This is a genomic window from Sunxiuqinia sp. (assembly GCF_055140945.1).
Window position 1 is genome coordinate 1 of record NZ_JBSQYS010000036.1, and the last position, 50,071, is coordinate 50,071.

The window sequence follows — 50,071 nt, forward strand, 5'->3', positions numbered from 1 at the left end:
AACCTTATCCCGTTCTATGGGATAATGGCACAGTTTGAACCGAAATCACTGGCACAAACCACTCCGAAATCGGTGGCACAAGACGAACCGAAATAGCCACCCCACGAACAAACTAACCCCACCTCCAAAGCTCAACTACAAGCTCGAACAATTGCGCCCATAAAAGTATAAGTCACAAGGTTATATCCGGCAAATAAAACAGGCGAACACCAATGCTTCCTACAACAGATATCGTGAGCACAGCCACTAAAATGTCCCGAAATCCGAGTTTATATTACATTCCATAAGTCCTTAAATTTCAGCTTAATTTCGCAATTTGTCGCTGTTATGCAAACACCGAAATCACTGGAAGCATTCCTTATTTAGACTCATTTAAAATAGCAATTGCGCTTAATTTTAGATATTTTTGTCTGAATTTAAAAATTTAAGCACATGGGATGTAGTGGATGTAGTATGAATACTGATGGTGATCGCCCCGAAATGCTAGGCACCTACGATTGGTTAAAAGATCTACCAGACACAGCACATTTATCAGATATTGTTGAAGTTCGATTTAAAGGAACTCACAAAGAATTTTATAAAAATGAAGATGGACTCCAACTAAAAATTGGTGAGCAGGTGGTTGTTGCCACAACACCGGGCCATGATGTTGGAACTATTTCGTTGGTTGGAAGGTTAGCTGAAAAGCAATTTGAACGAAAAATTCGAAAACCTGAACGATACCAATGGAACAAAGTCTATCGTAAAGCAACAAGCGCTGATAAAGAAAAGTTTGAGACAGCAAAAGGCCGAGAATACGCCGTGATGGTTCGCTCGAGGCAAATTGCCAATGAGCTGGGACTGGAAATGAAAATTGGCGATGTGGAGTTTCGCGGTGATAACGCCAAGGCGATTTTCTATTATATTGCTGAAGGACGTGTCGATTTTCGGGAGTTGATCAGAAGATACGCCCGGGAGTTTCATATTAAAGTTGAAATGAAACAAATTGGAGCACGTCAGGAAGCAGGTCGTGTAGGAGGAATCGGATCGTGCGGTCGCGAATTGTGTTGCTCTTCCTGGCGAACTGATTTCGACAGTGTAACTTCGGATGCGGCACATCAGCAGGGCTTATCGCCCAATGCCGAAAAGATGGCCGGTAAATGCGGCAAACTAAAATGCTGCCTCATGTATGAGCTGGATACCTACCTGGAGGCTCAAGAGGATTTTCCAAATGAGTTGTTGACTCTGGAAACCGAAAAAGGTCTGGCTCGTCATTTTAAAACAGAGATTCTGAACAAGAAAATTTGGTATACCATTCATGAAGCATATGGCACCAAGCCAATCGTTTTAGATCTGGAAGATGTCAAGAAAATTATTCAACTGAATAAGCGTGGGAAAAAACCGCCAATTGAAAAATACCTTGCTATTGAAGAAAAAGTTGAGAATGAAATGAGTGTTGGTTCGGTAAATCCCGATTTAATGGATGAATCGAAAAACAAGAAAAGACGTAAAAAGAAATTTTCAAAACGTCCTCATCAGAACCGACGCAAAAACGCAAATACAAAATCTTAAACTAAAAGCCTCGAGGTTAAAAAAACCTGGAGGCTTTTTAGTTCACCAGGCAAGCTTTTCATTGCTGGAACAAAAGCCAGCAAATATCCTCCACCGCCAGAACCTAAAAGCTTGAGAATTATCCCTTCGTCCTGCATTTACCTCCAAACTGTTTGAAATTCCGCCGGAATCATCTCCCGCATATTTTCAATCTGAAAATTGGAAATCAGTTTCAATTGCTCAAACAGTTCCTGGGAATTACCGGATAAAAAAGCATTGATAGCCAATTTATTTGCCGGTATAAAAAGTTCGTTAAATTGCTGTTCAAATTGAGGGTTCTTCATTTTTTCCATGAAAAGGCGAACCAAAGGTGATCCTGAAATCACATAACTGCAATTCATACCAATACCGGGATTAGCAGATACTAAAGTCTTCTTAGAAATTGACCACTCATATTCTATGAATGGATTTAAATATTTATTCTAAAAAAAATGCAAGCCTTCTGTTTTGTATCCGAAGCTGGTCAAAGCTGTAAATAGAAATAATAAATAGATTAGACCTCTCTACTTTTAACATAAAATACACTACTAAAAAACAAACCCAAGTGAGAATCTTAATGAATTACGTTTCAAGTAATTCCATTTTGACTCATTTCTATAGAATTCCTTAGATTTGAAATAACTATACCCTATCTTGAAATTTAACATTGATTTTGGTGAAATTTGCAACTGATATCCCAAGCCAGTATCCAATAATTTCCCCTTTTCCTGAGCAGCACTGAAAGCAACGGCTTTCCCTGCATCAAAAAATGCAAAAGGAGTATTCGCCTTGTTTTTCAGAAAACCACGCAAATCAATATATAAAGGGAATGTGTTTGCACCAGGCCGTTCATATCGATCAGCGCCAAACCCCAGTCCGATTGAAAAGTGAGGGCCGATGAACCAACCAGCACCGATTCGCAAACTTTTTGTATAAGCATTATTCCAACCGTTCAAATCAAAGGGGGAATCAGTGGAAAGGCTGAGACCTCTGGCATAAGCAATCTCCACTGTTTTGTAGAATTTTCTCTGTATAGACTCTTTTGTCTTTCCTGATGCAGTAAGTCCAATCAGAAAAACCAAACTAATAATTATCTTTTTCATGGCTTCTATTTGTTTTTATGAATATAAAATGTTGCTTTCAATTCAACAGAAGTTGATCGTTTCATGGTTTCGTTTTTAAAATAGCCAGATTGTTCTAAATTAAGTTTGTTAATTGATCCACCATAGTCACTTGAAACGAACCCAAGTGAGAGGCCATTGTCGAGGTTTTCGTTCAAAGAAAACCTCAGACCTATTTCTAAACCATATTGAAATTGGAATGCTGAATTGACCTTAGATGTTTTCGAGTCGTTCTTGTCCTTGAACTTAAAGCGCGCCAGACTGCTTGTAGATTCTATTCGTGATAACAAACCAACAAAAAATCCGGTCTCATCATCTAACACTGGATAGTATCTGGAAGAAAGATCCAGAGCAAAGGCATTTGTTGATATACTTAATAAAGCTTTTTTGTCAAAATCTTCCGTAAAACTCGCATGAAATGTACTCGTTGCGAAGTCAGCTTCGGTCAAAATCCGCCACGGATCACTAATTACAAATTCGTATCCTGCTCCCATCCCCACAGCATCAGGAAAACCATCTATTATATCCAAGCCGTTGGCTGTATTTCTTCCATCTATGTGGTACACGGTTACAACAAAATACGGACTGCTTTTATAGTTTTTGGCAAATCCTGTGAAGTGTTGTCCAAATAATACAATTATGAAAAATATTGCTAAATAATTTCGCATCCAATCTATGTTAATTTAATGAGAGATGAAGAATTCCTCCTTCACCCCTTATTTCAATTCTCTTTTAACGATACGACTTCCCCTCCATTGATTGTCATATTTTGCTAACCCATAAATACTTGATCCATTCTGAATCTCAAATGTGGATGGTGCCTTATACAACTTGGCATTAAAAAAAGATTCTCCTCCTTTATTACTATATCCAAATGCAAAAACACCTTCGCTATAATCTAGTATCTTTTCTATTTTGTTTTCATTTGTTGCAACTAATGCGCCTTCTTGTGGGAGCAAAATCCTTGTGACCTCCATTTCTTCATTGATAAGGGTCATTACTTTATTTACAGGTAAATTATTCCAATCTTCGAAAGTATTTGTGTCATCAGGGTCCCAACTGCTATTGAGTTCTCCTTTTAACCATGACAATAATGCTTTAGTGCCTTGTCCTGCAACTTGGTTACGGATTCTGTCATAGTCCCCATTTTTTAAATACCACACTATATCGGCAAAAGAGTTATTATAATAGCGAACATTTCGTATTGTCCACTCCTTAAAATTCCTTTTGCACAACTCGCGATGCAAAGTCATAGAATTTGGAAAGCTTCCTGTTTCAACCTTAAAATTCTTTAATATGTCCATTATTTTGTCAAAATGCCCAAGGTTATGGAAATCCGCATTTAAAACATTCTCACTTATTGCAAGATTTAAATAATCAGGATTAAAGTCATAGTTTATCTTATATTCGATCATATCCCAACCCAACTCTAGATTCTGAGCATCTTTCGCCCACCATATTCCGAATCTTCTTCTTTGCATCTTTACCTTTATACCAACGGAAGAATAAAAAAACCAATTCTGTGCCCAAAAAACACTCTTCACGCGTCTGTTTGATGAATAATTATTTTCACAATTCACACTATACCCAACAACACCGGCAATAATGTCTCCAGCGATTGTCTTAGTGCCTTCATCGCACTCATTCATTATAGCATAATCAAGATTGCTACTTTTGAGTTTATTGTTTGGCACATAATTATCAATATCTCCTGCAAATATTTTCTTAGGGAGAAAAAGCTCTATTCCTTCAGAAACTTCAACAAACTCATCCTTTTCTCCGGGATTGTCTATATTAAAAGTAATTGAACTATTTGCAAGATATTCATCTAATTTTGATCTTTCATCTTTAGTACATCTAAACATTCCATTATTTGTTATCCTATAATAATACCCATCTATTATAATAGATCTCTTTTCATCAAGTAGCCTAATGAGAAAAGGATCACGAACAATACTGTCTTCAGGTTCAGATTCTATATCTTCTTCATTAGTAGCACTTTTTATGTGTAATTTATTGTAATCATCTAATGATGAGAAATTATTCCTTTTCTTAATTTCATTATAATTTGTGAAGTCATTTTCTTTCATTTCTGAAATTAGTTTTTTAACCTCATTCTGTGAATTAAACTCTAATACACTTTCATCATAACACAAGTTCTCTTCGATTTTCTGATCTGTTGTTTGAATTACTTCCTTTTCACAGGCACTAAAAATTGTTAACACGACTGCCAGCATGGCAATAAAATTAATTTTTTTCATAATTTTGAAAAGTTTATGGGAGGGCAGTTACTGCTGCCCATCCCGATTTTAAACAAATAGTGTTAACCCGGCTTTTTTTGAAAGGGCCGGGTTTTCCTTTTAAAAGCATATATCGATCCCATTCTGCCCAAAAGCAGACGTTTGTAAAATCCCTAAAATGATTTTTCTTTCACCCGGAGGGGGCTTTCACTCAGCGGCAAGGATGTTGAACAAAACTATACTTTTTTTTGAATAAATTATTAAGCAGTTATCAAAATAAAACGGGGGGGGGGCAATTTGGAACTAATCTAAATAAGATTCTGCGAATAAAATGAAGAATGGAATTTAAAACACCTTCAAGCTGATCAAATCGGCGTCCAGCTTTGTCCCATCTTTCACAAAAGCTAATAAGTATCCCCCACCGCCCGAACCTAAAAGTTTGAGAAATATCTCTTCATCCTGCATTTGCCTCCAAACAGTTTGAAATTCCGCCGGAATCATCTCCCGCATATTTTCAATCTGAAAATTGGAAATCAGTTTCAATTGCTGAAACAGTTCATGGGAATTACCGGATAAAAAAGCATTGATAGCCAATTTATTTGCCGGTATAAAAATGTCGTTAAATTGCTGTTCAAATTGAGAATTCTTCATTTTCTGCATGAAAAGACGAACCAAAGGCGACGTTGAACTTTGAATAGCCGTATCAATCAGGTAAACAGAATAGCCGGCTTTTGGGGCTGAGAATGTTGGTAAAGTTATGGCACTGCCCGAAAGCATTACCGGACGGTTGATAAAAGAAGCCAACGGATCGAAGCCCGAGCTTTTCCCGTGAAAATAAGATTCCATCACCGAAAAATCCTTTTTCAAAACCGATAAAATATTCTTCTTCTTTTTAAGCACATCAAAACTGGCCCGGTACTTTCCGTAATGTTCGTAAATGGCTGCGCACAATGCACCCGAACTGCCGACACCATATTGAAGAGGAATATCTGAATTGAAATACAAGCCTTTTTCTAAATCTCGTTGTAATCCCTTCAAATTGAGCGGATAGTTCATTTGACGGTTCAGCTCGTGATGATTGAAGTAAGACACAAATTGCTCAAGTTCAGCCTGACTGCTTTTGACATCTGCGCCCTCAGAAAATTCAAGACTTCCTGTAAAACGAGGAAAAGGAACTGCCAATGCTTCAGCACCAAGCATCACCCCATATTCTCCAAACAACATCAATTTGGCATTAAATCTCTTCATCACTCAGCTTTATTGGTCCTTCGCCAATGCAGTCGTCCAACCAATTTTTATTTTGAGTATGAACCAACAATTCACTATTGATAAAATCATGAACTGCTTGCTTATCCTTTTCAAAATAAATCAAATGGATGTTTGGACCTGCATCAATGGTAAAACCAACAGCTAAGCCGCTTTGTTGCCGAAACTGACGTATTTTTCTGATGATCTCCAAGCTGTTTGGATGTAATAAAATAAACGAAGGATCGGAAGTCATCATCATGGCATGCAGACTAAGCGCTTCCTTCTCAATTAGTTCAAAAAAACGTTGATGATCTCCAACTTTCATCACCTGTAAAAGTTCCTTGAGATTTTGACTGGCCTGAGCAATCCGGGCATCTTTAAAATCATGCTGGTTCATCAGTTCATGCCCGGCCGAACTCGAAACTTCCTTTACTGAAGAATCAACCAACAAAACTGCGTCGCGCAAACTATCGTAGTCTTTGTGAAATTGATTTTGAACAACAACCGCATTGCAATCAGTAGAGTCGGCGAATCCGGCAAAACGCCCCCAAAGAGCAAACGATGGAAAAACAGACCTACAGGCACTTCCACTTCCTAATCGAGCCCAACGCGATGCCTTTTGAAAAAACTGTTGCTCGGTAAAATTCTTTTGATTGGCCTGCTGTTTTAAATCAACCAGACAAAGTGCCAATGCTCCAAATGCAGACGCAGAGGAGGCAATTCCGGTTGAATGCGGAAACGTATTCCTGCTTTCAATATAAAATGAAAAATTATTTAGCCATTCGTGTTCCAACGACATACTGGTGAGGTATTTTTCAACACGCTCGGCAAATGACGAAGGTTGCCCTTCAAATAAAAACTCTACTTTCCGACGAGCAGCAGATTCCATGCGAACACTTGTCTTCGTTCGGGCATTTTTCAAACTAAAGCTCAACGATGGGTTCATCGGCAGTTGAGCCGGCTTTTTTCCCCAGTATTTAACCAATGCTATATTTGACGGACATTCCCACGATGCTCGATAAACCTCTTTTTTCTCCATAATCAATTAACGATTATTCAACACCAATTCCTTCCACGGAAAAATTACATGCAATCCTTTTGCTTTGAAATACTGAAACACACTGGACTCATTCATTGTTGTAGCAACCAGATAAAAATCGCCACCCCATGCTCCAAGCGATTTAATCTCGCCATCAAAATCAGTAAAATAAGATGACTTTACGGTTGGCATATTCAACAAGCCGGAAACCACTTTCTCATGATCAACCATCAGTTGTTGAAATTCTTTCAGATTTTTGGCCTGTGCCATTTGCTCTGTGATCTCATTGATCATGTCACTTTCAGATGATGACACCGTTCCTTTATTCATAAAACGACGGACTTCACCACGCGTACTTTTTTTAGATCCTGAATAAGCAAAATAAAGATTGTCTATAAAGGGATAGTCTAACTTTACCGATTCAACCGCTTCGCCTTTAGTATAAAAAATCGGACCATCAGCCGATGCGCAGGCGATATCGAAACCCGAACCATTAAATATTTTTTCATTTAGCAGAAAAGGATCAACATCCGCCCACGAAGCCAGGTTCGCAACTAATGTGCTGCTGCTGCCCAGTCCCCACTGGCTATCAAAATCAATCGTTGTATGAATTTCCAGTCCACCACTGAGTTGAAAATTTGGATTTAATTGCTGCATTGTATGCAAGGTATCGCGCAAAATACCGGCTTTTTCAGCATCAGAACTTTGAATGATTTCCAAATCCGGAAGTCGTAAATCACAGGAAAACCACAAACCGTCTGGTGTAAAAGCCTTCCAGTTTAGTTCATTTTCTCTGTCGTTGGAACGAACAGTCATGCGTTGCCCGTATTTCACTGGCAAAGCGATGGCTTTTGCTCCCTGAAGCACAAAGTACTCCGCAGTCAGCAATAATTTTCCGTGAGCATAATATGATTCCTGATTATCCGGCATGTGTGTTTAAAAAATTCTGCACCTCGGAAAATGAAACTTCCCGACCTTCAAAATAAAGTCTGACGGCCTGTTTTTGTTCATCAGAAACCTGTAACGTATTCAATATATTACTTAAGTGCATTTTCATATGACCTTGCTGGATGCCTGTAGTTACCAACGCCCGAACGGCAGCCCAGTTAGATGCCAACCCGGAAATTGCAAGGTAAGTCATGAGTTGTTTCGCTGATGGCTGCTCGAGAATTTGCATCGCCAGTTTGGCCAGCGGATGCAAGCGGGTTACTCCGCCTACAACTCCAACCGCCAATGGCAATTCCAGACTAAACCAAAAGTTTCCGTCAGTTATTCCGGCATCGCTCAGCCCACGGTACTTCCCATCTTTGGCTGCATAGGCATGACCTCCGGCTTCGATCGCACGAAAATCATTTCCTGTAGCAATGGCAAGCGCATCAATTCCATTGAAAATTCCTTTATTATGAGTGACCGCTCTGGAAACATCATTCCGGGAAATGTGAACAGCCTGAACAAACTTTGAAGCAAATAATTGCGACTTTTCGGCATCCGCTTCCAACTTAGTTACAGGACATTCAACCCAGACTTTCACACGACTTTCAGGAACGTAGTTCGACAGGATGGCCATAATAATCTCCAGTTCTTTTTCTTCTTCGGCAAACTGATCATTTTCGACAACCCAAATCTTCAATGTTTTTCCAAATTGCTCCAGACACGAATTGATGAAGTTAGCCCCCATCGCATCACAGGTTTCAAACGAAACGTCCAATTGATAATAGTTGGGAAGAACTTCCGGGAGATACTTTAGCTCAACAGCGGAGATTCCCCCGCCACGATTGGTCATTTTCTCAGTTAACGGAGCTGACTCAATGAGAAGGTTCTGTTTGATTTCAGGGAAGAATTTATTCAATTTTTCATGATCGCCTTTCCACAGAAAATGAACCTGCCCCTTCTTTTTAGTTCCTATAATCTCGGTTCGAAAACCACCTCGTTGCGCCCAATATCCTGCCGCCTTTGCCAAGGCAGCCACCACCGAACTTTCTTCGGTTACCAGAGGAAAGGTTTTTAACTTTCCATCAACTAAAAAATTTGGAGCAACCGTAAACGGGAGGTGGTAATTGGACAATTGATTTTCACTCAGGTCGGCAATAATCTCCTGTGTTTTTTCATCAGCTAACTGAAAGGAATCAAGAAATTTGATCGTTGCCTGATCTAAATGATATTGATCAACCAACCATTGAATTTTCTGCTTCCGATCTAATTTCGAAAATCCGCTGATGATTTTACGATCCATCATAATCGGGGTTTAACTTCAGGTATTGTTTGGCCAGTCGAAATGCTTTCAACTGATTGCCAATGTACGTTTTCAGCTCGGAATAATCACCGGTAGCATGCTTTAGCACCGCCGATGCCATGCCATAAACAGCAGGTAGCTGACTTAAGGTAGTCAGGTGGTAGCCATCCAGGTAATTTTTCAATCCACCTGAAATAATCAACTGCCGGCAACCGGGCTCTCCAATTTCCTGCAACAAGCGATTCACGTTTTTTACCATTTGATGAGCTGATTGTCCAACAAAGGCAAATGGCTGAAACATTTCCTGCTTTTCAGGATTCTCGCGCATCAATTCCAGGTTAGAAAAATTGGTGCCGCCATAAGCAGCAAATTCAATGGCAGCCAAAGGAAGTTTCAACAGTCGTTTTAAACTCTCGTCGCCCATTCCCTGCCCTACTTCTTTCACAATCAGTGGAATGTGAATACGATCCATTAATCGTTCAATGGTGTCAACAGGAGCATCTTCAATCCGGTCACCTTCAGGCTGAAACCATTCCTGCAAGGGGTTTACATGAATAATTAAACCATCAGCACGAAGCTCTCCAACCAAGTCAACGATTGCTTTTTCGTTTTTATCTTTGAGCAATTTCTCAATTTGGGCGATTCCTAAATTGGCCCACAAAGGTTGATCAGGGCCAATGGTTTCGCGCATATCAAAATCTGCCCATTGTGTTTTATCAAACAATATTTTTCGGCATGACCCGAGTCCCATTCCGAATCCAAATTCGCGACAGGCCTGTGCAATATTTTTATTAATTTTTTCGGCCACTCCGGTACCTCCGGTCATACTGGAAACCCAAAACGGAGCCCGAACCATTTTCCCCAAAAATAAAAATGAATCATCCTCATCAGTAGGATGACCGGCTAGCATGGGTTCATAAATAAATCGTTGGTCTTGCTCTGCAAAATCGGTTTGCGAGTCAAAAGCGAGTTGAATGTGGTCTAGCTTGCGGTCTCTAGTCATTTTTATTCCTTTAGAATTGAACGCGAAATAACCATGCGAAGTACTTCGGAAGTTCCCTCTCCAATAGACAATAAGCGTTGGTCACGGAAAAAACGTTCAATTGGATATTCGTCATTTCGGAATAAACCAGCGCCACCAAAAATCTGCAAAGCCTCACTGGCAATATCGCTGGCAATCTGCGAACAGTATAACTTTGCCATGGCTGCCTGTGTTCCATAATCATGGCCATTATCCTTCAACCAACAGGCATTGTATAGTGTATTCCTGGCAGTTTCCAGTTTCATTGCCATGTCGGCTAATTTAAACGAAATGACCTGAAAATCAGATATATTTCTCCCAAACTGCTTACGTTTTTTCGCAAAACTCACTGCCATTTCGTATGCTCCCTGAGCCAAACCAAGTCCCATAGCAGCAATTGACAGTCGACCGGAATCGATGGTTTTAAGCATAATTTTAATTCCCTGTCCGCGTGCTCCCAAACGATCACTAGCCGGAATGTGCACATCGTTCAAATACACCATACCATTGTCTGCGGCACGCCACAACAGCTTTTGCTTCATAAATTCCCGCGTATAGCCTTTCGTTCCTTTTGAAACCAGAAAGGCTGTAAACTCTTTGCGTCCGTCTTCCCGAGTTCCGGTTTTTGCTACAAAGCTAATTCCGGCTGACATTTCAGAAGCGCCATTGGTGATGTATTTTTTATGACCATTAACCACCCAGCCATCTTCCTTTTCTTCGGCAATCGTCTCAACTCCCTGAGCATCCGATCCGGCATTTTCTTCAGTTAAACCAAAAGCCCAAAGATTTTCAGCAGTACAAAGTGATGGGAGATATTTTGCTTTTTGTTCTTCGCTACCAAACTCCATAATTGGACCAACACCCAACGAGTTATGAGCTGCCAATGTTGCTGCCACCGAGCTATCTACCCGGGCAAGCTCTTCCACGGCAATAATGTAGGATAAATAATCACTACCCTGACCTCCGTATTTTTTAGGAGCGTGCATACCAAAAAGGTTCAAACTTTTCAGCGAACGGATGAGCTCAACAGGAAACTGTTCGTTGGCTTCAAACTCCCCTATTACAGGTTTAATGTATTTCTCAGCAAAGTCTCTCACTTTCGATCGCAGAGTATGATGAGTCTCATTTAAAAATGCGTTCATATTGATTTTTCTGTTTTCTTAAGATTCTAAATCAACCAATAACTCTCTATCTTGCACCAAGTTACCTTTGGCAACATGTATATTTTTAACCACAGCATCAGACGGACTTTGTATGGTGAACTCTGATTTCATCGACTCAATAACAAGCATATTCTGCCCTTTATGCAAGTGATCTCCCGGCTTCACAAATACATCAATTACTTTACCAAACAAGTCAGCCACGACCTTATCTATCTTCACTTCGGAGGACAAAGCTCCTGATTTATTCAATTGTACCTGATTCAATACCTGATTGCTTTGTAACCGGTATTTCCTATTTCTATAATGAACCAACGTACACTCTTTTTCTTCAGAAATAAAGATAGCAATATCTTTATCATTTATTCTAAAACAAATTTTCGGGCCAGCAATTTGATAATGATTTAATTTATAAGCCGTTTCATTCCATATTATTCGTAGCTCATTTGCTTTTTTAACGACTTTAACCCGGTAATTTTCTCCGTTAATTTTGATGTTAAAAAGCTGCAAAAGTCGCCAATAGCCTGTTCTTCTCCAAACATCTGCGTCAGTTTCTGGCCGATAAAAATGGTACAGCAAAAATGCTGCAAGCAATTCAATAGCTGGCAACTGGCTGTCATCTTCTACGATACTGCTAACAAGCTCGGGCAAATTGCCTTCAGCCCATCGCGTATGAATTTTATTTTCAATGAAATCAGAAGTCTGCAAAATTTGGTTTAAAAACTCTCGATTCGTAATAATTCCTCCCAAATACAGTTGTTCCAACGCCCTCCTCGTTTTCACAATGCCCAATTGACGTGAATTAGCATGAATGATCAGTTTTCCCAAAAGTGAGTCGTAATTGGGGGACAAGTTATTTCCTGTTTGTAAAAAGCTATCCCAGCGAACATCTTCAGGAATGCACAATCCCGCTAAAGTACCCGAAGTTGGTCTAAAATTATTCGATGGATCTTCAGCACAAATACGCAATTCAATGGCGTGTCCATTTGCTGAAATATCTGATTGCTCGAAAGTCAGTTCTTCACCTGCAGCGATTTTCAATTGCCATTCTACCAAATCAACTCCAGTGATTGCCTCAGTAACCGGATGTTCCACCTGTATCCGAGTATTCATTTCCAGAAAATAGCAACCTCCCTGGTCATCAACCAAGAACTCGATGGTGCCTGCACCACGGTAGTTAATTGCCTGAGCAATTTTTAGAGCAGCCTCAAATAACTTCGCCCTTGTTTCTGACGAGATTGAAGTGGCCGGAGCCTCTTCAATTAGTTTTTGGTAGCGCCGTTGAATACTACATTCGCGCTCCAACAGATGAATGGCTTTTCCATAACCATCTCCCAATAATTGCACTTCGATGTGGCGTACCTGTGGTAAATATTTCTCAACAAAGAGTTCATCGTTTCCAAAATACTGCTGCGACTGACGCCGCGCCTGCTCCAAAACCAAAGCCAATTGTTCCGGTTTGCGGACAACTTCCATCCCTTTTCCTCCGCCTCCTCCAGAAGCTTTCACCAATGCCGGAAATTCAAGTTTATTGCGCTGGGTCAGAATTTCATCGACAGTTCCCTGTAAACCGGGGATCACCGAAACACCAAGTTTCTTGACGAATTCAATAGCTTGCGTTTTCTCGCCCATCAGACGAATTTGATGCGGAGTAGCACCAACGAACGACAGGCCCGCTTTCTCAACTCGCTCAGCAAACGATGCATTTTCTGATAAAAAACCATAGCCAGGATGAATTGCTTCAGCACCGGTTTCTTTAGCAATTTGAATGAGCTTATCTTGATTCAGGTAAGTTTCGCTTAACTGATTTCCAGACAATAAAAATGCTTCATCGGCTTCTGAAACGTGCAATGAGTTGGCATCATCGGCAGCATAAACCGCTACGGTTTTGATCCCAAGCTCCTTCGCAGTCCGAATAACCCGAACAGCGATTTCAGCCCGATTAGCAATTAATATCTTGTGGAATCGCCTCATGAATTTTCAATCACATTTAAATTTTTCCAATCCGGCTTTCTTTTTTCCAAAAATGCTTTCAAGCCCTCCTGACCTTCGTCCGACTGAATAAGATCGGCTAAAATTGCAGCAGTATGTTCACTGCTGTCTATGCCATATTCATTCGAATCAACTTTCAATAACATTTTTTTACAAGCTTTCAAGGCATTGGGAGATGATGATTTCAGGCCGCTAATTAATTCCTCGACCACTTGTTCCAACTTGCCATCGTCCGCCAAAAAATCAACCAGGCCAATCAGATAAGCCTCGGGAGCCCAAAATCGATCACCCGAAAACATCAGCTTTTTCATATTTTGAATTGAAACACGCTTGGCAATGAAAGGAGTAATCGTAGCCGGAACGATGCCTAACTTAATTTCGCCAAAAGCAAAAGCTGTTGAACGTTCAGACACGGAGAAGTCGCAAGCAGCAACTAGTCCGTTTGCTCCACCCAACACATTTCGATGTACGGCAGCAACCGTAATTTTAGGGAATTGATAAAGCTGTTTCAACAGCTCTGCCATCCTTAAATATTCCTCCCAATTATCCGACTTTGACTTATTGACCGCACCGGCAAACCAACTGATGTCGGCTCCGGCACAAAACGATTTTCCTTCACCCGAGATAACCAAAAAATGGATATCATCCTGCAAAGCCAAGTCAGCCAAAGCGCCATGCATCTCTTCAATCATCTCTGGATTCAGGGCATTATGAACCTCCGGGCGGTTCAATATTAAATTAGCCCGATAGCCGTCAACTTCTATTTTTATGTATTTTCTGTTTTCCATTATTTCCCATTTTTACATTCTGAAAACACCATAGTGAGGATTTCGTTTGGGCTGATTAAGCGTAACCGTAAAAGCAAGTGACAGGATATCGCGAGTTTCAGCAGGATCGATAATCCCATCGTCCCACAATCGTGATGAACTGTAGTAAGCAGTGCTTTCATTTTCAAATTGTTCAACTAAGCTATTCTCGCTTCCATTTTTTCCGATGGTTTGTAGCACAGCCGAAGCCTGCTCGCCACCCATCACCGCAATTCGCGAATGGGGCCACATGAAAAGGAAATCGGGATCGTAGGCGCGGCCAGCCATAGCGTAATTGCCAGCTCCAAAGGACCCCCCAATAACAAGGGTAATTTTGGGCACTACCGAATTGGCAACAGCATTGATTAATTTAGCGCCGTCGCGGGCAATACCTTCGTGTTCGTATTTTTTACCGACAATAAAGCCGGTAATATTTTGCAAAAATAACAATGGAATCTGACGTTGATTGCAAAGCAGAATAAAGTGAGCACCTTTTCGTGCGGCTTCAGCTGTCAAGAAGCTCTGATTTCCGACAATCCCGATTGGCATACCTTTTAAACGGGCGAAACCAGTAATCAGTGTTTTTCCATAATTGCCTTTAAATTCCTGAAAATCGCCGTCATCAACCAGGTGATCAATAATTTTATGCACTGGAATTGGCTTTTTCAAATCGGTCGCCAGATAACTATAAATATCTTCCGCTGGAAACCCGGGAGCTCGTTCGTTCTTTATTTCAATATCCTGCTTGGAGGCCATGGGTAACTTGTCTACAATCGACCGGCAGATTTTTACGGCATCTGCATCGTCTTCAGCCAAATGGTCGGCCACTCCCGAAATTGATGTATGAACATCTCCGCCGCCCAATTCTTCGGCTGAAACCTCTTCGCCCGTCGCGGCCTTTACCAAAGGTGGTCCTCCAATAAAGATGGTTCCCTGCCCTTTTACAATGATGGTTTCGTCGCACATGGCTGGCACATAAGCACCTCCTGCCGTGCAAGATCCCATTACAATTGCAATTTGTGGAATCCCTTCAGCCGATAGTTTTGCCTGATTGAAAAACACCCGTCCAAAATCAAATCGATCGGGGAAAACGTTGGCTTGCTGCGGGAGAAATATCCCACCGGAATCAACCAGATAAATGCAAGGAAGGTTGTTTTTCAATGCAATTTCCTGGGCTCTAACATGCTTTCGAATAGTTTCCTTGATGTATGTTCCGCCTTTCACCGTCGCATCGTTCGCAACAATCATGCACTCCCGGCCTTTTACAACTCCAAGGCCGGTTACAATGCCAGCCGATGGAAATGAATTATCGTATTGATCGTATGCAGCAAATGTGGAAAGTTCTAAAAAAGGGGTTCCCGGATCAACAAGTATGTCGATCCGCTCACGGGCTAGTAGTTTTCCTCGTTTACGATGTTTATGCACTGCCTTTTCCGACCCATGATTACAAACTTGACTTAACCTCCGGTAGAAATCATCAACTACTAACTGATAATCAATAGGTTTATCTTCACGAACCTGCAAATTTGAATCTATTTTATCTTGTTGAGCTTTACCCATGTTGTCGTTAAACAAATTAAAAAAGGAAAATCTCTTACTATGACAAAATTCTAGGCTATTGGTTCACATAAACCGCCACTTTTTGTTTTTTGAAGATCGGATTCGAACCGTAAGTTTTCCTTTACTTTCGTTCAAATTGAACTTACTTTTTAGAAGAAATTAAGCTGCAGGTTTGAATTGTCTCAACAAATTAAAAATGATAACGTGTTAAAATTTCAATTCGAACTAGATGAGTTCTGCAAGCAAGGTCATTTGATCATCACTTCCTTGTAAACTTTTGATTCGTACTTTATGAAAGCTATTTCGCCGGATATTCTCCCCCCTGAATCGGATAGGGATATAATGCTCTCCATAACCGGAAGCAAAACCATGGGAATCAATTTTTTCAACCAAAACGGTTTGCTCGCGCCCAACAAAGCGCTCCAGGTAAACTTTACGAAGTTCTTCCGATTTTTCACGCAAGATGGCAGACCGCGCCGTTTTTACTTTCTCGGGGACCTGCTCCTCCATCCGTTCGGCACGCGTTCCTTTTCGAACTGAATATTTAAAGGTATGCACATGGCTAAAATTCAATCGCTCCAAAGCATCCAGGCTTTCCTGGAAGTCTTCTCCTGTCTCTCCGGGGAAGCCAACAATCAAGTCGGTTGTAAAATTAAACTCGGGCCACTTAGCACGAAAACCATCAATAACTGAAGCAAAACGGTCGAAATCGTACATTCGGCGCATGCGCAACAAAACTTTATCGGAACCACTTTGCAAACACAAATGCAAGTGTGGCGCTAATTTCGGATGATCAAACAATTCGTAAAACTGCTCTCCAAAACCATCGGGTTCCAGCGAAGAAATACGAACCCGAAAATCGCCGGGAACTTCGAGAATAGCTTTTAGCACATCTTCAAAGCGTTTACCTTCCCACTCGTATCGACCAATATTTACACCGGTCATCACCAGCTCCTTAAATCCATTGGCTAACGTGTCTTTAACATTTTCAATAATCCGGGGCAAGGGGCGGCTGACCGCTCGTCCACGAACTTTTGGGATGATACAAAAAGTGCAAAAATTATCGCAGCCATCCTGAATTTTGATGGAGCTGCGGGTATGCAAACTCTTGTCAACCGTACTAAACTGAAAAACATCGCCTTCCAAATTTGAAGGATGTAGAATTTCGCCCTGAAAATGAGCATCGATCAACTGCCGGATACTTGCTTTACGTTTGTTGTCAACAACGTAAGTGATTTTTTCCTGGTCTTCCAGTTTCTCTTTATAATTATTGGCCATGCAACCGGTTACCACAACCATCGATCCCTCATTGTTTCGTGCCGCCTGACTAATGGTATGTCGCGATTTCTGGTCGCTTTGATTAGTGACCGTACACGTATTTACAACCACGACATCGGCTTGTTCTTTAAAATCGACAATCTCGTATCCGGCCTGATCAAAATCGGAAACCAACGCATCCGTTTCATATTGATTCAGTCGACAACCTAATGTTTTAAATGCGATTCGTTTTCTTGTGGTGCTCATGATTCAATTTTTTCTTCCTGAAGTACCAACTCACCGCTCAACGAAAAGTCAGCAGCTGACGTTATTTTCACATCCACAATTTGGCCTTTCAACTCGGGCGCTTTCCGATCCAAGCGAACATTCAATTTTCCTTCTGTCAGTCCTGTACTAAATCCGGTTTTCCGGTCGTTTCCATTGACTAACAAACGAAAGGTTTTACCTACCAACTGGCGATTATATTCGCTGGTATGAGTTCTCATTGTCTCTGAAAGTCGATGATAACGATCTTTCTTTACATCTTGCGAAACCTCATCCTGCCAACGGTAGCTTGCAGCTCCCGGACGTGGCGAGTACATGGCAATGTAGGCCATATTAAACTTGAATTCGTTCATGGCTGCAACCGTGTTTTGAAATTCTTCTTCGCCTTCAGCTGTGAATCCGACAATGATATCGGTAAATAAAGTCGCTTCCGGAATCAGCTCACGAATATCGCTTACAATTCGGCGGTATTTTTCCATGGAATGCCGACGGTTCATCTTGATCAATACTTTCTCATCGCCACTCTGCATTGGAAGATGAATCTGTTTGGCGAGGCATTTGTATTCAGCAATCACTTCAATCACATCGCGGGTCATATCCTGTGGATGAGGAGATGTGAAATACACCCAAAATTCTTCGCCCGAAAGCTTACCGTACTGACCAATCTGCTTCAACAGTTCCGCAAAAGTTATCTCTTCTCCATTTTTATCCAGCCCATACGAATTTACATTCTGCCCAAGCAAGGTAATCGACTTATAACCTTGCTGAACCAAGTGCTGAATCTCTTTTATTATTTCTTCGGATGGACGGGAAACCTCACGACCACGAGTGTACGGAACTGCACAAAACGCACAAAACTTATCGCAACCGTTTTGAATGGGCACAAACGCTTCGTAAGTCGATTCATATTTCGGCTTGATATGCCACAAATCAACGATATGTTCATTTTTGGGCATTACCGGTTTGGGAGTTTGCAATGAAGCAGCATTGACAACCCCGTAATTTCGAATCATATCGGGCAGCTGACTTAACTCACTCATCGGAAAAATCAAATCAAAAAGCTTCAGAAACTTTTCCTTGTCAGCCGGCAAAACGCAACCTGAGATAAACGTGATCACGTTTCGTTTATTTTTCCACTTATTCCACTGGGCAATTTTGTTGTATACCTTGTCAATTGGCTTTTGCCTAACCGAACAGGCCAACATCCCCAGCAACGTTGCCTCCTCCTCCTTTTCAGTCCGTTCGTAACCCATCTGTTCAAGCACCGCACTCACGCGCTCGCTATCTGACAGGTTCATCTGGCATCCCAATGTAATTAAGTGATACTTCATCCTATGACATTCAAATTGAAAAAAAATCTATTTACGGTCCTAAATCAAATATCTAATTCGGGCTACAAAAATAGACAGTATTTTTAGAAATACACCTCGCAATGAATATGATCGCGATCAAACCCTTTATTTTTCAGAATTTCAAGGGCATCAAAAATCATATTACTGTTTCCACACAAGTAAAAATGAGTATTTTTTTCAAAGCTTGTGCGTTTCAAGTATTTGGTTAGCCGTCCATGAACCTGACCTTCCTTATCCCCCGTTGTACAAAGAATATGACGCTCCGGATCGTACTCCTCTTTATCGTAAGCTTCGTGGCCATAACGCACTCCATGAATCAGTTGATAATCCAATTCAGGATAGGTGCGCACCATACTGCGGAATGGCGCTATACCGGTTCCGCTGGCAATAAATACAAATTTATTGTCCGGAATATGTTTCTCTTCAATTTTAAACTTCCCAAAAGGTCCGTTTACTTCCACCAAATCACCTTTTTTCAGATGACTCAATTTAGGTGAAAAATAACCTTCTTTCACTTCTTTTACCAACACCTCCAAATTCTCATCATTTTCGCCACTGTAAATTGAATATTCCCGACTTTGATAATCGCCTTGAATACCGAGTGAAATATGTTGCCCGGCTTTGAACTTAAATCGTCCTCCCGGCAATTTCAACGAAAATGTTTCATCTGTTAACCTTCTTATTTCTTTTACATTGTAGAAGGTTTCATCAATCCTTATTGCTTGCATAACTTCTGTCGACATCGTATCTAATTTTGGGCTGCAAAGATAATTAAAATCAATAAAAAGACCTATGAATCCGAATTAATCTTTGTTAACCGATTATAAACCTTATTTAACCGATAAAAAAGCGGTTTGTTTTAGACAATTGCCGTAATTTCGATAGAAAATCTCCATGCTATGAAAACAATGATTATTTATATGTCAAACCACGGGTGCACCGACCGTGTCGTTCATGAACTTTCCGAAGAGCTATCAGGGCATGTTACCCTTAAAAATTTGAAAGAAGATAGAAATCCGTGTTTCGAGGACTACGACCGGGTCATAATTGGTGGCTCTATCCATGCCGGACAAATTCAACGAAGGGTGCGGGAATTTAGTGAGAACAATACCGAGAAGCTTGGGCTAAAAGAAGTTGGCCTATTTATTTGCTGTATGATGAAGGGCGAACAAGCTCAAGCGCAACTAAACAAAGCCTTCCCTGAAAAACTCCATCAGTATGCCAAATCGGAAGCTATTTTAGGCGGTGAATACAATTTTGACAAAATGCGATTTTTTGAAAGGCTAGCTGTGAAAAAGATTGCCAAGGTAGATCAAAGTGTAAGCAACATTAATCATGATGCCATCAAAGAATTTGCCGATAAAATGGACAAGACGTTTTCTACTTTTTTAATGCTGATTTAAAAATTCCGATAAAAATCTGCAGTCAGCTTTCGATAAGCGGACGAAAAATCATTGTCAACGGACTGTCGAATAAACAGTTCTCCTTCCTCGAGCGTACCGACATTTGCGGATAACTCCACCAGCAGGCGATGATTTTTTTTTTTGTTTCATCAGGAGCAACTTTCACAAATCTGGTGATTGTCAAACGCTGTTCTGATGCTAGCTCTTTCAACCGTTTTTCTTTATCAACCGGCACAATCAGACTTATCCGGCCATCTTCCGAAAGTAGGCTCTTCGCTGCTGCCAGCAACTCCTGCAAGCTCAACGAATCGGCATGCCGGGCTTGAGCGCGTTTAAGGTCAACCGACTTTGGCGAATTTTCGAAAAACGGCGGATTAGAAATAATGTGATCATATCTCTCCGTAGTTTGAAAACTTCTGAAATCGCCGATCGTTAGTCGTAACCTATCTTTCCATTTTGAGTTTTGAAAATTAAATTGAGCTTCTTCTGCTGCGTCAGACTCCAATTCCACCGCATCAATCAGCGCATTTGTTTTTTGGGCGGCCATTAATGCCAGAAGCCCCGTTCCGGTTCCTACATCCAAAACCCGCTCCACACAATCGAACCGAACCCAGGAACCAAGCAAAACCCCGTCAATCCCCACTTTCATAGCAGCTTTTTCCTGACGAACCCTAAATTGTTTAAAATAAAAAAAGTGACCTCGTCCCATACTGAAATTGATAATCCTGATTTTTGACAAGCGAAAGTAAAAGAAAGAATAGAATTTCAATCCTGAATATTATCTAATTATTAATAAAAGTGATTTATACTTTCATTTCATGAAGTTATCAGTCGCAGCTAGTTGTAATTTCTAGCTTTGCACGCGCTAAAAAATAAAGTGAGTACAAAGACTAAAATTGACATGAAGAAGAGAGATTATTACATTTTAGGATTATTGATTTGCATTGTAGTATATGCAGCTTCTCACCGAAAACTCAATCAAAAGGAGAATCGAAGCGAAAAAAAGAGCATCATTGAGTCTCATGTAGAAACAGACTTGCGAGCGATAGAAAACGATTCACTCGGCACAGTCATCGGCCAAACTCTTAAGGCCGAAGCCTGATATTTATTATCACGTAACGATTACACAAAAATTCGTGGCGAACATAATAATAGTTCGTTTTCACAGAGCCTGATTTTGCATTCATCATCTCAGGGTTTGGAGCAATTGGTAAACGAAAAGGCTAAAACGAATCTCTTTTCAAAGCTATTACTCATGCGCCTATGAGTGCCTTTATCTATCCCTTAACGATTCTGCAATCCAAATTTAACCTCATTAACTATTATGAAATATTTTGTTAAGATGTAATTTACAAGCACTCTCCACACAACAAGCCAAGATACACGCCTAAAAATCAATCCACTAACTCCAAAATTTAATATTCTACTAATACCTTATTCCAGGCTCTTAACATTAAAGAGAACAAGCCACATCAAACAACACACTCAACCACTATCACTTACCCATTTATTCAAAAAAATCAACTTATCACTACGTTAATAATCTACTAACCTCTTTCCTATTGGGTCAAGCTACTTTTGGGCAGATTTTTTCTAACAGGCAAGACAAAAGTCGTGCTATGAAAGATTTAATGATCGAAACCAAAATCCATTTATATGAAAATTAGATTTACATTTCAAGTACTCTTAAGTATTTTATTTTTAAGTCAGGCAGCATTTGCAGAACAAGATCCTGACCAGGACTCAAAAGGCAATGGAATTATTGCCGGACGAATCCTTGACGAAGACAATCTTCCACTCCCCGGAGCTACCGTATTAATTAAAAGTATTCATGACGGAACAGTATCAGACGTGGACGGTTTTTACAGAATTGTAAAGCTAGAAGCCGGCGAATACGAATTGGCCGTTTCATATATCGGTTTCAAAGACGAAACACAAAAAGTTCAGGTTGAAATCGGAGAAACCAGCACAGTAGATATTCATCTTAAAGCCGGGATCGACCTCAATGAAGTGATCATTAACGGGTCGTTGCAAGGTCAATCAAAAGCGTTAAACCAGCAAAAAAACAACATCAATATCGGCAATATCATTTCATCGGATCAAGTAGGACGTTTTCCCGACGCAAATATTGGTGATGCCATTAAACGAATCCCCGGAATTAACGTGCAATACGATCAGGGTGAAGCCCGATTTGGACAAATCCGCGGTACTTCTCCAGAACTCAATTCTATCACGATCAATGGAGACCGGATTCCTTCTGCCGAAGCTGAAAGCCGTTCAATCCAGCTCGACCTGGTTCCTGCTGATATGATTCAAACCATTGAAGTAAATAAAGTAGTGACCCCTGATATGGATGCCGATGCGATTGGAGGATCGGTTAATCTGGTCACTAAAAGCTCACCCTATAAACGAAGAATTTCCGGAACTCTCGGAACAAACTACAATTTCTTTTTAGATAAACCGACCATTATTGGAGGGTTAATGTACGGAGATCGCTATTTGAACAGCAAACTCGGAATGATTCTTTCGGCGTCGTACCAAAACAACCAACTAGGCTCTGATAACATTGAGGCTGAGTGGGAAAAAGATGACGCCAACAAGATATACACCGCTGATTTTCAAATCCGTACCTACCAAGTGCAACGCGAACGCCAAAGCTATTCAGCATCGTTTGATTACGCTATCAATGAAAACCATAAATTGGAACTAAAAGGCTTATACAACCATCGTAAGGACTGGGAGAACCGCTTCCGTCTGCGCTATAAAGACATTGAGCAAGAAGATGATGGCAGCTGGATTGCCGAAGTACGCCGCCAAACAAAAGGCGGTAGCCACGATGAAAAAGAAGCCCGCTTAGAAGACCAAAAAGCCATGGATTTCTCATTAGGAGGAAAACACTTTTTTGGTGCGATACAGCTTGACTGGAAAGCCAGTTATGCCAAAGCCAACGAAGACCGTCCACACGAACGCTATATTTCTTACCGAGCAAAAAAAACACCACTAAGCGTCGATTTGAGCAACACTAAAAAGCCTCAGTTTTGGGTTACCGACGCCGACAAAGAAATGCTAAACAGCAATTACGGGTTGAAAGAACTAAACGAGCAATTTCAATACACCGAAGATGTCGACAAAAACTTCAAAATGAATGTTGAAATCCCGATCAGTCGTGGCAAATTTGAAAGCACAATAAAAACTGGTTTCGCATACAAATCGAAGAAGAAAAACCGCGACAATAAATTCAAAGAATACGAGCCAACCGACGAAAACGCTTTTGATTCCAATTCGTTGAATAATCTGGTCATAAAAACCAAAAGTGATTTTCTGGCCGGAGACTATGTAGCTGGAAACTTTGTAAGCAACGATTATCTGGCCGGGCTAGACCTTGAGAATTCCGGAAAATTTAATGGCGAAACAGTGTTAGAAGAATTAGCCGGAAACTTTGATGCCAAAGAAAATGTGATTGCCAACTATGTGCGTTTTGATCAGCAATTGGGCAGAGACCTGAAATTGGTAGCCGGACTGCGCATGGAAAATACACAACTGGAATATTCTGGTTACGAATTTCTTGTTGATGCCAATGGCGATGCATCGCTAAATAAAACCGATGTTGACAAAGATTACTACACGAACTTTTTGCCAAGCTTAATTGCTAAATATTCATTTAGTAAAAACAGCAAACTAAAAGCTGCCTGGACCAATACAATCTCCCGACCAAAATACTACGATCTGGTACCACACGTAGAAATTAACCTGGAAGATATGGAAGCCAACATTGGGAACCCGGCACTGGAAGCTACCGAATCGATGAACCTGGACATCATGTTTGAGCACTACTTTAATACCGTCGGAGTTATTTCGGGAGGAGTATTCTACAAAGACCTAAAAAATGCAACTGTTGATCAGGAACTACGCGACTACAACTTTAAAGGAACTATTTACGAAAAATTCAAACAACCAGTTAACGCCGGCGATGCCGACCTGTACGGGTTTGAATTTGCCTTTCAGCGTCAGTTCGACTTCCTGCCCGGATTCTGGAAACAGTTTGGTTTGTATACCAACTACACCTACACACATTCAAAAATGAAAAACATTACGCTGAAAGGCCGTGAAAATGATGAACTGCAGCTTGCAGGCACCCCCGAAAACATTGTGAATGCTTCCTTATATTACGAAGGCAAAAAAATCACGGTGCGTGCCTCATTAAATTACGCCGACGCATTTATCGATGAGCCTGGAGAAACAGCATTCTACGACCGTTACTACGATAAAGTAACGTATCTTGACATGAATGCCAGCTATGCCATTAATAAACAATTTCAGTTTTTTGCAGAGTTAAACAACTTGCTAAACACTCCACTTCGTTACTATCAAGGCGAAGAGCAGTACACCATGCAATCTGAATATTATGACACAAAAGTGAATCTGGGATTAAAATTCAATTTCTAAAATAAGATAGTAGTCGCTCCTGATTGAAATATGATCGGGAGTGACTGTCACTAAAGTTTACCTCTCAATTTACAAATGATGAAGAAAAGAGACCTTTACATTTCTTTTATACTACTTTCGCTTGTAACATACGCAGCCTGTAACCGGATTAGCGAAGGATCGAAACGAGCTGCTGAAAAAATAAAGCTGACCACAACTGCGAGCTTAGAAACCCAACCGATGGATCAAGGTGTTGAAGAAGACGCAGCCGACGACCCCGCTATTTGGTTTAACTCCAAAAATCCCGAACAAAGCCGAATTATCGGAACCGATAAAAAAGGTGGATTGGCCGTTTACAACTTTCAAGGAAAAAAGCTTTTTTATTATGCCGATGGCAACATGAACAATGTCGATATTCGATACAACTTCGTATTAGGTAAGGACACAATCGACCTGGTGTCAGCAAGCAATCGAACGAACCAAAGCATTTCAATTTACAAGATCAATAACGATGGTTCTTTAAACGATGTGAGCACCCGCACAATAGTCTCAACAATGACTGACGAAGTATACGGCTTTTGCATGTACAGAAGTCCCGTGTCGGGGAAATTTTATGCCTTTGTAAATAGCAAAAGTGGCGAAGTTGAACAATGGGAATTACTCGAAAACAATGGTCTGATTGATGCCAAGTTGGTTCGTCAATTTCAACTTAACACACAAGTAGAAGGTATGGTTGCCGATGATGAAAACCAACATTTTTTTATTGGAGAAGAAGAAAACGGAATTTGGAAGATTAATGCTGAGCCCAATGAAGAAACCCAAATTGTGCAACTCGCAAAAAGCACTGAAACAGACAACGAAAATATCAGTTACGACATAGAGGGGCTAGCCATTTATTACTTGCCTGATGGCAAAGGTTATTTGCTGGCTTCGAGCCAGGGAAACTATTCGTATGCTGTTTATAACCGACAAGCACCACACGAGTATCTAGGCAGCTTCCGAATTACCGATGGCGCTGTTGATGGAGCTGAAGAAACCGACGGAATCGAAATTTACAGTCAGCCAATTAACGATCAATTTCAACATGGATTGGTTGTGGTTCAAGATGGATACAACTATGATGGGGAGACCAAAAAACCACAAAATTTTAAACTGATTAGGTGGGAGAATATCGCCAAGCTATTTTCACCTGCCTTAGAGATAAATTAAACCGCTTTACTTTTTTATCAAGCTTTATTATAAAACGAGGGAAGTATAAATTTCCCTCGTTTTGCTTTTTTTTTACTTGTTTGCTTTTTTACTTACAAAGTACAAAACAGTATAGCCCAGAATTCCCGCGATCAACGAGCCACCCAAAATTCCAACTTTAGCTGAATCAGAATAATCTGAACCTACAAACGCCAAATTCGAGATGAAAATTGACATGGTAAAACCCACTCCGGCCAGCAGGGCTACGCCAATAATATTTTTATAATTCACACCCGTGGGAAATGCTGCAATTTTTAATTTAACAGCTCCCAGTGAAAACAAACTCACCCCGATCCCCTTACCGACAACCAAACCAATTGAGATATTCAGAACTAATGATAAATCTAAACTCATATCGGAACCTAAAGCAATACCGGCATTAGCCAGTGCAAAAACAGGCATCACCAAATAAGCCACCCAATTGTGCAAGCGGTGTTCTAAATGTTGCAAAGGTGATTGCACCAAACCAGTCCAGTCTTCCAAATCATCAAGTTGTTCAATTTGTCGATGAGAAAGGATAGGTTCCTTTTTGCCGGGAGAAAGCTTAATGTCTTCCAAAATACCACTTACTTTTCGAGTATAAGTGCTGACCCCAATCCGTTGACGGATAGGAATCGTGAGCGCCATCAATACTCCGGCGATTGTTGGATGAATCCCAGCTTTCAAAAATAAAAACCAAACAACCAGCCCGGCAATTGCAAATATGTACTTCGAGTAAATTCGCCAATAAGAGAGTGTAAACAAAAAAGCTAATATACCCATCGCATACGCCAACAACATCCACTTAATTCCGCCACTATAAAAAAGTGCAATAACCAAAACTGCTCCTAAGTCATCAACAATCGCAAATGCGGTTAAAAAAACCTTCAGACTAAGGGGAACACGTTTTCCGAGTACGTTTAGAATCGCCAACGAAAATGCAATATCCGTAGCCATCGGAATACCCCATCCAGCCAGCGTTTCCGGATTATTATTTAAAAGAACAAAGAGTCCAACCGGAATAAGCATTCCTCCAATTGCAGCAAAAAAAGGAAAGGCTGCTTTTTTCATCGAATTTAGTTCGCCGATAACTAGTTCGCGCTTGATTTCCAACCCAATGAGAAAGAAGAAAATTGTCATCAAGCCATCGTTCACCCAAAGTATTAGTGGCTTATTCAACGAGATGTGCTCAGTTTGAAATCCGAGTTTGTAATCCCAAAGGTTCTGATACAAATAATCCAACGGTGAATTAGCCCAAATTAAGGCAAATATGGTTGCCCCAAAAAGAAGAATCCCACTAAAACTTTCAATTTTAACAAACTTCTGAAATGGCGTGACTAACATTTTTTCAATCATTGTCGTATATTTTGTGCGCGATCAATAGCGACTATCCCTTCCGCAGTGTTGCAAATTTAAACGTTTGTGTTAATACTACACATCTTGCATGAATTCTTTCCGCTCTTGTTTTTATTTCTATAACTAGATATCAATCAAAACGGCAAAAAGTTCAATACAAACAATAGAAATAACAATCTACTAACACCTGTACACCTCCCGGAACACGATCCACGCATAAGATACAGAATAACAAACTTATTCAAATGCCCCCATTCCAAACAAGGCAAAGTCGTATTTTACAGGATCATCAGCATCCAAGCAGCGTAATTTTTCGGTGAGTTCGAGGACAGCTTTCCAATCGTCCTGCTTTCGGTATAGTAAGCCGAGCTGGCGGGCCTGCCGACCGGTATGAACATCAAGTGGCAGAAGCAGATCACTCATCGGTATGTCGGCCCACAAACCAAAATCCACACCGCGATCATCCTTTCTGACCATCCATCGCAAATACATGTTCAGGCGTTTTGCCGAAGCACCTTTGTCGATATTCGAAACATGCTTCTGCGATCGGTTTTCATGCTCCACTTCAAAAAAGATTTGTCGAAAATACCGCAGAGCTGAAACAACGGAATGATCGAGCTGATAACCTTGTGTAAAGACAGCCTCCAACCCTCCATGATGCTGATAGATATTTTTCAATGACCGAAGAAAAAACAGACAATCGACACCATTAAATGTGCGATGCTTAAAATCAATGAAATGTCCCCACTCCGTCTCATCTGTACTCAGTAAAAAATCGAGCGGTTTGTCATCCATCATTTTCATCAGCCGAAAGGCATTTTTAATAATGGTTGGTCGCTGCCCCCAAGCAATAGTGGCTGCTAAAAAGCCAGCTATCTCAATATTCTCTTTATGTGCAAACTGTCGGGGAATTTGAATCGGGTCGGTTTCAATAAAAGCGGGTTGGTTGTATTGAGCTGCTTTTTGGTCTAGTAATTCTTTTAGATCCTGAAAATGCATGTTTTTAGCTTTCGATCCACCCATCGCGCATTCTAACTATTTGATCAGACTGGCGGGCAAAATTTTCATCGTGCGTTACAATCACCAGAGTTTGATTAAACTCATCACGCAATTTAAAAAACAGATCATGCAAGTCTTCGCGGTTTTTCGTGTCGAGGTTGCCTGACGGTTCGTCGGCAAAAATAACAGCCGGATCATTAATTAATGCTCGCGCAACAGCAACTCGCTGACGTTCGCCACCCGATAATTCGGCCGGTTTATGGGTCATTCGTTCATCGAGACCTAAAAACTGAAGTAAATCTGAAGCTTTCTTTTCAGCTTCCTTTTTCGATTTCTTGCCAATAAATGCCGGTATACAAACATTTTCCAGCGCAGTAAATTCGGGCAACAAATAATGGAACTGAAACACAAAACCAATCTCCCGGTTGCGGAAAGCGGCTAATCGCCTTTCTCCCAACTTAAAAACGGATTGATCGTGAATTTCCAAGTGCCCCGAATCAGGTTTACTCAGCGTTCCCATAATCTGAAGCAAAGTAGTCTTTCCGGCACCGCTAGGACCAACAATGCTATATAATTTCCCTTGAGGGATATGCAGATCAATACCTTTCAGTACCTGAAGTTTTCCGAACGATTTTGTAATATTTTGAACTTTAATCAAGCTTCTTAATTTTTTAAGTAGTGCGAATAATTTAGTGTCATGTTTCGAATCTTTAACAATTTGTGATAGAAGCGAAACCGAAAATATCAAATAGGTCCGTGACCTTAATGAGCCTAAATATAATTAAAGTAAGACGATTTCGCGAGCGACATAAAAGATATATAATCCAAGTAGAATGGCGCCGGTTACCCAATTAATTTTCCAACGGTTGACAATAAGCAATACCGCAAACGCCACGAGCGAAGCAAATAAAATGACAGATGAAGCCAACAAGTTCTGGCCTTTGGCCTCAATTGTTCCTCCATAAATCAGCATCGCAATCATGAAGGGCAACCCAAGTCCAACCAGAATATCGAAGATATTGGAGCCGATGGCATTGCTAATAGCCATATCGCCACGCCCCTGTTTCGCTACAATTAAGGATGAAATCATATCGGGCACCGAAGTCCCAATAGCCAATACCGTCAATGCAATAATAGCCTCAGGTATATTTAAGATGACAGAGATTTGTATCGCAGTTTCAACCAGCACCCAGCTCAATCCTGCAATTAACAGAATGGATACAAAAAAAACAAGGTAGTACCTTTCCGCTTTGGGGAAAAGCACACATAACATTTTGTCTACAAAGTTCGCCTTCCCATCTTCATTGCAATCGGCAGGCTTTTCTGCCGGAGTGAATTTCATATCCTCATAAGGGAATATTTTTCGCCATTTTACCACCGCCCACACATAAACAACATAAAGCCCCAGAAAAGCGACGGCATTCCACATACTGAAATCGCCATCAAAAACGCCCCATAGCAATAAGCCTACTGCGACAAAATAAAACAAGACATCGCGTAACACTGGCTGCCAGGTCAGTTTTGTTTTTTTCACCAAAGCAACCATTCCTCCAATGGCCAACAAATTAAATAATGCACTTCCAACGATACTACCTATTCCGATAGCTTCATGATCGCCGGGTTTTAATACCGAGAACAACGCCACAAAAAGCTCGGGGGCGCTTGACCCCACTGCCATTAATGTCGCACCAGCTGCATCTGATGATAATTTCAGATCATTGGAAATACGATCTAGTGAAGCAACAAAAAACTTGTCGACAATGCGTGCCAGCAAAATAAAACACAGCAACATTGCCAAACTGTACAATATAATTGGCATAGCCTTTATTTAGAGGGTTATTCCTTAGAATCAGTTGATTTATCCGCTGAAGGTTTATTGGTCTTTGATTTTGGCTCCGGTGAAAGCTCGCTCACTTCCTGCGAAATTTCGGATGTTTTTTCCTCGACCTCGTTTGAAACCTGTTCCACTTCTTTGGTTAGCTTGTTGGTTTCTGATTTCACTTTTGATGAGACCTGATCGATATCTTGACTTATTTTTCGGGTTTCATTTCTTACAGTCGACTTTATTTCATTAATATCTCGCTTAAAATCGCCCGTATTATCTTCAAACTCACGTTTTATCTCGTTGGTCGCCTTTTTAAATTCGCGCATCCCCTTACCCATGGTTCTTGCAATATCAGGAATAGCCTTTGACCCGAAAAACAGCAATGCTAAAAGCATTACCAACACAATTTCGCCTCCACTTATGAATAGTATGTTCAGGTTCATTTTAAAAAAATTTTCAACAAATATACAAACAAGTTTAGTACATCTGTAATCAAATAATTGTTCAATAAAAAAAAAGAAGCCCCGACCTGATTGGTCGGGGCTTCCAGCAAGTATTTTGTTTTATACTATTTCTTTTTAGCAACTACTTTGGCAACTCTCTTTTGAGTATCGAACGCAACGGGTGTCGCGATAAACAAGGAAGAGTAAGTACCAACAACCACACCTACCAGCAAGGCAAATGTAAATCCTTGAATTGAAGTTCCTCCAAACAGGAAGATAGCCAATAATACGACGAATGTACTCAACGATGTACTGAATGTACGACGTAAGGTTGAATTCAACGCGCTATCCACATTTTCATCACGATCGCGTTTCGGGTGTAATCCCAGGTACTCACGAATACGGTCGAATACAACCACGGTATCGTTAATTGAGTATCCTAACACGGTCAAAATCGCCGCAATAAATGCCTGGTCAATTTCTAATGAGAATGGCAGGAGTCCGTAAAACAAGGAGAAAATCCCTAACACAATTATGGAGTCGTGCGCCAAGGCTGCGACCGCCCCTAGTCCATACTGCCAGTTTCGGAAACGGATTAAAACATAAAGGAAAATAATGATGAGTGAAAACACGACCGCAATCAATGCATCCTTTTTGATATCATCGGAGATGGTTGGCCCAACTTTTTGTGAACTCATCCGATGATCTTTAATAAAGGTATCCATATCTTCGCCTGCAATATAACCGGCATCAGCCAATCCTTTAACCATCAATTGTTCAACTTCATTGTCAACATCTTCAGTCAACTCATCAATTTTATACTCTGTGGTGATTTTCACCTGGTTGCTTCCTCCAAAAGTCTTTACTTCAGGAGCTTCGCCATAAACGGCAGCCAATGCTTCACCTACTTTTTCAACTTTCACATCGTCATCAAACCGAACCACGTAAGTACGTCCTCCTTTGAAGTCGATTCCGTAGTTAAATCCACGAACCGCAAAAGACATAATTGAGAGAACAATTAAAGCCCCTGAAATTACATACGCGATTTTACGTTTCTCCAGGAATTTTATATGAGTGTTTCTCAACCAGTTGTCAGTCATTTTTGATGAAAATGTAATCTTCGCATCTCTACCCAATTGACGTTCGAAAATCAAACGAGTTAGGAAAATAGCTGAGAACAAGGAAGTGAAAATACCAATAATCAAGGTAGTTGCGAAACCTTTAATAGGACCAGAACCGAACATATAAAGAACGATACCAGTTAATAAGGTCGTCACCTGACCATCGATAATTGCTGAATAAGCATTCCTGTAACCATCGGTGATGGCTAGTTTCAATCCTTTTCCGGCTTTACGTTCTTCCTGTATCCGCTCATAAATCAGCACGTTCGCATCAACCGACATACCAATTGTTAGCACAATACCAGCAATACCCGGCAGTGTTAATACCGCACCAATTGAAGCAAGCACTCCGATAACAAAGAACAAGTTGGCTAACAACGCTATGTTGGCTGTTAAACCGGCATTCTTGCTGTAAAAGAACAACATATAAGCCAATACCAAGATGAAAGCGATTACAAACGACCACATACCGCTGCTAATGGCTTCCTGACCTAACGAAGGCCCGACAATCTCTTCTTGCAGAATTCGAGCTGGAGCAGGCATTTTCCCTGACTTAAGGATGTTCGCTAAATCCTTTGCCTCCTCAACGGTTTCCAATCCCGAAATACTAGAACGTCCTCCGGTAATTTCGCCATTTACGGTAGGAAATGAACGGACATAACCGTCGAGTACAATCGCGATTGATTTTCCAATATTCTCTTTTGTCAAACGAGCCCAGGCTTTAGCGCCTTCAGAGTTCATTGTCATAGAAACCTCGGGACGGCTACCAAACTGTTCGTAATCTTGACGAGCATCAACAATAACATCACCATCCAATGGAGCTTGTCCATCGCGGCTGGTTACTTTAATGGCAATCAACCGGAAATAGTTTCCACCCTCATCTATAGCTTTTGAAGTCCATTTAAATTGAACGCTACGTGGCAGAATTGATTTTACCTGAGGCATGTTCAGGTATGTATTTACTTTAGAAGTATCCTTGGCATGAGCAGTACCAACAACTGGTCCGGGGAACAATTGCCCATCAGTAGTTGTGCTAGGATTAAGCACCGCAAATAGTGGGTAATTTTTTCTGAAATCAGCCATATTATCCATAGCGGCTGTACTATCAGCTTCTTCAGTTTCAAGTTCTCCCAACAACGAGTCATCGTCTCCCTCAGCAGTTGCTGTAGCAGAATCATCTGCTACTTCCGTTGAATCTCCTTCAGTTTTTGAAGATTCCAGATCCAATACATCTTTCAGTTGTACATTCACTTGCTGTAGGTATGGAAAAACCTCGCTATTCTCCCAGGTTTCCCAAAACTCAAGCTTTGCAGTTCCTTGTAACAACTTACGCACACGCTCCGGGTTATCTACACCTGGAAGTTCTACCAAAATACGGCCTGCTGTTTGTAATTTCTGCACATTAGGCTGTGCAACACCAAAGCGGTCGATACGCGTACGAATAATATTGAATGAATTTTCAATTGCAGCATTCGTTTCCTGACGAATTACATCCAATACTTCGGCATTGGTTGAATTGTACTTCACTTTATCTTTCAACTCAAGCGTGTTGAAGATAGCCGCTAAACGAGCATTTGGGTCCGTTTCCTCGAAAGCGCGACCAAAAAGTGTCACGAAATCTTCCTGGCTATCGCGTTGCAATTCCTGTGCACGTTTGATGGCTGCATTAAATGTCGTATCAGTGCTGTAGTTCGAGAGAGACTTGATTAAGTCAACAACAGAAACTTCAAGCGTTACGTTCATACCACCTTTAAGGTCAAGCCCCAGGTTCATCTCCAGCGCTTTTACATCCTTATAGGTATAACTTTTCAACCCTAATAGGTTGTAAACCTCTTCACCTGAAATTGAATCCAGGTAATTACGTTCTTTTACAGGGTCGCCCTGTGCGAACTCCTCAGCATTACGTTCTACCTGCCAAGCTTTAAAAGTGAAACTGAGCTGGTAAACACAAACCAAAGCCAATAAAATGGCAAAAGTTCTGATTAATCCTTTGTTTTGCATTTGTCTAAAATTTAGATTGTAAGTGTCTATTTAATCTTTAAAATAAATTCGGAAACGGAGCCGGAAAACGGCCAACTGAAATTAGGATAGTTAATCGAAAGAGACTCGACTAACGGAAATTAGGCTATGTAAGGGTTATCGTCGGAATTGGAATGATGACAAATCATGAATTTCCGAAAATGAACCATCAGGTTTTGCGGCGAGCGTTCTTTCAACGATTCGGCCTTTAAAACATGAAAAGTCTTGTGATTGTGAAAAGCAGCCAAAAACTTATCGTTACCGATGGTGAATAATATTTTTGAAACTAAGCGATTACTTCCCGAACGAATTTTATAGCTACTGACCGAGTTGTAAACGAACATCTGAGACATGTTCACATGATGCTCAGACGCATCTTGCTGTTGACCGGCATGCTGTTCAGGGAGCTGATCATGACAACGATCAAAAATATATGCACCACCAATTACTACAATAAAGAGCAACAGGCGAACCATAAATTTTCGTGATATATCAAATTTAGCTTTCACAATTTTCTTCAACAGGTCGCAAATATATTCATTTTTATGAAACGATTGTGAATAATCCGGTACAAATTTCAACTGGAACGCAACTGAATCCCATCATCATATCGCACTCACGAACAGGACAATGCAAGTCAACCTGTAGATACCCGAGAAGGTGTTTTAAAACAATTGTGGCTATTTTCGGGGCCTTGAAAATGAGATTGTCTCATATTTATAGTCGATCACACACTGAAACTTTTTCAAAAGATCACTCCCCAGCAATCCACAAATGCGGACATCGCGGTATTTTTGATAGATTTCATTGACATGATCCAAATTAATCAAAGCCACTTTCTGATCTTTTACTTTCAGTTTACCAAAAGCCATGTAGCGTAATTCGCCTACCGATGTTTCAACCATGCCTTCGCTAATTCCGGCACTCTGGTATTCCTCATTATTGGCAGGTTCAACCTGAGTACAGTATTGTGACAGACTTTTATCAAACACTGTTTTCGAGGCCCCTGTATCAATGATCCAGTAAGCCTTTTCTCCATCTTCAAATTTCCCTTGCACCAACAGGTGATAATTATGATACTCTAACTCAACTAACTCAATGGATATTTTTGCCATAAATTAAAAAAAATGCCTCTACAAAGTGCAGAGGCATTAAATATAGTGTAATTAAATTCGATTTTCTAAGCTTCGAGCAAAGCATTTACTTTGCTAACTCCTTCGGCACTGGAAGCCAGTTTTTCCTTTTCAGCATCAGTAAGTGAAATCTCAACGATTTTTTCAATTCCGTTTTTACCTAAAATACAAGGTACTCCTAACGAAATGTCGTTTAATCCAAATTCACCTTCCAATAAAGCTGAACATGGGAACAATTTCTTCGAGTCAAGCGCAATTGCTTTAACCAATTCTGAAACTGCAGCACCTGGCGCATACCATGCACTCGTTCCTAATAATTTAGTCAATGTAGCACCTCCAACTTTAGTCGCTTCAACAACTTCGCTCATTTGCTCTTCAGAAAGGAATTCAGAAACAGGAACACTGTTGCGTACCGCTTTCTCGATTAATGGAACCATTCCTGTGTCAGAGTGACCACCAATTACCATGCCTTCAACATCAGATTGAGGACAAGCCAACGCTTCAGCCAATCGGTATTTGAAACGAGCACTATCCAATGCTCCACCCATCCCGATAATGCGGTTTTTAGGCAGCCCTGTTGCTTTATGCGCCAAGTACGCCATCGTATCCATTGGGTTACTAACAACAATCAGAATAACATCTGGAGAATGTTTGATTAAATTCTCAGCAACTGTTTTAACAATTCCTGCATTAATACCAATCAATTCTTCTCTTGTCATTCCTGGTTTACGAGGAATACCACTGGTAATAACAGCGACATCGCTACCTGCTGTTTTTGAGTAATCGCCTGTTGTTCCTGTGATAGCTGAATCAAATCCATTTAATGACGCGGTTTGCATCAAGTCCATTGCTTTACCTTCGGCAAAACCTTCTTTGATGTCAACCAAGACAATCTCATCAGCGAAATCTTTAATTGCGATATATTCAGCACAACTGGCACCTACTGCACCTGCACCTACAACGGTAACTTTCATAATAGTAGTTTTTTAATTTTTGATAATTTATTAAACGGCAGACAAAGATAAAAGGTATTTCTAAAATCCCTAGAAAAACGGCTGCGCATTAACAATTTAATAACCATTCAATGAAGCATTTCTGCAGATATCAGTTGGTACTGAGTAATGGCCAAACTGAAAGCTCAAAAGCGTAAGAATACAATGATAAAAATCCGGTGTCACATTGATTATTCCACCCGTTATCTTAGATTTCTTCCGGAGCCGACAGCAAAATTCGATCCCCTTCGTTCAAACCATTCAGAATGGCAACCATCCCATCATTTTCGGCTCCCACTTCTACGGGTTGTCGGATTACCGTACCGCCCTGCTTCAGGTAAACAACCGACTGCACACTGTCTGGGAACACAGCCTTGCTTGGAATTATTGTCTGATTTTCATAATGATCAAACACAATATGATTCATACAGGTCATTCCAGGCTTTAAATCGTCATCGTTATTTTTAAACCGGACGATCACTTTAAACACCTTCATATCAACCCCTTGATGATCCTCCCCAATTGAAGCAATGTAGATAACTTCTCCGTAATATGATTTTTCGGAAAGCGCATCAATTGTTATTGAAACACTATCCCCTTTCTGAATTTTAGAAATGTCAATCTCCTTTACATAGGTTTCTGAGATAGCTGACGACATATCCGGCAACCTTGCAATCAGAGGACGCCAAGTGCTTATTTCATCATCTTTTGAGTACTTGGAGCCATCCCAATTGGTACCCAGCATCACAATTCCATCTTGTGGCGTTGTAATTCTGGTTGAACGTAATGCTTCTTGATAACGGGCAATAAAATCATCCAGTTCCTTTACTCTTCGTTCCAACCGAAGAACCCGCATTTTCAGTCGGTTTTGTTCTAAAAGGTAATCTCTCCTCTTTTTCGCTAAAGCAATTTCCGCTTTTTGATAAGCCATCTGGGTTTTACGTTGATAGGCTCCTGATTCATATTTCGACTGCTCCAGATCAATTTTATTATATTCCAGATCGAGCAAAGCATTTGTTATCTCCTGACGCTTTTGCGTTAAGGTAACCGTGCTATCAATCCGAATATTTTTAAGATCGGCATCTGCTCTTTCTTTGTCCTGTATCTTATCCCGCATCCGATTCGAGAGGTCAGTTTGATCGAGTTGAGCAATGTAATCACCTTTTTTAACAATCTTTCCTTCCTCAACCATATCCACAATTTTTATCTGCCAAATCCGAAGCTCACGATCTCGAATGACCAGTGGAATATTGATTTCAGTAGCTTTCTCTCCTTTCACCTCGCCAACAGTTTCAATTACAGCATCCAAGTTCCCGCGCTTAACGACAAACGTTTTCCCTTGTGTAACCAGATCTCCATCAAACACCCAAAACACGACGATGGCGAGTAACAGGACGGCAACAACTCCCCAAACTATTATTTTTTTATTCTTTTTCATGCCTTCTAATTTTTTAGAATCTCGTCATATTCTTCGGTCAACGGTTCATCGTTCGCAAAATCATAAAGCGTTAACCTCCGAATGGAATAATAATAATTCCAATACGCATTGAGCGCTAAAACATAGTCCTTCCGGGCTTGCTCCAAGTCATTGCGAGCCTGATTTAGATTAATGACATCTACTTTCCCGATCAGAAACCGCTGAAAAGTCACCTCAAATCCTTTTTGTGCTACCGTATCGGCCAAAGCTGCATTGCGAACCTGATCTCCCTGCAAATTGAACTCCATGACGGTTTGTACAATATCCTGCTCAAAATCAATGCGAGCCTGCCTTACAGTTGCTTTTACTACTTCCCGGCTATATTCAGCCATTTGATACCGCCCTTTTCGTCTCCCCCAATCAACAATGGGAATATTTACCCCTAACCTAAAACGCTGACTACGATCAGGATTATCATATACATTCTCAAGCTCTTTTGCTGACTGGTCCAATCCATACAGTGCATAGATACTAGTATTTAAACCGATTTCTGATTTTGCTTCGGCCACCTGTCGATCTTCTTGAAGCAGCTGCTGTTGTTGATTTAAAATCTCCGGGTTATTATCCAAGGCTTGTGCAATCGCTTCGCCTGCCTTTACTTCCAGTTTTGGTATTTCGCTAGGTACAATGCAAGAAACCTTCGTGTTTTTATCCAATCCTAAAAACGAATTGAGCTCAGCCTGTGCACGCAACAAACCCAACTTTGTCGTATTCAGAGCCTGCTCAGCTCTTAGCTGACTCAATTGCAAATTCAGCAACTCGTCCTGGGTAACAGTCCCCACTTGAAAGCGCCCCTGACCAATTTTATAAAGTGTATCGGCACTCGCCTTATTATTTTCTGCAATCGACAAATTAATTTCCGCTGATACTAAGTTAAAAAAGCGTCGAGTGGCTTTTATCGAAAGATTTTCCCTCGACTCGATAAACACTTTTTTAGCTTTCTCATACTTCAACGGCTCAATTTTCGCTTCCCAACGCAGGCGGTTATAACCGTTCAATTCCTGCTGATAGCCAATACTAATTGGCGTTGACTGGTACGAATTATTCTTATCGCCATTCAGGTTTTTTACCATCCCCAATTCTGAGCGCAAAAACAATCGTCCACCGGTTAAAGCTACATTCTGATTCAACGACAAACCAAAATCAGCATTCAAATATTCGCGTTGTACATATTCCTCTTCGTTGGTCTGAAAATTATATTCTCGGTTTCGGTACCGATTAAAATCAAGAGGAGTTGCATCTAAACTTAGACTTGGCAACCTGTCGGCTTTAAAATATCGAAATTCCCAATAACTGGCGCGAAACATGTTTTCATTACGAAAAGCATCCAGCGATTGAGAAGAAGCCAGTTCAATAACATCTTCAAGCGACAATTTCAACTGCTTGTCTTGTCCTTTTGTTGACAGACCAATTAGAACAGTAAATAATATTGAAAGTAAATATTTTGATTTCATGATTCTGGTTTTCGGGTTAATAACGGAGTGATTCTACCGGGTCTTTCTCAGCTGCCTGTTTCGCAGGAAGATAACCAAATATGATACCAACAGCGGCAGACACCCCGAAGGCAATAACAATGCTGAAAAGCGAAACAACGGTTTTGATATCGAAAATAGCCGTGATCATTTGGGAGAGGATAACACCTAGAATGATTCCTATAATTCCTCCAAAAACGCTGATTAAAGTAGATTCGGATAGAAATTGAACAATGATGTCTTTTTGAGAAGCACCAATAGCCTGCCGGGTGCCAATCTCGCGTATTCGTTCCATTACCGAAGCCAGCATAATATTCATAATTCCAATTCCACCAACAATCAGCGAAATGCCTGCAATTGCTCCAAGCACAACATTAAAAATATTTTTTGTGCGTTGTTGTTGCTTCAGCAATAACTCAGGGATAGTCACCTCAAAATCATACATTTCGGAGTGGCGCCGATACAGCATTCGTTTAACAATATTGGCAGTTCCACTTAATTGTTCAGTCTCTTTCACCTGAAGGATAATTTTGCTTAACTGGTTCAAATTTCCATCATTATCATCACTCACATCTCCATCGCTTCCCGATCCCATTCCTACTATCACCATGCCACCACCGCCTTGCTTCGAATTGGCTTTCTCAACCTCATCGGCACGAATAAGCGATCGGTTTTTAAATCGCAATAACACGGTTTGAACGGGCACAAAAATTTTATTGTCAGAGCTACTGATCCCCATTTCATCGGAAGCTGAAGTTGTAAAATCCCTTTTTTCGACCACCCCAATAACTTTCAACCAAATCTTCCCACACTTAATACTCTTTCCAACAGGGTTCTCTTGTTTAAAAAAGACGCTTTTAATATTATCTCCGATAATACAAACCGGCTGTCCCATTTCGCTTTGTGTTTGACTGAAAATTTCGCCCTCCTGCAAACTGATACTAAACAGCTCGAAATAACTTTCATCCACTCCTTCCAATACAACCGGGTTGCTCTTCCCATTGAGAATAGCTGAGTAATTAAACGATATAACCGGGCTTATTTTGTCTACAGAAGGAATCACTTCTGAAATTGCCTGCGCATCAAGCAAACTCAACCCTTTACTGAACTTCGACCGACGTGCCCCGGATTCATCGCCCGATTTTGATCCACTGCCCTCAACACTAACTGAAGTTGGAGTAACAACAATATTATTTACACCAACCATCTTTATTTGTTCCAAAATCTCTTGTTCTGCTCCCTTACCAATGGCCATCATACTAATGACCGCTGCCACACCAAAAATAATTCCCAGGGCAGTTAGCATTGACTTTAAACGATTATCGAAAATTGCTTCAATTCCGATGATAATATCATGAAAGTAACGTTCTATCCACATAATTCTAATCGATTTAGTTTACTTTCATATTCTTCATCATTTCCGGAGTCGTACCAGTTGGTCGTTGAGGATCTTTCGAATTCTTTTCAAATTCAGCTTTTGCTTGATCTTCGGCAGCTTTTTGTGCTTTCTTTTCTTTCAATATTTTAGCATAAACTTCAAGTCCGTCATAGTCCAACTGCTCTGCGTTTTCGGGAGTTGAAAGATAGACACGGTCATCTTCATTCAATCCATCTCGAATCAAAATGTAGTTAGCATTGGCATCGCCCAGCGAAACAATCTGCTTAACCGGATCGCCTCTTCTTTCTTTAAATACATACTGAAGGCTGTCATTTGAATGAACCGATTCCTGCGGTATAAATAAAGTGTCTTCTATGGTTTTAGCCTGAATAACATTGCTGGTCGTCATGGCTGGCCGCAAATCCGGATCTTCATCAAAAATTTTAATTTTTACTTCAAATACCTTGGCGTCACTGTTTAGCATGTTCTGACCAATATTCGCCATCGATATTACTTCGCCGGCAAGTTCCTTTTCAGGGAAAGCATCAACACCAACCTTTACCGGCAATCCTACTTTTACTTCCGAAATGTCAATCTCGTTGATGTAGGTTCGTGAAATCAAGTTGGTCATGTCTGGAATTGTAGCAATAATTGGATTCCACATCGTAACACGCGATCCCACTTTAGTAACTCCTCCAAATCCTTGCTTAAAATAAGTAAGTAAGCCTTTTTTGGGTGAATAAATATCTAACGAATTATACAAAACATCCAGCTCCTTCAACCGATCGTTAATTTGGCGGTAATTAATAAACCTTCGGGTTACCTTATTTTCTTCTTGTTCTCGCTTTAACTTATAGGCATTTTTTTCTTGCGCGTACTTGCGCGATGCTTTATCGTGATCCATTTTGGCCTTTTTCTGAACAGATGGAGCCTCGTAGATTGACTCATCCACAACAATGCGCTTTTCTTCTAAATCAAGTTCGGCATTAATAATAGCATCTCGCTGATTACTTAGATTTAGGTTCGAATCAATCTTAGCATCCTGAAGTTCCGTTAGCGCTTTATCTAATTCGTCTTGGGCTTCTTTAATCTTTTCCTCAACCGCCTTGTGGTCGAGCGTACCGACGTAATCACCTGAATCGACATAAGTTCCTTCTTCTACAAGGTCGGTAATTGTCAATTCATAAATCCGCAGGCTACGATCTTTCATTTTTTCCGGAATAGTAATATTCTCAGAGTTTTCAGATTCTAATTCTCCTGATGAGTAAATTTTTACTTCAAATGAGCCGCGTTCTACAGGAACAATAATGTCATTATCAACCTTGTCGCTACTCTGAAAAATAAAAAATAGAATGATTAGTAAAACAGGAATAAGAGCAATCAGAATGATTTTTCTGTTTTTCATGGTTTTTTGCTGTTAGTAGTATTTGAATTTGTTTGATTAACATGTTGGAAAACGTTGCTCATTTGCAAAAGACCATTTTGAAATTATTTTTTTCGGTAAGCGCCTCAATCAATAACTGCTCAATTTCATTTTATGATCTGGGTTCCAATTTAAGACAATATTTATGCCAATTAAGCAAAACGAACATAAATTTTCTTAAAAAAATATAAAAGCACCATAAAATGGTACTTTTATAAAAATCTAGTTCCGTTAAACCCTAATTTCTATATAAGGTCTTTTATTTCATTAATGATTCGTTCAGCCAATGCAACCGAAGACTGCTGATTGATTGATTCAGCATAAATGCGGATAATTGGTTCGGTGTTTGACTTACGCAAGTGAACCCATTCTTGTTCAAAATCAATCTTGACCCCATCAATATCGTTTACCTGCTCGTTCCGGTATTTTTCTTTCATTTTTACTAAAATCGCATCAACATCAATTTCAGGGGTCAATTCAATTTTATTTTTAGAAATGAAATAATTCGGATAGGTTTTACGCAGTTCAGTACATGTTTTACCAGACTTAGCCAGATGAGTCAAAAACAAGGCAATTCCAACCAAGGCATCGCGCCCGTAATGTGAGGCCGGGTAAATTACACCACCATTCCCTTCGCCTCCAATAAGAGCATTGGTTGCCTTCATCTCTGTTACCACATTCACTTCTCCAACTGCCGATGCTGTATAAGTGCCGCCGTATTTTTCAGTAATATCGCGTAACGCCCGTGTTGACGATAAGTTGGAAACTGTATTGCCCGGTTTTTTTGACAGAACATAGTCGGCAACTGCCACCAAGGTGTACTCTTCGTTAAACATGCTTCCATCTTCCGAGATAATCGACAAGCGATCAACATCAGGGTCAACCACAAAGCATACGTCAACATTTTGCTCCCGAACCAGTTTGCAGGTGTCAATCAGATTCTCAGGCAAAGGTTCAGGCACATGCGCAAAATGGCCGGTTGGTTGCTCATTGATGGGGACGATGTTTTGCACTCCCAGAGCTTTCAACAGCGCAGGAATTGCAATTCCTCCAACCGAATTAACGGCATCAAAAGCGACCGTAAAATTGGCTTTTGAAATGGCATCAACATCCACCAATTCCAGCTTCAAAACATGATCAACGTGGGCTTGCAGGTAATCCTTTTCACTGATCGATCCAAGGTCATAAACATCGGCAAACTCAAAATCTTCAGTCTCAGCAAAATCTAAAACTTTCGCTCCTTCAACAGCCGACAAGAATTCGCCATTGCCATTGAGCAACTTCAGAGCATTCCACTGTGCCGGGTTATGACTGGCTGTTAAAATAATACCGCCATCAGCCTTTTCTTTTACAACTGCCAACTCGGTTGTTGGTGTAGTTGCCAGCCCAATATTAACTACCTTGCAGCCCATGCCACTAAGAGAGGCGCAAACAAGCGATTCAAACATTGCTCCTGAGATTCGCGCATCGCGACCAACAACAATTGTGGGCTTCGATTTTCCGGTCGTGTCTTTCGCCCACCGGGCATAGGCAGAACTATATTTTACCACATCGAGCGGACTTAAGCCGTCGCCGGGCTTTCCTCCAATTGTCCCTCTGATTCCTGAAATTGATTTTATAAGTGTCATTTGTAAATTCTTATTTATAGGGTAGTTATCGTATTCATTTAATTACATGTAATGCAGGTACTCTTTGATCAATTCTTTCAAATCCTGATTTTCGCCATAGGTTTTAAAATTCTCACTCAATTCTTTATCCTCGAACGAACGCAATTTCAAAATGGTATGATTAATAATCGATTTTGGGAAGATCTGATCGGCTTCAAAATAATGGCGGAAGTTTTCAAGAACCTCAGCCGCTTCGTGACAAGAATTCGGCAACCGCCCAAATTGATGATCGCCTTCCGGTTGTTGGTCTTCCTTTAAGAACAAATTCTCGGAGCAAAAATAATCATCCGTCTTTTTGACGGCCTCGGGATCCGATAAACCTTTCATAAAGCCGATAATCAAAGCCGCCGAAAATAAATAGGGATTTGCTGATCCATCAGAACCACGATATTCAATCGTTTGCCGGAATGTATAATCGACATTAGCTTGCTCCTGCTGGTTAAGGTCAGCCCCAAATGCAGTTGCTGAATTCCATCCCAAAGGAACCCGAATTAAGGTGGAGCGATTTTGCTTTCCCCAGCAAATACGGTACGGTGCTTTTTGCCCCGGCATGGAACGCAGATATGAAACCGGCGTGGTGTTGGCAAATGCTGATAATGCTGGTGCCAAGTCCAACACACCGGCAATCATTTTCAGACTGGTGGGTGTAATTTCACCATTTTCCACCAACATATTCTTATCGGCCTGCTCGGCCAAAAAATGTACATGCATGCCGCTGCCGGGCTGGCTCAACGATATTTTTGGTATAAAAGTCACATTCACCTTGTATTTCAACCCTAACATGCGCAAAATCCACTTGGCCACTACCAACTGGTCTGATGCATCTTCCGGATTCACTGGTGCAAATTCAATCTCGTGTTGCTCGTAATGTTTTCCTTGATGTGTGAACCGGCCATTTTCGGCATGTCCAAAGCGAACCATGCCACCACATTGAGCAATCAGTTTGATCGCCTCCGTCCGCAGTTCTTCATACATCGTAAAAGGCTCGGCACAGTGGTAACCATCCGCTGTCCCTTCTACTTCATTCTCGGCATCACCAAAGATGTAAAACTCCAACTCGCCCATCATCTTGAGCTTCATGTTGGTTTCTTTAAAAAACTGCTTTTGTGCTTTTTTCAGAATGTTTTCCGGCGAGCTTTCCAAGGGCTCTCCCTGGGCATTGTAAAACGAACACAAGACATCAACAGATGGAATCTTTGAAAAGGGATTCAAAAAAGCCGTTTTATAACGAGGCACAATATAAAGGTCGCTAGTGTTTACTTCCAGAAACGAAAAAATACTACTTCCGTCAACCCGCTCACCCGATGATAAAACCATGTCCAACTCTTCGCGCGTAGTAACCATGAAGTTTATGGTCTTCAGCTTCCCGTCTTCGGCAACATAGCGAAAATTCAGCATTTCAATTTCGCGCTCTTCAATGTACCGGATCAAATCTTCTTTTGTAAAATCGGAAGCTGGTTTTTGAAGGTATTGAACCAACAGGTTTGGATTATTTTTAAGTGATGGCATACTTTTTTATTTAGACCCTAAAAATAGTTATGTGAATGGAAAATAAAAAACACCCGCACATACAAAAGGCCGGTCGATCAAACCAGCCTTTCTTGCTTTTCTCTTCTGCAAAAGAAAAGTAAAATTTATGAAAAAAAAAAAAATCTTGTCTCACTAATAAAACAGCTCAGCATAAAAAAACCCTTAATCTGATTTGAGAAAAGTTTCAAGTTTCAAGTTTCAAAACACCTCGTGCTTAGTCTTTGTTTGTGCCAACTAATGATTAATAAACAGAATCCGGAGGCTACTTCAAATTTGAAATTTGCTCCTCCAGCACTTTGATTTTGGCCTCAGCATCAGCTTGTTTGTCCTTTTCTTTTGCTACAACGGCTTCCGGTGCATTGTTTACAAACCGGTCATTGCTTAGTTTTTTCACGACCGACTTTAAGAAACCCTGAGTGTATTTTAATTCTTCTTGTAGTTTGGTTAATTCCTCTTCCACATCAATCAAGTCGCCCAAATCAATAAAGAAACTGGATGAGAACACCCTGAACGAAGCCGCTCCTTTGACCTCTTCGGTCACCAATTCAATCCCTGAAAGGTTACCCATCTTAATAAGTACCGAATCGAACTGACCGTTATACCCTTTATCTCCTTTTTGGATCTTCAAGTCGAGTGTGTCTTTCATCGGCAGATTGTTATTTTTACGCACATTGCGAATTCCGGCAATGGCTTCTTTCACCGCTTCAAAATCGGTTAATAAGTTCTGATCAACCTCACCAACCTCGGGCCACTGGCTAACCATGATGCTTTCGCCAGCCTGACGTTCGCGTAATAACTGCCAGATCTCTTCAGAGATAAACGGCATAAACGGATGCAATACCCGCAACACTTTATCGAGCGCATCGAGCACCTCTTCGTAAGTTTTGCGATCGATTGGCTGCAGATACGCCGGTTTTACCACCTCCAACAACCACGATGAAAATTCATCGCGAATGGTGGTGTAAATAGTCATCAGTGCGTCAGAAATTCGGAACTTATCAAAGTGATCGTTCATGATAGCTATTTGCTCGCTCAGTTTTTGATTAAACCATTCGATAGCCAGCTTTGAGTGTTCCGGTTGCTCCAGCTCATCTGACACTTCCCATCCACGAACCAGTCGGAAGGAGTTCCATATTTTAGCTGAAAAGTTCCGGCCTTGCTCCGGTAAACTTTCGTCAAACAACAGATCACCTCCGGCTGGCGAACAGAGCAACATGCCAACGCGTACGCCATCTGCTCCATATTTTTCAATCAACTCAATCGGATCGGGAGAATTACCCAATGACTTCGACATCTTTCGGCCTTGTTTGTCGCGCACCATACCCGTAAAATAGACGTTTTTAAATGGGTACTGATCTCGCTCCGAATATCCGGCCATAATCATCCGTGCCACCCAAAAGAAAATAATATCGTGTCCGGTTACCAAATCGCTGGTCGGGTAATAATAGTTGATTTCGTTATTTTCAGGTTTGGCTACGCCGTCGAATACAGAGATCGGCCACAACCACGATGATGCCCACGTGTCAAGTACATCTTCGTCCTGAGTTAAGTTTTCCATGGTAAGATTTGGATTACCTGTTTTTTCTTTTGCAGCTACCAGTGCTTTTTCAGCGGTTTCGGCCACCACAAAACTGCCGTCTTCCAGGTAATAAACCGGTATTTGATGTCCCCACCACAACTGACGACTGATACACCAATCTTTCAAATTGCCCATCCAGTGGCGGTATAAGTTTTTAAATTTCTTGGGGTGAAACTCTACCTCATCAGACTCCACCGCATCCAATGCAGGCTTGGCCAATTTTTCCATGGATAAAAACCACTGAGCCGAAAGCTTGGGCTCGATAACCACATCGGTACGTTCCGAATAGCCCACCTTGTTTTTATAGTCCTCAATCTTAAGCATGTTCCCCGATTTTTCCAGCATCGGAACAATTTGTTTGCGTGCTTCAAAACGCTCAACCCCAACGAGTATTTGGGCTTTTTCGCTTAGCGTACCATCATCATTAAATGTATCGATGGTTTCCAGGTTGTGGCGCATGCCAATTTCGTAGTCATTAATATCGTGTGCCGGTGTTATTTTCAAACAACCGGTTCCAAACTCCATATCAACGTATTCGTCCATAATTACAGGAACGCTACGTTCTACCAGCGGCACCAAAACCCGCTTCCCTTTCAGGTGTTCAAAACGGTCGTCATTCGGATTCACACAAACAGCCGTGTCTCCTAAGATAGTTTCCGGGCGAGTGGTTGCAATTGTTACGTAGTCATCTTCGCCTTCAATTTGGTAGCGAACGTAATATAATTTCGATTGCTCTTCTTTATGAATCACTTCTTCGTCAGACACGGCAGTTTTAGCCGCAGGATCCCAATTAACCATCCGCACACCACGGTAAACCAATCCTTTATTGTACAAATCAACAAACACCTTGATAACCGATTCCGAACGAATTTCATCCATGGTAAAGCTCGTGCGTTCCCAATCGCAGGAAGCACCGAGTTTTTTAAGTTGCTCAAGAATAATTCCACCGTGCTTATCGGTCCAATCCCAGGCATGTTTCAAGAATTCATCACGGGTTAGATCCTTCTTACCTACGCCTTCACTTTTCAGTTTGGCAACCACTTTGGCCTCAGTAGCAATCGAAGCATGGTCGGTTCCGGGCACCCAACAAGCATTTTTCCCCAGCAAGCGTGCGCGGCGAACTAAAATGTCCTGTATCGTATTATTCAGCATGTGCCCCATGTGCAACACGCCGGTGACATTAGGAGGCGGAATGACAATGGTGTAAGGCTCACGGTCGTCAGGTTCGGAGTGAAAATAGTTTTGCTCCAACCAATACTTATACCACTTATCTTCTACTTCAACAGGATTATACTTGCTTGGAATTTCCATTATTTGTGTGATTTTTAACGTATTCTGAATTAAGCCACAAAAATATAAAAATTCCGCTATCGCTCGTTGGTTTTCGTGTGGTTTGTAGTTTACTTGTTTAATAAGATTAATTCCTGCACTTTCGAAACTTAAACTCACGCGCCAAGTTTTTAAATTAATTACTTGATCTTTTAAAAAATTGTTTAGTTATTCGCACAAGTCTAAAGAATAATCAAGATCAATAATATAATACACTATCATGTTATCATCAATCGTTGAGTTTCTTGTCATGTTGAATCCTTTCGCCCTGTTTCTTTATCTCGATCCTATTCGGAAAGATTTGTCTCATCGCGATTTCATGATGGTTATTTTTAAAGCAAGTTTGATTTCATTTTTAGTTTGTCTGGTTTTTTTCTTTTCCGGAGATCTATTTTTTCGTCTGATTTTTAAAATTGACTTTGAATCTTTCCGTATTTTCGGTGGAATAATCATTTTCTCGTATGCTTACTTTTACATTGTAAAGGGGCAGAAAGCACTAATTATTATTAAAGAAAACCTGGACGACTTAGCTTCAGAAATAGCTCTGCCTTTTATGGTTGGCGCCGGTACAATCTCCTTAACTATTTTATTGGCTCACGACCATTCTTTTCTGATTGGAGGCGGATCGCTAACCATCATCTTCCTCATTAATTTTCTGGTCATTTTTGCACTTAAAAAATTTAGAGACTCGATTGAAACAAAGAAATTTAAAACTGCCTTTGATAAAAACATGGAGGTTTTATTGCGTCTGAATGGATTTTTTATTGGTGCCATTGGCATAAATATGGTGCTTATGGGTATCAAAAACTTATTCGGGATCGGTTAAAAACACGAAAAAAGCCAATTAATTACTTCTTATTTTATCTCAAATCATTATTTATTCTCCGACACCAACTAAAACGAACGCCTGTATTCATTGGGTTTACAAGCAATCAAAAACCTAAAAATACACCCTCCAAAAATACCTGTGTTAAATTATCACTAACAAACTGTGAACCTGAGCATTACTTGTTGCATCTCACCAATTCATCGGTTAATTTTGAAACGAGTTAGATCCTTAGTTTAGTTTAGTTAGAAAAAGTATAAAGTATGAGTTTAAAGAAACAAGTTTTAAAATCGAAGCCGGTTTGTAAAGTTACCTTCCGGTTGTCAAAAGATGAAGTTAAAGGTGCTGAATCAGTTGCACTAGCAGGTGATTTCAATAACTGGGATACAACCGCCAGCATGAAACAATTAAAAACAGGTGATTTCACGACCCTCCTGGAGCTTGAAAAAGGAAAATCTTATGAGTTCCGCTACCTGGTTGATGGCGAAAAATGGATCAATGAACCTGAAGCTGACCGTTTCGCAACCAATGAGTTTGGTGAAGAAAACTCAGTAGTCGAAGCCATTTAAAGAATAAGGTCTGAAATTGAGTTCAGACCTTATTCTTTTCTTTCACATTTCCCAAAAAATCAGCTACGCTTCTTCAAACATCATTTAACAAACCTTCGATCCGCATAAATTAAGCAGTGCGAATAATTTAGTGTCATGTTTCGAGTCTTTAACAATTTGTGATAGAAGCGAAACCGAAAATATCAAATAGGTTCGTGACGTTAGTAAAGCTAAATTAACTTAATTTGATAGAGAAAAGTTAATTTTACCGGACACCTGAGGAGGTCTTATGCAGCAAGACAACGCAGTTTTTAAAAACAATAATATCTACATCATTTTTAGTGTTACACTAATTGCGATGATGGGGGTTGCTAGTATCACCCCGGCATTTCCTGATATTATTGCCCACTTCAAAATTAATCCTCAACAAGTTGGTGGGCTTATTGTAGCCTTTACCCTGCCCGGCATTTTTTTAACGCCTGTTACCGGAACGCTGGCCGACCGCTACGGACGAAAACTAATTCTTGTCCCATCGCTGTTCCTATTTGGAATTGCTGGCATAAGCTGCATGTTTGCCCCTAGTTTCTTCTGGCTTCTTGTTTTACGGTTCATTCAGGGAATTGGAGCAAGTTCACTTTCAAGCCTAAACATCACGTTAGTTGGCGATTTATTTTCGGGCGAAACCAGAACCAAGGTGATGGGGTACAATGCCAGTGTATTGAGTATCGGAACGGCCACCTATCCTGCAGTCGGTGGTGCAATCGCTGTATTCGGCTGGCAATTCATTTTTATACTGCCGATTCTCGCTATTCCATTGGGAATATGGATTATTAAAGGACTCAATAACCCGGAACCCAAAAACAAAACCAAACTAAAAGACTACTTTTCCAGGGTTTGGAAAACCATCAACCAAAAGAATGTTTGGGTTATTTTGATGCTCAGCGTAATTCTTTTCATCATTCTTTATGGCACTTACCTCACCTATTTCCCATTAATGATGAAAACCCGTTTTGGAT

41 protein-coding genes are annotated in these 50,071 nt (G+C 40.7%); 8 read left to right on the forward strand and 33 right to left on the reverse strand.

Features of this window, described 5'->3' with window-relative positions; translation table 11 throughout:
- Nucleotides 1-432: 432 nt before the first annotated feature.
- Nucleotides 433-1,551 (forward strand): PSP1 domain-containing protein, encoded by a 1,119-nt coding sequence (locus ACTB00_RS15270; RefSeq protein WP_463300785.1) that lies wholly within the window; start codon nucleotides 433-435, stop codon nucleotides 1,549-1,551.
- Between the two features lie 137 nt (nucleotides 1,552-1,688).
- Here ACTB00_RS15270 and ACTB00_RS15275 read toward each other — a convergent pair whose 3' ends face one another.
- The 16 genes from ACTB00_RS15275 to ACTB00_RS15350 all read right to left on the reverse strand — a co-directional run bounded on the left by ACTB00_RS15275 (nucleotide 1,689) and on the right by ACTB00_RS15350 (nucleotide 19,626).
- Nucleotides 1,689-1,874: a hypothetical protein gene (locus ACTB00_RS15275; protein WP_463300786.1), complete on the reverse strand. Its 186-nt coding sequence runs from the start codon at nucleotides 1,872-1,874 to the stop codon at nucleotides 1,689-1,691.
- A gap of 243 nt (nucleotides 1,875-2,117) precedes the next feature.
- Nucleotides 2,118-2,672, reverse strand: coding sequence for a hypothetical protein (locus ACTB00_RS15280; protein WP_463300787.1), 555 nt, complete (start codon nucleotides 2,670-2,672; stop codon nucleotides 2,118-2,120).
- 5 nt (nucleotides 2,673-2,677) lie between these two features.
- Nucleotides 2,678-3,358 carry a hypothetical protein gene (locus tag ACTB00_RS15285; protein ID WP_463300788.1) on the reverse strand — a complete coding sequence of 227 codons (681 nt, stop codon included), beginning with the start codon at nucleotides 3,356-3,358 and terminating at the stop codon, nucleotides 2,678-2,680.
- 48 nt (nucleotides 3,359-3,406) lie between these two features.
- A complete protein-coding gene (locus ACTB00_RS15290) occupies nucleotides 3,407-4,951 on the reverse strand; it encodes a hypothetical protein (RefSeq protein WP_463300789.1) in 1,545 nt (514 codons plus the stop codon).
- Between the two features lie 324 nt (nucleotides 4,952-5,275).
- On the reverse strand, nucleotides 5,276-6,178 hold the full coding sequence (locus ACTB00_RS15295; RefSeq protein ID WP_463300790.1) for a mevalonate kinase family protein: 903 nt from the start codon (nucleotides 6,176-6,178) through the stop codon (nucleotides 5,276-5,278).
- The gene (mvaD, locus tag ACTB00_RS15300; RefSeq protein WP_463300791.1) at nucleotides 6,165-7,217 is read right to left on the reverse strand and encodes a diphosphomevalonate decarboxylase; all 1,053 of its coding nucleotides are present in this window, start codon (nucleotides 7,215-7,217) and stop codon (nucleotides 6,165-6,167) included. The genes ACTB00_RS15295 and mvaD overlap by 14 nt, the downstream gene beginning before the upstream one ends.
- A 6-nt stretch (nucleotides 7,218-7,223) precedes the next feature.
- Entirely contained in the window at nucleotides 7,224-8,147 is a 924-nt protein-coding gene (locus tag ACTB00_RS15305) for a GYDIA family GHMP kinase (protein WP_463300792.1), read from the reverse strand.
- Nucleotides 8,137-9,453, reverse strand: coding sequence for a hydroxymethylglutaryl-CoA reductase (locus tag ACTB00_RS15310; RefSeq protein ID WP_463300793.1), 1,317 nt, complete (start codon nucleotides 9,451-9,453; stop codon nucleotides 8,137-8,139). The genes ACTB00_RS15305 and ACTB00_RS15310 overlap by 11 nt, the downstream gene beginning before the upstream one ends.
- Nucleotides 9,440-10,453 (reverse strand): beta/alpha barrel domain-containing protein, encoded by a 1,014-nt coding sequence (locus tag ACTB00_RS15315; protein ID WP_463300794.1) that lies wholly within the window; start codon nucleotides 10,451-10,453, stop codon nucleotides 9,440-9,442. Before ACTB00_RS15315 ends, ACTB00_RS15310 begins: the two co-directional genes overlap by 14 nt.
- 2 nt (nucleotides 10,454-10,455) lie before the next feature.
- Complete coding sequence (locus ACTB00_RS15320; protein ID WP_463300795.1) at nucleotides 10,456-11,613, reverse strand: acyl-CoA dehydrogenase family protein; 1,158 nt, start codon at nucleotides 11,611-11,613, stop codon at nucleotides 10,456-10,458.
- Between the two features lie 18 nt (nucleotides 11,614-11,631).
- On the reverse strand, nucleotides 11,632-13,605 hold the full coding sequence (locus ACTB00_RS15325) for an acetyl/propionyl/methylcrotonyl-CoA carboxylase subunit alpha (protein ID WP_463300796.1): 1,974 nt from the start codon (nucleotides 13,603-13,605) through the stop codon (nucleotides 11,632-11,634).
- A complete protein-coding gene (locus ACTB00_RS15330; protein WP_463300797.1) occupies nucleotides 13,602-14,411 on the reverse strand; it encodes an enoyl-CoA hydratase-related protein in 810 nt (269 codons plus the stop codon). The genes ACTB00_RS15325 and ACTB00_RS15330 overlap by 4 nt, the downstream gene beginning before the upstream one ends.
- A 12-nt stretch (nucleotides 14,412-14,423) precedes the next feature.
- Nucleotides 14,424-15,989, reverse strand: a complete 1,566-nt coding sequence (locus tag ACTB00_RS15335; RefSeq protein ID WP_463300798.1) for a carboxyl transferase domain-containing protein — start codon at nucleotides 15,987-15,989, stop codon at nucleotides 14,424-14,426.
- A 225-nt stretch (nucleotides 15,990-16,214) separates the two neighbouring features.
- Nucleotides 16,215-17,513: a tRNA (N(6)-L-threonylcarbamoyladenosine(37)-C(2))-methylthiotransferase MtaB gene (mtaB, locus tag ACTB00_RS15340; protein ID WP_463300799.1), complete on the reverse strand. Its 1,299-nt coding sequence runs from the start codon at nucleotides 17,511-17,513 to the stop codon at nucleotides 16,215-16,217.
- Nucleotides 17,510-18,862, reverse strand: coding sequence for a tRNA (N6-isopentenyl adenosine(37)-C2)-methylthiotransferase MiaB (gene miaB / locus ACTB00_RS15345; protein ID WP_463300800.1), 1,353 nt, complete (start codon nucleotides 18,860-18,862; stop codon nucleotides 17,510-17,512). Before miaB ends, mtaB begins: the two co-directional genes overlap by 4 nt.
- 83 nt (nucleotides 18,863-18,945) lie before the next feature.
- On the reverse strand, nucleotides 18,946-19,626 hold the full coding sequence (locus ACTB00_RS15350) for a ferredoxin--NADP reductase (RefSeq protein WP_463300801.1): 681 nt from the start codon (nucleotides 19,624-19,626) through the stop codon (nucleotides 18,946-18,948).
- Between the two features lie 156 nt (nucleotides 19,627-19,782).
- On the opposite strand from ACTB00_RS15350, the gene ACTB00_RS15355 reads away from it, so the two are divergent.
- Entirely contained in the window at nucleotides 19,783-20,286 is a 504-nt protein-coding gene (locus ACTB00_RS15355) for a flavodoxin domain-containing protein (RefSeq protein WP_463300802.1), read from the forward strand.
- A 22-nt stretch (nucleotides 20,287-20,308) separates the two neighbouring features.
- Here the strand turns inward: ACTB00_RS15355 and ACTB00_RS15360 are convergent, their stop codons facing one another.
- Entirely contained in the window at nucleotides 20,309-20,995 is a 687-nt protein-coding gene (locus ACTB00_RS15360; protein ID WP_463300803.1) for a tRNA1(Val) (adenine(37)-N6)-methyltransferase, read from the reverse strand.
- A gap of 192 nt (nucleotides 20,996-21,187) precedes the next feature.
- Between ACTB00_RS15360 and ACTB00_RS15365 the strand changes: the two genes are divergently transcribed.
- The 3 genes from ACTB00_RS15365 to ACTB00_RS15375 all read left to right on the forward strand — a co-directional run bounded on the left by ACTB00_RS15365 (nucleotide 21,188) and on the right by ACTB00_RS15375 (nucleotide 25,920).
- The gene (locus tag ACTB00_RS15365) at nucleotides 21,188-21,388 is read left to right on the forward strand and encodes a hypothetical protein (RefSeq protein ID WP_463300804.1); all 201 of its coding nucleotides are present in this window, start codon (nucleotides 21,188-21,190) and stop codon (nucleotides 21,386-21,388) included.
- Between the two features lie 554 nt (nucleotides 21,389-21,942).
- On the forward strand, nucleotides 21,943-24,732 hold the full coding sequence (locus tag ACTB00_RS15370) for a TonB-dependent receptor (RefSeq protein WP_463300805.1): 2,790 nt from the start codon (nucleotides 21,943-21,945) through the stop codon (nucleotides 24,730-24,732).
- A gap of 75 nt (nucleotides 24,733-24,807) precedes the next feature.
- On the forward strand, nucleotides 24,808-25,920 hold the full coding sequence (locus ACTB00_RS15375) for a phytase (protein WP_463300806.1): 1,113 nt from the start codon (nucleotides 24,808-24,810) through the stop codon (nucleotides 25,918-25,920).
- A gap of 72 nt (nucleotides 25,921-25,992) precedes the next feature.
- Here the strand turns inward: ACTB00_RS15375 and nhaA are convergent, their stop codons facing one another.
- The 16 genes from nhaA to ACTB00_RS15455 all read right to left on the reverse strand — a co-directional run bounded on the left by nhaA (nucleotide 25,993) and on the right by ACTB00_RS15455 (nucleotide 47,801).
- Nucleotides 25,993-27,294: a Na+/H+ antiporter NhaA gene (gene nhaA, locus ACTB00_RS15380; RefSeq protein ID WP_463300807.1), complete on the reverse strand. Its 1,302-nt coding sequence runs from the start codon at nucleotides 27,292-27,294 to the stop codon at nucleotides 25,993-25,995.
- Between the two features lie 237 nt (nucleotides 27,295-27,531).
- Nucleotides 27,532-28,317 carry a TIGR02757 family protein gene (locus ACTB00_RS15385; protein ID WP_463300808.1) on the reverse strand — a complete coding sequence of 262 codons (786 nt, stop codon included), beginning with the start codon at nucleotides 28,315-28,317 and terminating at the stop codon, nucleotides 27,532-27,534.
- A complete protein-coding gene (locus tag ACTB00_RS15390; protein WP_463300809.1) occupies nucleotides 28,298-28,951 on the reverse strand; it encodes an ABC transporter ATP-binding protein in 654 nt (217 codons plus the stop codon). The genes ACTB00_RS15385 and ACTB00_RS15390 overlap by 20 nt, the downstream gene beginning before the upstream one ends.
- A gap of 123 nt (nucleotides 28,952-29,074) precedes the next feature.
- Nucleotides 29,075-30,112, reverse strand: coding sequence for a calcium/sodium antiporter (locus tag ACTB00_RS15395; RefSeq protein ID WP_463300810.1), 1,038 nt, complete (start codon nucleotides 30,110-30,112; stop codon nucleotides 29,075-29,077).
- 17 nt (nucleotides 30,113-30,129) lie between these two features.
- Complete coding sequence (locus ACTB00_RS15400; protein WP_463300811.1) at nucleotides 30,130-30,561, reverse strand: Sec-independent protein translocase subunit TatA/TatB; 432 nt, start codon at nucleotides 30,559-30,561, stop codon at nucleotides 30,130-30,132.
- A gap of 125 nt (nucleotides 30,562-30,686) precedes the next feature.
- Nucleotides 30,687-33,683 carry a protein translocase subunit SecDF gene (gene secDF, locus ACTB00_RS15405; RefSeq protein ID WP_463300812.1) on the reverse strand — a complete coding sequence of 999 codons (2,997 nt, stop codon included), beginning with the start codon at nucleotides 33,681-33,683 and terminating at the stop codon, nucleotides 30,687-30,689.
- 119 nt (nucleotides 33,684-33,802) lie between these two features.
- Nucleotides 33,803-34,210, reverse strand: coding sequence for a hypothetical protein (locus tag ACTB00_RS15410; protein ID WP_463300813.1), 408 nt, complete (start codon nucleotides 34,208-34,210; stop codon nucleotides 33,803-33,805).
- Between the two features lie 171 nt (nucleotides 34,211-34,381).
- Nucleotides 34,382-34,816 carry an aspartyl protease family protein gene (locus ACTB00_RS15415; RefSeq protein ID WP_463300814.1) on the reverse strand — a complete coding sequence of 145 codons (435 nt, stop codon included), beginning with the start codon at nucleotides 34,814-34,816 and terminating at the stop codon, nucleotides 34,382-34,384.
- Nucleotides 34,817-34,881: 65 nt separating this feature from the next.
- On the reverse strand, nucleotides 34,882-35,808 hold the full coding sequence (locus ACTB00_RS15420) for a malate dehydrogenase (protein WP_159521049.1): 927 nt from the start codon (nucleotides 35,806-35,808) through the stop codon (nucleotides 34,882-34,884).
- Nucleotides 35,809-36,034: 226 nt separating this feature from the next.
- A complete protein-coding gene (locus ACTB00_RS15425; RefSeq protein ID WP_463300815.1) occupies nucleotides 36,035-37,264 on the reverse strand; it encodes an efflux RND transporter periplasmic adaptor subunit in 1,230 nt (409 codons plus the stop codon).
- A gap of 5 nt (nucleotides 37,265-37,269) precedes the next feature.
- Complete coding sequence (locus ACTB00_RS15430; protein ID WP_463300816.1) at nucleotides 37,270-38,757, reverse strand: TolC family protein; 1,488 nt, start codon at nucleotides 38,755-38,757, stop codon at nucleotides 37,270-37,272.
- Nucleotides 38,758-38,773: 16 nt separating this feature from the next.
- Entirely contained in the window at nucleotides 38,774-40,153 is a 1,380-nt protein-coding gene (locus ACTB00_RS15435) for an ABC transporter permease (protein WP_463300817.1), read from the reverse strand.
- Nucleotides 40,154-40,166: 13 nt separating this feature from the next.
- Nucleotides 40,167-41,558 carry an efflux RND transporter periplasmic adaptor subunit gene (locus ACTB00_RS15440; protein WP_463300818.1) on the reverse strand — a complete coding sequence of 464 codons (1,392 nt, stop codon included), beginning with the start codon at nucleotides 41,556-41,558 and terminating at the stop codon, nucleotides 40,167-40,169.
- A gap of 263 nt (nucleotides 41,559-41,821) precedes the next feature.
- Entirely contained in the window at nucleotides 41,822-43,204 is a 1,383-nt protein-coding gene (gene glmM, locus ACTB00_RS15445; protein ID WP_463300819.1) for a phosphoglucosamine mutase, read from the reverse strand.
- 42 nt (nucleotides 43,205-43,246) lie between these two features.
- Nucleotides 43,247-44,752, reverse strand: coding sequence for a glutamine synthetase family protein (locus tag ACTB00_RS15450; protein ID WP_463300820.1), 1,506 nt, complete (start codon nucleotides 44,750-44,752; stop codon nucleotides 43,247-43,249).
- 283 nt (nucleotides 44,753-45,035) lie between these two features.
- A complete protein-coding gene (locus tag ACTB00_RS15455) occupies nucleotides 45,036-47,801 on the reverse strand; it encodes a valine--tRNA ligase (RefSeq protein WP_463300821.1) in 2,766 nt (921 codons plus the stop codon).
- A gap of 100 nt (nucleotides 47,802-47,901) precedes the next feature.
- Between ACTB00_RS15455 and ACTB00_RS15460 the strand changes: the two genes are divergently transcribed.
- The 3 genes from ACTB00_RS15460 to ACTB00_RS15470 all read left to right on the forward strand — a co-directional run.
- Nucleotides 47,902-48,507 carry a MarC family protein gene (locus tag ACTB00_RS15460; RefSeq protein ID WP_159521073.1) on the forward strand — a complete coding sequence of 202 codons (606 nt, stop codon included), beginning with the start codon at nucleotides 47,902-47,904 and terminating at the stop codon, nucleotides 48,505-48,507.
- A 263-nt stretch (nucleotides 48,508-48,770) separates the two neighbouring features.
- A complete protein-coding gene (locus ACTB00_RS15465; protein WP_463300822.1) occupies nucleotides 48,771-49,076 on the forward strand; it encodes an isoamylase early set domain-containing protein in 306 nt (101 codons plus the stop codon).
- A gap of 268 nt (nucleotides 49,077-49,344) precedes the next feature.
- A partial coding sequence (locus ACTB00_RS15470) for an MFS transporter (protein ID WP_463300823.1) occupies nucleotides 49,345-50,071 on the forward strand: 727 nt, incomplete at its 3' end.

Bases quoted from the DNA above. Each gene is read 5' to 3' on its own strand.
- ACTB00_RS15330 (WP_463300797.1), bottom strand. From the start codon at position 14,411: ATGGAAAACAGAAAATACATAAAAATAGAAGTTGACGGCTATCGGGCT.
- mtaB (WP_463300799.1), bottom strand. From the start codon at position 17,513: ATGAGCACCACAAGAAAACGAATCGCATTTAAAACATTAGGTTGTCGA.
- ACTB00_RS15350 (WP_463300801.1), bottom strand. From the start codon at position 19,626: ATGTCGACAGAAGTTATGCAAGCAATAAGGATTGATGAAACCTTCTAC.
- ACTB00_RS15375 (WP_463300806.1), top strand. From the start codon at position 24,808: ATGATGAAGAAAAGAGACCTTTACATTTCTTTTATACTACTTTCGCTT.
- ACTB00_RS15285 (WP_463300788.1), bottom strand. From the start codon at position 3,358: ATGCGAAATTATTTAGCAATATTTTTCATAATTGTATTATTTGGACAA.
- glmM (WP_463300819.1), bottom strand. From the start codon at position 43,204: ATGACACTTATAAAATCAATTTCAGGAATCAGAGGGACAATTGGAGGA.
- ACTB00_RS15420 (WP_159521049.1), bottom strand. From the start codon at position 35,808: ATGAAAGTTACCGTTGTAGGTGCAGGTGCAGTAGGTGCCAGTTGTGCT.
- ACTB00_RS15290 (WP_463300789.1), bottom strand. From the start codon at position 4,951: ATGAAAAAAATTAATTTTATTGCCATGCTGGCAGTCGTGTTAACAATT.
- ACTB00_RS15360 (WP_463300803.1), bottom strand. From the start codon at position 20,995: ATGGGACGAGGTCACTTTTTTTATTTTAAACAATTTAGGGTTCGTCAG.
- ACTB00_RS15335 (WP_463300798.1), bottom strand. From the start codon at position 15,989: ATGGGTAAAGCTCAACAAGATAAAATAGATTCAAATTTGCAGGTTCGT.
- ACTB00_RS15295 (WP_463300790.1), bottom strand. From the start codon at position 6,178: ATGAAGAGATTTAATGCCAAATTGATGTTGTTTGGAGAATATGGGGTG.
- ACTB00_RS15315 (WP_463300794.1), bottom strand. From the start codon at position 10,453: ATGACTAGAGACCGCAAGCTAGACCACATTCAACTCGCTTTTGACTCG.
- ACTB00_RS15320 (WP_463300795.1), bottom strand. From the start codon at position 11,613: ATGAACGCATTTTTAAATGAGACTCATCATACTCTGCGATCGAAAGTG.
- ACTB00_RS15440 (WP_463300818.1), bottom strand. From the start codon at position 41,558: ATGAAAAACAGAAAAATCATTCTGATTGCTCTTATTCCTGTTTTACTA.
- secDF (WP_463300812.1), bottom strand. From the start codon at position 33,683: ATGCAAAACAAAGGATTAATCAGAACTTTTGCCATTTTATTGGCTTTG.
- ACTB00_RS15280 (WP_463300787.1), bottom strand. From the start codon at position 2,672: ATGAAAAAGATAATTATTAGTTTGGTTTTTCTGATTGGACTTACTGCA.
- ACTB00_RS15415 (WP_463300814.1), bottom strand. From the start codon at position 34,816: ATGGCAAAAATATCCATTGAGTTAGTTGAGTTAGAGTATCATAATTAT.
- ACTB00_RS15435 (WP_463300817.1), bottom strand. From the start codon at position 40,153: ATGTGGATAGAACGTTACTTTCATGATATTATCATCGGAATTGAAGCA.
- ACTB00_RS15400 (WP_463300811.1), bottom strand. From the start codon at position 30,561: ATGAACCTGAACATACTATTCATAAGTGGAGGCGAAATTGTGTTGGTA.
- ACTB00_RS15370 (WP_463300805.1), top strand. From the start codon at position 21,943: ATGAAAATTAGATTTACATTTCAAGTACTCTTAAGTATTTTATTTTTA.
- ACTB00_RS15310 (WP_463300793.1), bottom strand. From the start codon at position 9,453: ATGATGGATCGTAAAATCATCAGCGGATTTTCGAAATTAGATCGGAAG.
- ACTB00_RS15430 (WP_463300816.1), bottom strand. From the start codon at position 38,757: ATGAAATCAAAATATTTACTTTCAATATTATTTACTGTTCTAATTGGT.
- ACTB00_RS15325 (WP_463300796.1), bottom strand. From the start codon at position 13,605: ATGAGGCGATTCCACAAGATATTAATTGCTAATCGGGCTGAAATCGCT.
- ACTB00_RS15355 (WP_463300802.1), top strand. From the start codon at position 19,783: ATGAAAACAATGATTATTTATATGTCAAACCACGGGTGCACCGACCGT.
- ACTB00_RS15395 (WP_463300810.1), bottom strand. From the start codon at position 30,112: ATGCCAATTATATTGTACAGTTTGGCAATGTTGCTGTGTTTTATTTTG.
- ACTB00_RS15365 (WP_463300804.1), top strand. From the start codon at position 21,188: ATGAAGAAGAGAGATTATTACATTTTAGGATTATTGATTTGCATTGTA.
- ACTB00_RS15275 (WP_463300786.1), bottom strand. From the start codon at position 1,874: ATGAAGAACCCTCAATTTGAACAGCAATTTAACGAACTTTTTATACCG.
- ACTB00_RS15425 (WP_463300815.1), bottom strand. From the start codon at position 37,264: ATGAAAAAGAATAAAAAAATAATAGTTTGGGGAGTTGTTGCCGTCCTG.
- ACTB00_RS15270 (WP_463300785.1), top strand. From the start codon at position 433: ATGGGATGTAGTGGATGTAGTATGAATACTGATGGTGATCGCCCCGAA.
- ACTB00_RS15305 (WP_463300792.1), bottom strand. From the start codon at position 8,147: ATGCCGGATAATCAGGAATCATATTATGCTCACGGAAAATTATTGCTG.
- miaB (WP_463300800.1), bottom strand. From the start codon at position 18,862: ATGAAGTATCACTTAATTACATTGGGATGCCAGATGAACCTGTCAGAT.
- ACTB00_RS15465 (WP_463300822.1), top strand. From the start codon at position 48,771: ATGAGTTTAAAGAAACAAGTTTTAAAATCGAAGCCGGTTTGTAAAGTT.
- ACTB00_RS15450 (WP_463300820.1), bottom strand. From the start codon at position 44,752: ATGCCATCACTTAAAAATAATCCAAACCTGTTGGTTCAATACCTTCAA.
- nhaA (WP_463300807.1), bottom strand. From the start codon at position 27,294: ATGATTGAAAAAATGTTAGTCACGCCATTTCAGAAGTTTGTTAAAATT.
- ACTB00_RS15385 (WP_463300808.1), bottom strand. From the start codon at position 28,317: ATGGGTGGATCGAAAGCTAAAAACATGCATTTTCAGGATCTAAAAGAA.
- ACTB00_RS15460 (WP_159521073.1), top strand. From the start codon at position 47,902: ATGTTATCATCAATCGTTGAGTTTCTTGTCATGTTGAATCCTTTCGCC.
- mvaD (WP_463300791.1), bottom strand. From the start codon at position 7,217: ATGGAGAAAAAAGAGGTTTATCGAGCATCGTGGGAATGTCCGTCAAAT.